Here is a 57,671-nt window from a genome sequence, read left to right on the forward strand (position 1 = left end):
TTTCACGGCGGTAACAGGGGTTCGAATCCCCTAGGGGACGCCATATCGAAAAAACCAGCCATTCGGCTGGTTTTTTTGTTTCTGTCCAAAGACAAAGTGGACAGACACTTTTCTGCAGCCGCATTTTGCCTTTCTCGACTCTGTGGTCGCAAGTGTAAAGTTCTAATGTCGCCAATACCTAGAAAGTTTTTACGGTTTTGACACGTCACACGATTGACCTGTTATGATCTTAGAAATACAAAAGAGGTATTATATGCAGCAAATTTATCCAATAGGCACTCCAGGCAAGCCATGGGGCAATGAAGAAAAAGCACAGTGGAAAGCACAGCAGTCGGTGAAGCGAAGTTATCAGGAAGAGGTGCTTGATAAACTTAGCAAAATTGTTCCTGAAGGTTTTCAGTTAAAGCAATATGGTGCATTACCTTATGACGAAGCGCGTTACCCATTGTATGCTGTTGTCCCAATAAATATTGACTCTAATAAGCCTTCTGCGCTTATCACAGGCGGTGTGCACGGCTATGAAACGAGCGGTGTACAAGGAGCCCTTCAGTTTATTGAAGCGAAGCTGGCTACTTTTAAAGACTTATTTAATATCGTGGTTGTTCCGTGCGTTAGCCCCTGGGGCTATGAAACAATAAACAGATGGAATCCGCTAGCGTTAGATCCTAACCGTTCCTTCTACCCGGGCTCTCCCGCTACAGAATCAGCTCAACTGATTAAACTAGTGAATGAATTGGCTCTACCTTTAGCGCTTCACATCGATTTGCACGAAACTACCGACACAGACAACAGTGAGTTTAGACCCGCACTAGCTGCTCGAGACGGAGTAACGCATGATAACTGGAACATCCCTGATGGTTTTTACACGGTAGCCAATACATCCAACCCTCAGCTAGAATTTCAAAAAGCGGTCATTGATGCGGTTAAGGACGTAACCCATATTGCGCCTGCCGATGAGAACGGCAAAATAATTGGTGCTGATGTAGTGAGTGAAGGTGTTATTTGCTATGACAAAAAGGCGCTATCGCTTTGTGGCGGGTTGACCGACGCAAAGTACGTCACTACTACTGAGGTGTATCCCGATAGCGATAATGCGACGCCTGAGAACTGCAATGAAGCACAAGTGTCAGCGATATGCGCCGCACTGAACTTTATTAAATAGCCGCTTGAACGTTTAGACGTCTAGATGTATATTTGAGCCTCTTATTAGGGAGGCTCATCGTGTATATATTTTCCGCAGTTATTTACGACGGTAAAAAGCAGCATTTAATAAAGCAAGAATGTAGGACAGACACTGAGTTTGCATCTTATTTAGAACGACAATTTGGTTGTCACGTATGTCTATGGTCTAGTAAAGAGCTGTCGGAAACGGCGCTATTGGCGATTGCCGCATCTCAGGAACGCAATCAGCAACAAGGTTTAAATAGAACAAAAGCAGTATGAATATCACCTCACCCTGTATCGCGCTGTGTAAACTGGATGATGATGACGTTTGCTCGGGTTGCAATCGCACTATCGATGAAATTACTCATTGGCGGACATACACAAACTCCCAAAAGAAAGCTGTAATTTCTCGCCTATTTGCGCTTAAAAACGCGCCACAAGGCAACGCTAGGACAGACACTTAACCCAAGTGTAATTCGTTAATTCTACTAACGAGCTTATCGCTTCATATATACGTGTGGACTTCGGACAGACACTTTTTTCCCGGCCTGAGAATGTTAATGTCGAACTCTGAGAGTGACATCCCTTTAATTGATATAGTGTGTGAATTGATAAAAAGCGCGGTATAAGCGCGGTATAAGCGGACAGACACTCAATCCCATATAACAACTATCAAATCCTGGCTGAGATCACGACTTTTTGCTAAACTCCCGCGCCAATTTTCATTTAAACAACCCGAGATATTTTTTAATGAAAGTAATGCTTGCCCCAATGGAGGGCGTTGTAGATCATTTGATGAGAGATATGCTTACTCGCGTGGGCGGCTTCGATCAATGTGTTACTGAATTTGTTAGGGTTGTGGACCAAAAACTCCCTAAAAAGACTTTCTATAGATTATGTCCGGAACTTCATAATGGTGGGAAAACGCCATCAGGGGTGCCTGTGCGTGTTCAATTACTAGGGCAGCACCCCAAGTGGCTTGCTGAAAATGCTCAAACTGCAGTGGAGTTAGGTTCTCCTGGCGTAGATCTCAATTTTGGTTGTCCTGCCAAGACGGTAAACAAGAGCAAAGGGGGAGCGGTTTTACTCAAAGAAACCCAGACTCTTTATGATATTGTAAAAGCTGTGAGAGATGCAGTTCCAGATGAGATACCGGTTTCAGCTAAAATAAGACTAGGTTTTGAAGATAAGTCGTTAGCGGTGGAAAATGCTGTGGCAATAACTGAAGCCGGCGCGTCAGAATTAGTTGTCCATGCAAGGACTAAAACTGAAGGGTATAAGCCTCCAGCATACTGGGATTGGATAGCAAAAATTAAACAACATACTAATATACCGCTCGTTGCTAACGGAGAAATATGGAGTGCTGAAGATGCACAACGCTGTCAGGAACAGTCTGAATGCACCAATTTGATGGTTGGCCGCGGCGCGTTGGCAATGCCTAATTTGGCGTTATGTATCAAAGGTCGTCAAGCGCCTATGCCTTGGCCTGAACTTGCTGCGCTGCTTATTCAATATTCAGGTTACGAAATTTTTGGTGATAAAGGCAGGTATTACCCAAACCGAATCAAGCAATGGTGCGGCTACCTAAAAAGGCAGTACCCAGAAACTGAACTTCTATTTAACGATATTAGACGGTTAACAAACTCGCAAGATATCGTGGAGGTACTGGCTCGCCAGGCTGATAGTTGAGGTCATTGCCACTTAGGTTAAGATAAATACTTTTGGGCATTTGCTAGGTTCGGGCGGCATGCCCTTTGGCAGCATTTAGCAAAATTATCCATCATTTCTGGGCAACCTACAGGCCCGGTAAAAAGTGTTTCAAAATTGTTGGTAACTAGGTGCCAGTTCTCCTTTGTCATACCTAGTTTGGTAAGTAATCGGCTAGGAAGCAAGGGCAGTTTTTGAACTGAGTCATTCTTTTCGGCGGTCAAAGTGTCATTAATTAGCTGATTATAATCAACGAAAGCGAAGGGCAAGGAGACTTTATCTTTTACGCGTCTATCGCTAAACGGCATCAGAAACTTGGGTGTCTTATTAACACGTTGGGCGTTCAAGCGATATTGAATACTGGTGAAATGCGAGCCTTTGAGAGTACGTGAAATCTTTGCTCGTATAGGGTTTAAATCCACGTAAGCCATTACACTTGCGAGTGCTTTTTCATCCAGGATGGCTTGAGATCTGAACCGCCTTTCCCAAAAATATCCCTTACATTCATCTTCCTTGTTAGCTCTTCTTGCAATGTATTCGTTAAGCAATCGCATAAACCAGCTGATGCTTTGAAGACGCTCTCTGTATATCACCGAAAGTGCTTTTAATTCGACAAGCTCTTTTGCAGTTACCGAATCAAAATCATCAAAATAGCGTTGGACAAGGGGTGGGCATTTGTAAAACATTCTCCACCTCAGCAACACTTCATCCATTGTCCACCCGTCAGCTCTTCCTTTTGCTACATGAAGCACTATATGAATGTGATTATGCATCACAGCATAAGCGCATAAATCAATGGCAAATGCCTGTGAAAGTTTATGTAGCCTATCCTGAATCCACTTTCTTCTATGTTCATAATTAATTCCAGTGCGAGCATCTCGACCACAGAGGTAAGATTGTCTTACGCAACGGGAAATACAGTGATAGTAGGGTGTCACATCGGTATTTATTTGTTTGTATCTAGGTAAAGGCATGTCCGTATCCCCAAGTTAATTACCTGCATTATGGGGCGTTCGGCGTAAAGTTTAAGTGGTCTTTAGGACAGTTTTAGTCGGAAAAGTATACTAAGAAATGGAGAGACACCCATTGTAATCAAAAAGTGGACAGACACATGTCGAATGAAAGTGTCTGTCCACTTTAAGCCCACTTTGAGCCACTTTAAGCACATTTTTAGTAACGTGTCGCTGCGTCAACGAGAGACTTAATACAAGTGTCTGTCCCTTCGGTTCAACTATAGCTATACAAATACATCTACACGCGACCCAACGCGACTGTCTGTAGAACTGGTCGTTTGCTGCGTATTTTGCGGCTGCGCTGTGCGGTTTTCTTGCTCACTACGAGGCTCAACTTGCTGCTGAGGGCGCTGGGGTGACTCTAAAACCGTCGAGACGGGCATCGAATTAACAGATGATACATCCATAGATAAACCTCATACCAAGATAGTAGATTAGTCAAGAATAGCACATTTATTGAACATCAAGTATTAAACTTCTTAAGTGTCTGTCCATAAACTTAGCAATCAAAGGCTGTGCCTCAGCGTTGGGATGAATGCCATCGTTTTGCATTAATTCTTGATTAAGCGCTATTTCTTCAAGAAAAAAGGGAATCGTTGCTATATCTTGCTCGTCAGCCACTTTGCTGAAGTTTTGAGTAAACATTTGCGTGTAACGCCTACCGTAATTCGAAGGGATCTGCATTTCTTGAAGAAATACAACGGCATTGTTTTCTTTCGCCACATTAACTAATGAATTCAAGTTATTTTTTATTTTGTTTATGTTATGCCCTTGAAGCCCATCGTTACCGCCTAATTCAATTAGTACATGGGATGGCGTATGTTGATCTAATAACCGCGGAAAGCGCGCTAATCCGCCATCTGTTGTTTCACCACTTACCGCAGCATTTACAATATCAATCGGAATGTTGTCGTCTTTCCACATCTTTTGTAACAAACTGACCCAGCCTTCATGTTGCTGCAACCCGTAGGCCGCAGATAGACTGTCACCTAAAATAAGCAAAACCGCCTTTTCGCTTGTATCACCTTGCTCACCTTGATCTGATAGCGCTTGAAAGGGTATTAAAATAATAAGTACAAAAGCGAATAAATAACGAAATTTAACAAACACGAATTGATGACCCCATATGATAAAAGCTAATTCTGTAACTAAAGTAGTGGATACGAGCGAAGGTTCTTTGCAGATCCTTAGTCCTATTTCTTTTGAAGTCAAGTCAGGTGAGTCAGTTGCCATTATCGGTGCGTCAGGCTCAGGCAAATCAACCCTCTTGGGCTTGTTGGCCGGGCTTGATCAAGTTACGGAAGGTGAAATCTTCCTAGACGGCGAAGGGCTTCACAGTATGGGAGAAGAAGAGCGAGCCGCGTTAAGGGGAAATAAAGTAGGTTTTATTTTTCAGAGCTTTATGCTTGTGCAGAGCTTAACTGCGCTTGAGAACGTGATGCTTCCCGCCGAAATTGCTGGTCTAGATAGCCCCAAAGCCCTCGCCATGAATATTCTAGAGCAGGTTGGGCTTAAGCACCGGGCTCACCATTTCCCTAACCAATTGTCTGGCGGCGAGCAGCAGAGAGTGGCCATAGCGCGTGCTTTTATAACTTCGCCTAAAATATTATTTGCCGATGAGCCCACGGGTAATCTTGATGCCAAAAACAGTGCAAAAATAGAATCGTTATTGTTTCAAATGAATAGAGAAAAAGGCACTACGCTTGTTTTAGTTACGCACGATAACGAATTGGCAGAGCACTGTGATAGACAGTTGACTATGAATGCTGGGGAGCTTGTTGAGACGACCGATATAAATGTTGTCAGTAAAAAAGAGGCAGTATAAATGTCGACATCTTTCAATTTGGCGTGGCGACTTTTTAAACATGAAGCCAGACGTGGTGAGCTTACTATCATTTTACTTGCAATCGTTTTATCGGTTGCCGCGGTTTTATCACTCTCGCTTTTTAGTGAGCGTTTACAAGGAGCGCTTAAGGCACGCTCTGCAGCGTTTATTGCGGCTGACGCTCAACTGCGTTCTGATGACCCTATCAATGAAGAGTGGTTGATTAAGGCTCAAGAAGAGGGCCTATCAACGGCTCTGCAGGTTTCTACTCGTTCAATGGTCTTTAAAGGCGATGAGATGTCGCTTGTAGACTTACGTGCGGTGAATACTTCTTATCCTTTGAAAGGTATAGTTAATATCGCCGAAAAGCCTTTTGGAGAAAAACAAGTTACTACAGAGTTGCCGCAAACCGGCGAAGTATGGGTACAGTCGCGACTTTTTCAAAGTTTGGGCCTATTAATAGGCGATGAAATCGAAATAGGGGATGGTACTTTTACCGTCACGCGCGTACTTGTCGATATACCAGATGCAGGTTTTAGCGTTTTTAACACCGACCCTATAGCGCTTATGAACCTTGATGATTTAGAAAAAACGGCGATAACGGGCCCAGGCAGTAGGGCGCGCTACGTAGGTTTTTTCGCTGGCGATACTGGTGATATTGAACGCTTTAACAGCTGGCTATTACCACAACTTAACGATGATCTTCATTCATGGAGGACGGTGGAAGATGATGAGTCGGCTATTGGACGCTCCGTAGCCAGGGCAGAGCGCTACTTTCTATTAGCGAGCCTACTCGCCATTGTATTGGCAGCGGTATCTATTGCCGTTGCTGCCCAGCGTTATGCTCAGCGGCATTTCGACCCAGTGGCAATTATGAAAACACTAGGCGCTACAAGCAAGGTCATCCGCAAAGTCTACTTGTTCCAAATACTGTTTATTACTGCCCTTGGGATTCTTATTGGTTTAATAATTGGGTTTATTGGGCAGCAGATTATTGTTTCGCTTGTTGCTGATAGAGTAGACGTGTCGCTGAACGTATGGCACTGGCGGCCACTTTTGATAGCGATAGCCACGGGGGCTACTTGCGCGTTACTGTTTTCTTTATATCCACTAATGCAGCTATTTTCTGTGCCACCGTTGAGGGTATTACGAAAAGACATCTCGGCAAATCTGCGTTCTCGTAGTATCCAATTCGTGGCCTCAGGGGGCGCAATATTTTTATTGATGTGGATGTATAGCCAAGACCTTAAAATTAGCGCCATTTTGTTTGTATCCGGCGCAGCCTTAGTGCTTGGGCTACTAGGCGCTACGTTCATATTGATTGCGCTTGGACGTAAACTTGGCAGCGGTAGAATGGGGCCTTGGCAGTTAGCATGGGCGCGTATCAAACGTCGCGCTATGGATAACAGTGTTCAGCTTATTAGCTTCTCGGTCACCATTATGCTGCTATTGGTAGTACTTGTAATGCGAAATGACATGGTCTCGCAGTGGCGTTCGCAGTTACCAGAAGGTACACCAAATTATTTCTTAATAAATATTACTCCAGACATCCAACCGCAGTTGGACAGACACTTCGCTGAAAATGGCGTGGATATACAGGAGTTTTACCCTGTCATTCGAGGCCGTTTCGTGTCGGTCAATGGCGAGGGGGTAAATACCGACGTTTCTAAAGAAGATGAGCCGAATCGTGAAGGCCGCCGAGGGTTAGGGCGAGAAGCTAATCTCACCTGGAGTAACACGTTACAAAAAGAAAATGAGGTTATTGAAGGAAATTGGCATGGTGGCGTAGATGCGAACTATGACGAAGGGTGGTTTCCCGTATCCGTTGAAGAAGGTGTGGCTGAAAGGTTAAACATTCGGATGGGCGATAGGCTTACCTTTAACGTAGGTAGCGAAATTGTAGAGACTAAAGTAACGAGTTTGCGTAAAGTGAACTGGCAAACCATGCAGCCAAACTTTTTCTTCGTCATCCATCCGGAAGCGATGGCCGCATTTAGTCCCACTTATATCACGAGCTTTTACCTACCATCTGAAAGAAAAGCTGAGTTGACTAATCTGTTGAAGCCCTTTGCGTCGATAACTATGTTCGATGTGGATGCGAGAATCAATCAACTGCGAGAGATAGTAGATCAAGTTTCCGTTGCCGTAGAGTTTATACTCGTACTCGTTTTACTTGCAGGAAGCTTGGTATTAATTGCACAAGTCCAAGCGAGTATGGATGAGCGAAGGCAGGAAATAGCCATCCTTCGCACATTAGGAGCTAAGGGCGCTCTTATTCGAAAAAGCGTTATTTTTGAGTTTGTTATCATTGGAGTTGTAGCCGGATTTATGGCGGCAATGGCGAATGAATTAAGCCTTTACCTGCTTCAAACCTCGGTTTTCCAGATGCAAGCAAGCCTTCATCCTGAATATTGGGCTATAGCCCCAAGTGTTGGGGCAGTGGTTGTAGGCCTTCTAGGCGCGTTCGGGTGCTGGCGACTATTGACGCTTAATACCAGTCAAATGCTGCGCAATATGGTGTAGCGGCGAGCTCAGAGCCATTTCGTTATCAAATGAGACCCGATTGTGGACAGACACTTTAATTGTATGAGTGTCTGTCCGCTTCACATCTACATTTCATGAATTACCAGCATAATAGCGGTTCAACTCGCACTTCTAATTCGCCACAGTTATGGCAATACAAGTATCTCTATACAATAGCTATCTGGAATCGAGTAGGGCAATTAAGTTGGAATGTATCAAAGTAGTGGAAATCAAAACTTCGATTTAATAAAAAGGACAGTCACTTTCTTTACTCCGAGTGTCTGTCCGCTAATGCTCCACTAATGCTCATTGACTGCGGCTGACGTACCGTTAAGCACTATAAATTTCAGAAAGCGCCTCATCGACGGTAGGGTAATCAAACTTGAACCCGGCGGTTGTTAGCTTCTTCGGAGTCACACACTGACCTTCTAAAATCATGGTTGACGACTCTCCCATTGCCATTTTCATAACAAAACTCGGTACGTTGAAAAGGCAGGGGCGACCTAATGCCGACGCTAGTGACTTAGAAAAAGCTTTATTGGTTACTGGCTCTGGTGCCGTTAGATTAAAAGGCCCTTTGCAAGCATCATGCTCCAATAGGAATGCAATGGCGCGGACCATATCTTGTAAATGGATCCACGCCAAATACTGAGCTCCGCTGCCTAATGTGCCTCCCACGCCAAGCTTAAACGGCAGAGCCATTTTATCTAGCGCTCCGCCCTTATCAGATAGCACAACTCCTGTTCGTAAAGTCGCAACGCGGATTCTATTCATGTTGACGCCATTTGCGATAGTCTCCCATTTAGCACATAGGTCATGCGTAAACTCGTCATGTGGATGAGTTTCTTCGGTAACGAGCCTGTCGCCCTGATTGCCGTAAAACCCAATAGCTGAGCCAGATATGAGTGTTTTTGGAGGCTTATCGCTGGCATTTATCTTAGCCACTAACTCAGCGGTCGTGTTCCAGCGGCTATCGCAAATTTTCTTTTTTTGAGTGTCTGTCCACCGCTTGTCAGCAATTGGTTCGCCCGCTAGATTTATTACAGAGTCAAACGCTTCAATGTTTGTGATGGACGCAATACTTTCTAGTGTTTGAATGCTATCGCCTAACACTTGTCGAGCTTTGTTTGCGTTACGAGAGACCACGGTAAACGAATGCTCGCTCGCGTATTTTCTAATAAATTCGCTACCAATTAGCCCGGTACCACCGGTCATGAGTATGTTCACCGAATTCTCCTTAAACCTTTAATTTATCCAGTCTTATTGCAAGAAAGCGTTAACGAAACCGAGTCGGAGAATCGCAAAGCGTGTGGTTTATCAACTTCTACTTCAGCATATCGAACAGATGAGTGCTCTGCCGCTATGCTTAAAACGTCTGCTGTGAGCTTTTCTAGCAAAGAAAATCGGTTATCTTCTACTAACTTAATTATTGCCTTAGTAATCGTTTTATAATTTAACGCGTCAGACATATCGTCTGTATTCGTTGCTTTCTCTGCGTCGTAATCAATTTTTACATTAACAACAACGTCTTGCTTGTTTTTGATTTCATCTTCGTTAATGCCAATGTAAGTGCGTAGTCTCAAGTTTTTAATTTTTATAGTTGCAAGATTAAAGTTCATTGTAGTCTCTTGTTTGTAGTTGTTTATAAGTCGTTGTAAAGTATTGTCGTTTCAATCAGGAATGTAGCACAAAATGTCAATGGAACTACGCTCGCCAACAGCAAAAATTCTTATCGTTTTAGCATGCTTAGTGGTAGTAATGGCCGGCGTAAAAGCAGCCAGTGCGATCATGGTGCCATTTTTTCTCTCTGTTTTTATCGCTATAGCGTGTAGCCCAATTATACGCTGGACCTCGAAATTCGGCGTGCCTAAGTGGCTTTCTATTACGTTTGTTATACTGCTTATTGTCGTATTTGGTTTTCTTTTAGCTGGCTTAGTAGGCCAGTCTATGACGGAGTTTCGAGAGAATCTTCCAGAGTACAGAAGCAAGTTGAATACTGAGTTTGCATGGGTGGTAGCAAAGCTTGCTGAATTTAACATCCACATCAACCGTGAACTCATTGCTTCGCACCTAGACCCTTCTACTGCGATGTCTGTTGCAACTAATTTCATAAGTGGGATGGGGGGCGTGCTATCTAACTTATTTTTAATCCTTTTAACAGTTATCTTCATGCTGTTTGAAGCTGACAGTATTCCACGTCGCTTACATATTGCACTTGCCGACCCTGATATGAAGCTTAAGCATATTGATAAGTTTATACGGTCAGTGAATAGCTACCTCGCTATAAAAACGGTGGTTAGTTTAGGCACAGGGGTAATTATTGGCGTTTGGCTTTATGTGATGGGTGTGGACCACTTTATGCTGTGGGCCGTTTTGGCATTTATGTTGAATTTTATTCCAAACATAGGCTCAATCATTGCGGCCTTACCTGCTGTATTAATTGCATTTGTGCAGCTAGGCCCTGCCGCAGCAGGCTTTGCAGCACTAGGCTTTCTGCTCGTCAATACGATTATGGGCAACATGGTAGAGCCTAGATTAATGGGAAAAGGAATGGGACTATCAACGCTTGTAGTATTCCTCTCATTAATTTTTTGGGGATGGCTATTGGGGACGGTAGGGATGCTTCTTTCTGTACCTCTTACTATGGTTGTAAAAATTGCGCTTGAGTCACGAGAAGAGAGCAAGTGGTTAGCCGTATTACTTTCAAGTGAGGGTGAAAAAGCTACTGCAAAGTAACCTTTGATGAATTCTCAGTGGACAGACACTTTTTATTCAGCTCAATAAGCTTTTTATTAGAAGTTAATGACTGAAGGAGTGACTGTCCACTTTCGCTTCACCTATGCATGCCATTGATAGGTACTTTGCGATTTCTCAGCAAGTTGGTGTGTCTGTCCCATTTTAGATTTGGCGATAAAGTGTCTGTCCACCGTCATTTCCACGATCATTTCGAATGTTATTTCTTTGGCAGCTTAAGCTGCACTTTAAGAAATATGGCGAATCAATCAGTAAAAAAAAGGAAGCCCCTTTTCTTATTACTAATTTTTTGTTTGTTAATTACACGTGATTCGGAAACTGAAGTACTATATTTGCTCCACCTAGATCACTATCCTCAATCTGCATTCTTCCTTCGTAAATTGACACTAAGTCAGCTACTAGCGCCATACCTATGCCATGGCCTTCTTCGTAGGTGTCTAAACGCGTTCCGCGTTCTAAAAGCAGTGTTTTTTTATCGTACGGTATGCCTGGGCCATCATCTTCGACATGTATAACAAGCCAACCGGACTTGATTTTTGCGGATACGAGAACCCTATTTTTCGCCGCTTTACACGCGTTGTCGAGAAGGTTTCCGCTAAGTTCCATGAAGTCAGTTTCATCACCTTTAAACTGAATGTTATCATCTACTTCGAACTCAATAGTTAGGGCTTTTTCTTGATAAACTTTGTCCATTGCATCAGCGAGTTTATTGAGAACAGGTTGCACGGCAATGCCTTGTTGCCACCCCGTTTTACCGGCACTAGCTCTTTTTAGCTGACGTTTTATGATGTTATCAATTTGTCTTAGCGCTTCGCCTACTTCACTTGGTAGTGTCTTATGCCCTGAGGCGACGGCAAGAGGTGTTTTCAAGCTATGCGCCAAATCACCTAAGCTGTTTTTGTACCTTGTTCTTTGAGCCGCCTCAGTATGAAGAAGCCCATTTATAGACTGCTTTAAAGAATCGAATTCAACGGGGTACCGCGACGATAGTTGACGCTTTTCACCGCGAGAAGCCTGTGATATCTCGTCAATTAATTTTCTCACAGGTAAAAGTACAAGGCTTATGCCAATTACGATAAATATAAGCAGCGCTAAACACAGCGTAAAAATCCATTGCCATGTAGTGCTTAAAAAGGTGCTTCGTTCATCTTCGAAAAGCGCTCTATTATTAAAAATATAAAACCGTACTGGCTCAAAGTCTCGGCTAGAAGCAAACTCAGCGGTGAAAGCATAAACGAAAAAGTTAGCATTTTTATCGAAGGCAGGTGTATACGACTCCAAAAAAAGCTCATTGCCAACAGCTACATCTATATTAGGCGGGGTAAAGGTATACTCTAGTGCAGACGCAGACTGCCAAATAACTTCGTCTCTAAACACGATCACGCCAAGGTAGCCTGAGCCTGGAAGGTTCAGCTGCTCCTCATATAAAATCTCTGGCATATAGGGCAGATCGCCATCTAGCTCAAACGCTGATAATAAGCCTAAGTTCATCAACCTAAGCTCGCTCATTTTAGCCTCGGTCAGGCTGTCGGTATAAGCTTCATCTAAAATGACAACGGTAAAAGGAGCGAAGAACGCTAAAAGGACTATTGCTAGAAAAATACTTCTTAGGCGAAGAGACAACTGTCTCATAGACTTCTATTTATCCTGTAGCCTCTACCTCTAAGTGTTTCTATGGGCTTGAGGTTCCCAGCAGGGTCGAGCTTTTTACGTAACCTTCCCACGAATACTTCAATAACATTACTGTCTAAGTCAAAGTCTTGGTCGTAAATGTGTTCAGTGAGTTCAGTTTTTGAAATAACCTTCTGGGGGTTGAGCATCAGGTATTCCATCACTTTATATTCATAGGCGGTTAAGTCTAACGCTTTGCCATTTATTGATAGCTCTTCGCTTACCGTATCTAAAGAGATTGGCCCAAATTGGATAGTTGGGTTGGCTTGTCCTGAGGCACGTCTAATTAGCGCTTTTGTTCGCGCAAGCAATTCCTCGTTGTGAAACGGCTTGGTAAGGTAGTCATCGGCGCCAGCATCTAACCCTTCCACTTTTTCTTGCCATCGATCTCTTGCGGTTAAAATAAGAATGGGGCATGAGATATCTGCTTGGCGAGCTTTCCGAATAACCTCGAAGCCATCTAGTTTGGGCATACCAATATCAACAATCGCGAGATCATAGTCATACTCTTTAATCAGAAAAAGCGCATGGTCTCCGTTGTCAGCCAAATCAACGCTATAACCGTTTTGCTGCAGCAATGCATCAAGTTGGGTTAATAATCGGCTATCGTCTTCTGCTACAAGGATACGCATGTTAATCCTTACCTTTACTTGTTTTCACCTTGCCTGAGCGCTTATCGACTTCAACCGATACTACACGTCCTGACTTTTTCAGTACTTTTACCCGGTAATTTTTTGAGGTTTGCTCAATCTTAAGAACACGACCATTGACGGCAACACGAGCGCGCTCGGCAGCTTCACCTTTTGAAATTCCGCCACCGTTACTTTGTAACGCAATAGCGGGCGTGGTGCTAGTGAACGCTAATACCACGCAAAGCACTGCAACTCGAAGCGATAATGCCATACAACCTCACAAAAAATTATCCCACCCGGGCCAAATTATAGATAAGTATATAGGTGCAAACTGAACCCATTCTGAATTTAGTTCAGTCTACCGTGCCAAGAGAAAGCTGTACATAAGCCTTAAGTAATCACAGCAATGTGACAAAAAATAATATGGGACAGACACTCGATGTAAATCGCGCTCCAAAAAAGCGCAAAAAAGCGGACAGACACTCACGTAGTATTTAGAGGAGCGCATAAAAGCGGACAGACACTCACGTGTTATTTAGAGGAGTGCAAAGGTAAAGTGGACAGTCACTTTGTAGTTTTAATAACACTTATAGAGAAATGAGAGATTATGAATAAAAGGCTTAGCTCAACCTTGGTAACTGCCTTGTCTAGAGTTTTGTAAATGTAGACTCTTCGCTGTTACAGCTTTTTTTCGGCGGTATCTCGTTAGGTAATTCTTACGCATACATTGAAAAAGTGTCTGTCCAAAATACAAAAGTAGGTAATTGAACAGCTGAGAAAGGCTTAAAACTCACAGGCGATTTCAAAAAATATGAAAAATTCAAATGTGTTTCTGATTGTTTTTTTGTTACTTGGCAGCGACCAAACGGGCCACAGAGCGTGTCTGTCCATTTAAAGCAATTCACTTAATGTAACTTAAGTAACCTTAGGCAGAGAAAGTCATTCTGCAGCTATTGGCATAGCTTGTGCGTACCTAGGTTGTCTTAAAATGAAAGAAGGGTAAGCGTGGTAAGTCCGAAAATGATGTATTCGGACAGTCACTCTTTCTACAAGGAGGAATTATGTCTAGTGATATCAAGAAAACGATGTGGAAAGCCATGTCAGATAGCCCCAAAGTGATGGTAAGCCTTGTTGGAGAGGATGTGCATGCAGAGCCAATGTATGCGCAGCTCGATAAAGAAGCAGATGGGGAATTCTGGTTCTACACAAGCCGGGACAATCGCATTGCCAAGGGGGGTAAAGCGATGGTGCATTTTGCATCTAAAGGTCACGATGTATTTGCATGTATTCGCGGAATGCTTACCGTTGAGTCAAGAAAGGAAATTATTGATAAGTATTGGTCTAACCCAGTGGAAGCTTGGTTCGAGAAAGGTAAAGAAGACCCGTCGCTTCTAATGCTACGATTTGAGCTTGAAGATGCAGAAGTATGGGACGCAGACCCGTCACTTAAAGGTATGTTCAAAATGCTTACAGGTAAAACCGTTAAGCCAAATGAAATGGGTGAACACGAAAAAGTAGACTTATAAAACGTCGGATAACGGATGTTTACCTGATACACAAAGTGTCTGTCCATTAAGTATAGGTAACGCTTTTAAGTGTGTGTCCACAGCTGCGTATCCGAATTTGAGTGTCTGTCCACAATCAATGTGCGAAGTTAGGGCGCGCAAGTGAATTCATTGCGGCTTTAACTTAGCAACAAAAAAGCCCTCGATAGTTAAATTCATCAACCATTGAGGGCTTTCTGTATAGCTAAATATTTTTAAACGGTCCCTTTCGGGCCGTTTTAGTTAAATAAGCCTAAGTTAAGGTAAAACCCTTTTGTACGGCTTAACGATCACGCTTTCGTAAACGCCGGCTTCGATATATGGGTCGGCATCGGCCCACGCTTGAGCATCTTCTAAAGAGTCAAACTCGGCAACAACCAGCGAGCCGGTGAACCCTGCTGGTCCCGGATCTGGGCTATCAACCGCAGGGAAGGGGCCAGCCATCACTAAACGTCCCGCGTCTTTTAGCACGTTTAGACGAGCTAAGTGGGCTGGGCGTGCATTCAAACGCTTTTCAAGGCTGTCAGCGACATCGGTAGCACAAATCATGTATAGCATGCTTATTACCCCTTAGTTGTCGCCGCTTTCATGTTTTCAACAAATGTACCTAGCTCGCTAAGCATTTTGTGACTGTCCGATAAGTTAGCGGCAATAATATTTACTGTCGCTGAACCTGAAATGGCACCTGCAGCGCCGGCATCAATAGCAGATTTGACTTGTTCCGGCGTTGAGATACCAAAACCTAGTAGCGCCGGCGCAGCCTTGTGTTTGTTCAAACGCTCGATAAGCTCAGAAGCTGGAACATTCGCAGCAGTTTCGGCCCCCGTAACCCCTGCGCGACCCAATAGGTAAGTGTAACCTTCTGAGTACTCGCCAATCTTTTCCATGGTTTCTTCAGTCGCATTCGGTGGTGCAATCAAAATTTGCGAAATACCGGTGTTTTCAGCCGCTTTTTGGAAAGGCACAGCTTCTCGAATCGGAACGTCTGCCACCAGTATTGAGTCTACGCCAGCGTCACGCGCTTTACTGTAGAAGTTTTCGATACCCTGCGCCATTACCAGGTTGCTATACAGCAATAAGCCAATTGGCACCTCAGGGTACTTTGCTCGAACGCGGGCGATTACACTCAAACAATCCGCTACAGTCACCTCGCTTTCTAGTGCGCGAATGGCAGAAGCCTGGATGGTTGGGCCGTCAGCAATCGGGTCTGAATAAGGAATGCCTAGCTCTAGCGCATCTGCTCCGCTTTCTATAAGCTGGCAGATAATAGCTTCTGACTGTGCTAAATCTGGGTCGCCCACCATGACGAAGGGCACGAATGCGCCTTGGTTTTTCTTATCAAGGCCCGTAAACATCTGTGCATATCTGTCCATTATAAATCGTCCCCTAGAATGTTGATAACGTGCGCTAAGTCTTTGTCGCCACGACCCGATAAGTTAACCACAATAATGGTTTCTTCTTCTGCCTCATCAGCCATGTTAAGCGCGTGAGCAAGAGCGTGCGATGATTCAAGCGCAGGAATAATCCCTTCTTTTCTTGCTAGCAACTGAAACGCGTTTAGCGCTTCTTCATCGGTTGCCGCTACGTATTCTGCGCGACCAATGTCGTGTAGATAAGCGTGCTGAGGGCCAACCGCAGGGTAATCAAGGCCAGCCGACACCGAGTAACTTTCTTCAATTTGACCTTCTATGTCTTGCATGATGAAGGTGTATGCGCCATGAAGAATACCTTTTGTTCCTGTAACTATGGTTGCGCCATGCTCTTTTGTGTGAACCCCTTTACCGGCGGGCTCAACGCCTACTAGGCGAACGGAAGGCTCATCAATGAAGTCGGCAAACATGCCAATAGCATTTGAGCCTCCACCTACACACGCCACTACCGCGTCTGGCAAACGGCCTTCTTTTTCCATTATTTGCGCACGCGTTTCTTCGCCAATCATTCGGTGATACTCACGAACAATAGTAGGGAAGGGGTGAGGGCCTGCAGCAGTACCTAAAAGATAATGCGCGGTATCGTAATTAGCTGACCAGTCGCGCATGGCTTCGTTTACCGCATCTTTTAACGTACCAGACCCTGCGTTTACAGGGATTACCTCGGCGCCCATTAGCTTCATACGGAACACGTTAGGTGCCTGACGTTCAACGTCTTTCGCACCCATGTAAATACGCGCTTTCAAGCCAAGTAGCGCACATGCCAACGCCGTTGCCACACCGTGTTGACCAGCACCGGTTTCTGCGATCACTTCTTTTTTGCCCATGCGCTTAGTTAACAAAGCCTGACCAAGCACTTGGTTGGTTTTGTGCGCGCCACCGTGAAGTAAGTCTTCACGTTTAAGGTAAAGTTTCACTTTTGGGTTGCTCACAAGATTTCGAGTTAACGTCATTGCCGTAGGTCGACCGGCATAATCTTTAAGCAGTGATAGAAATTCTTCGTTAAAGCTAGGATCCTCTTTGGCATCTAAGAAGGCTTTTTCCAACTGATCCAAGGCTGGAATAAGTAATTCGGGCACGTACATGCCACCAAATTCGCCAAATTTTGTATCTAACTGGTTCATTACGTTGTCCTGTTTTTTAATTTAGTAACGGCGGCAAGCAGCAAACAGCGACTTAAGCTTATCTGCACTTTTCGTGCCTGGGGCAGTCTCTACGCCTGAATTTACATCGATAACTCCGCACCCTGTAGCGATAGCGTCGGCTGCGTTGTCGGCATCAATACCGCCAGCAAGCACTAACTTATGCTTTGCCTCAATGCCACTAAGCAACTGCCAATCAAATGATTCACCGGTGCCACCTTTCGCATCACCCACTTGGCAATCGAAAAGTACGCGGTTAACTCGTTTATTGTTTAAGTGTCTGTCCACTGTTTCAGGTAGTGCGCCAGCAGAGGAGGCTTTAATCCCTTCAACTACCCAGATTTCGCACTCTTTAGGCAGCTTTTCAGCAAGCGCAGCGATATAAGCTTCATCTTCGCTACCATGAAGCTGCACTGCGAAAAGGTTTAATGACGTAGCTAGCGATGCTACCTCGTCAATATCGTGATTTACAAATACCCCTACAAACGCGCCGTTGACGCTTTGCGTTATAGAATGGGCTTGCGCTTTAGTAATACAGCGCGGTGACTTTTCCGCGAAGATTAGCCCGCCAAAACTCGTACCCTCGTCAAACGCCACTTGCGCCTGTTCGATGCTTGTTAATCCGCATACTTTAACGCCACCATTTACCAACGTTTTTACGGCGCGCGGTAAGTCGTCTTCCGCCATCAACGCACTGCCCACTAAGAAACCTTGGGATATGGGCGCTAAACGCAGCACGTCTTGGTGGGTGTAGATGCCAGACTCTGAAATCACCACGTAGTTGTGCGAGGCTTTCTCTAGCATCGGCACTAAGCGTTCTGTGGTGGCAAGATCCGTGGAAAGGTCACGCAAATTACGGTTGTTGATACCAATAATATTCGCCTTAAGCGCTATTGCACGTTCCATTTCTTCTTCGTTGCTCACCTCGGTAAGAATATCGAGTGAAAGGGAGTGGGCCACGTCAGCCAGTGCACGATATTCTTCATCGCTAAGCACGCTTAGCATAAGTAGTACTGCGTCGGCATTGTAATGACGCGCTAAATACACTTGGTAAGTATCAACAAAAAAGTCTTTGTTAAGCACGGGCTGTGCAACGCGCTCTGTTACATAAGCTAAGTATTCAAACTTCCCTTGGAAGTATTTCTCGTCTGTTAGCACCGAAATGCCGGCAGCGTAGGGTGTGTAAGCCGCTAAAATTTCATCTAAATCGAACTTTTCTCGAATAAGCCCTTTCGATGGTGATGCTTTCTTACACTCAAAGATAAAGCCGGCGTTGGGCTCGCTAAGCGCAGCAAATAGGCTTTTTTCTGAAGGAACTAAATCCGCTTTAAAACTTTCTAGCCTTAGCGCATCTTTGCGTGCGGCCACTTCCTCTCGTTTGTCTGCAACAATTTTCTCAAGCACATTAGCCATTCGTGCTTACCTCCTGAGTAATTTGGGCCACTTTTGATAGTAGCTGCATGGGGAGCCCTTCTGACATGGCATTCATTGCCATCTCTGCGCCTTCTTTAAACGTGGTGACTTTACCGGTTACTTTCAACAGCGCGCCACAGTTCATAGCAATAGCGGCGCGGTGCGCTTCTTTACCTTCACCGTTAAGGGCTGATTCAACAAATTGTCTGTTTTCTTCAGGCTCGCCACCTTCAATGGCCGACAGTGGATAATGGGGTAGACCGAAGTCCTGTGCCGTTACCGTAAGCTTTCGAATGTCGCCATGTTCAAGGTCATAAATCATTGATTCACCGTGAAGCGCCAGCTCGTCCAGACCGTCCCCGTGTACAATCATGGCGCGGTGTTGGCCAAGCAGCATAAGGGTTTTGGCGTAAGGTTCAAGCAGTTCGGGGGAGTATACGCCGAAAACACCGTGAGTTGGACCCGCCGGGTTGGCCAGTGGCCCTAAGATATTGAACAAGGTTCTTGTCTTCATAGCAGCGCGGACGGGGGCTGCGTGGCGCATGCCGGCATGATAAACCGGCGCAAAAAGAAATGTGAAATTTGCTTCATCTAAGCACTTTCGCGATATTTCGGGGGTTACGTCTAAATTTAAACCAAACTGACGAAACAAATCAGCCGAGCCAGACTTGCTCGACACGCTTCTGTTACCGTGTTTGGCCACTTTCACCCCACACGCTGCTGCAACAACACCAGCTGCACTGGAGATGTTAATAGTGTTGTGGCCGTCCCCCCCAGTGCCAACGATATCTGCAAATTCGTAAGAGGGTGTGGGAAAGGGAAGCGCGTTAGCCACCATGGCACTGGCTGCACCAGCAATTTCCCCTGGCGACTCTTTTTTCATTTTTAGTGCGGTAAGCACTGCTGCAATCATTACTTCACTTTGCTCGCCGTGCATAATGCTATTGAACAGGCTGTAAGCTTCAGTTTGTGATAGCGACTCGCGAAGCATAAGTTGTTCGAGTAGAGGGCCTGCGTTAAGCATGGTTCGCTCCCTGTAACGTTAAATAGTCAATACTTTGCTTTAACAGCATACTGCCGTGAGCTGTTAAAATGGATTCTGGATGAAACTGAAAGCCAAGCATACGATCTTCGCTATGATAAACGGCCATCACAGCTTCGCTACCGTCATCGTTAACGGTCGATGCGCAAACCGTGAGGTTTTCAGGCAGTTGGTGCGCCACAAGCGAATGATAGCGGGCCACATGTAACGGTTGCTGAAGGCCCTCAAACATTGCTTCTCGTGAATGGGTGATGGCAGACGACTTGCCGTGCATGACCTGATTCGCGCGACCTACGCTACCGCCATAGTGCTCTATTATAGCTTGGTGGCCAAGGCAGATACCAATGACGGGGAATACGCCGTGTACTTTCTTAAGGAGTGCTGGCATGCACCCCGCTTCACTTGGTGCACCCGGCCCAGGAGATAACATAAGTAAAACCGGGCCTTTCGTCGCCTGCTCCTGCATTCTTTCAAATAGCATATCAGCAGACACCGTGTTTCTGTAAACTTTGATGTCTAAATCAAGAGTGCGCAGTTCATCAACAAGGTTATAAGTAAACGAGTCTACATTGTCGAGCAAAAATAAAGTGGTGACTTGTTGGTTCATGCGTTATCTCCTTCATTTACCGCTGGCTCACCGCTTTTCATTTCTGCCTGAAGCGCGGCTTTAACCGCACCTATAACTGCTTGCGCCTTTGCGCGCGTTTCATCGGCTTCAGCTTGGGGTACGGAGTCATACACTACGCCCGCACCCGCCTGAATATAAGCGGTGCCGTTTTTCACAAAGGCTGAACGAATAACAATGCAGGTATCCATATCACCTTGGCCGTTCAGGTAGCCTACCGCGCCGCCGTAACTTCCACGGCGTTTTTGTTCTACTTCACGAATGAGGGTTGCGGCACTGACTTTGGGGGCGCCTACTAATGTACCCATGTTCATACACGCTTGATATGCGTGTAGGGCGTCTAAATCATCACGAAGCTGGCCTACCACTCGCGATACTAAATGCATGACATGAGAGTAACGGTCAACTTTAAGCAAATCCTTTACGTAGCGCGTGCCAGGACGACTGACTTTAGCAACGTCATTACGCGCTAAGTCGACTAGCATGATATGCTCAGATTTTTCTTTGGTGTCTTCACGAAGGTTAAGTTCAATGCGACTGTCTAAGTCTCTATCGATAGTTCCGTCGGGGCGCTTTCCGCGAGGACGCGTGCCTGCGATAGGGTAGATTTCTACCTGGTTGCTTTCGCTTTCGTATTTAAGAGCGGACTCTGGCGACGCGCCAAAAATACTGAAAGCAGCGTCTTGCATGTAAAACATGTAAGGGCTTGGATTTGACTCTTTAAGTTTAGCATAAGCGAGCAAAGGCGATGGGCAGGGGAGAGAGAATGTGCGTGATGGCACAACCTGAAATATATCGCCAGCAAGAATATGCTGCTTTAAATCGAGTACATGGGTGCAAAACTGCTCGTCACTTATATCTACACTTGCATCTAGTGACGAAAGTGTCTGTCCGTTTTGTACTGACGCCGTTGCACTGAGTGTCTGTCCACTTTGTGCACTTTGTGAAGCCGCATTTTTGTTTACTAATACAGGCTTGGCGGGCATATCGTGCAGCTGTTGATGAATAGCCTCTAGTCGTTGTGCGATCGCAAAATATTGTTGCGCTACTTCACCACCACTAAATACGCTACCAATCAAATGGGTTTCGCGGGTTTGGTGATCTACCGTTATCAAGGTTTCTGCAAGGTAAAACACAAAATCCGGACAGTCATTTTCACCTTCTGCTACATCGGGCAGTTTTTCAAAACCTGCTAACATATCGTACGCAAATACACCGCCTAAAAACACGGCATGCGGGTGCTGGCGAATAGGCGTTACTTTGTTAATAACAATCCTAAGTGCGTCCATCACGCTGGCCGCTTTTAAGCGACTGTCTTCATCAAGCTCACTATCAGCGTCGTCACACAATAACGTAACCGAAGTGTCTGTCCTTTCTGTGATGTGTAAGCCCTCTGGCGCGTGGCAGGCGAACAAAGGCAGTACTGATGCACCATTACCGGTTAATGCTTTTACTTCTACACGGTTACCTCTGCATTCCATGCGAAGCGCGGCATCTACCATTAATAAGCTTTGTAAGTCATCTTTCGAATCAATCTCTGCTGATTCTAGCAGCAGCGCGTTACTTTTGTTTCCACATAGATGGGCGAACGCGGCGAGTGGGTTATCGATGTAGTGCCCAACCTGCTCAATTGTCTCTACCTTGCCTGGGGAGGTTCCCAGTTCCGCTAAACTCATTTTTGCTACTCTCCAACTGCAAAAAGATAAAAAAAAGGCCCGTATAAACGGGCCTTTATGTGTTTTCATTCACGCACTACAGTGCACACCGCCCGTTAAGTTAGGGAGTGCCACCACCAAGCTGCAACTGTTAATACCGTTGAGATGTTGTAAGAATGCATGAATTACTCGTTGTTTTTTCCAAACTTCAATAGGATTTGAAGCTGTTAGTACGTATACTTTGTGTATATAGAAGAAAACAAATTGCCTTTTGTGTCAACCTAAAATTTGCATAATACATTGAAAATAGATCTACATAGCCACACAAAATACTCAGACGGCCACTTAACGCCTGAAGAATTAATTCTACGCGCCCATACTATGCAGGTGGATGCCTTAGCGGTTACCGACCACGATACCGTTGCTGGGCTAGAAGAAGCGCATGCCACACAGGCTAAGCAAAAACGGCCACTAACCATTATTGATGGCGTTGAAATATCAACCTCTTGGCATGGTTTTGACATTCATGTTGTAGGCTTAAATGTGGACAGACACTGCCCACTATTTCTAGCGCGATTAAAAGGGCAGTCTGAAACCCGTGAAACTCGGGCTCAAAAAATTGCAGAAAAGCTTGAAAAGTGTGGATTTGAAGGTGTATTGCCTCGCGCCAAAGCATTAGCGGGGGTAGGGCAAGTTACCCGTGCGCACTTCGCGCGAGTGCTGGTAAATAATTATGGTGTGCCCACTATGCAGGCCGCTTTTAAAAAATATTTGGGCAAAGGCAAACGAGCTGCAGTAAAAGCCGAATGGCCAAGTATTGAAACCGCAATAACTTGGATTCAGGAGGCCGGCGGTCAAGCTGTGCTTGCGCACCCCGCTCACTATGACATGACGGCAAAGTGGCTAAGACGCCTAGTGGCCTTATTTGATCAACTCGGTGGTGATGCTATTGAAACAGCCTTCCCGGGGATCAATAAAACGAAGCAAGAGCTCATTAATGAGCTTGCTGAAAATCACGATTTACTCGCATCCGCCGGCTCCGATTTTCACTTTCCGTCGCGATGGACTGAGCTAGGTAAAAACTTAGGTATCAGCAGTAAACTTACTCCTATCTGGCATAATTGGCAGCAGTTAGCAATGCCAAAAGTGGTAGGTGAAAGTGCAAGTGAAAACGCACGCTCACCTTCAAACTAGGCGTGAGGGCTGCTTGTTTTGACACCCGGCAGTTACATGTTGGCTGGGTTTACGCCATAGCGGTACACGGATAAGCACGACACAAGTAGACAAACAGAAAAAGCCTTGGCAGAGTAAATTCATCTGTACGGTTTTTGACAATGAGGTAACGATGAGCCAATTTTTCTATGTACACCCTGATAACCCGCAAAAACGCTTAATCAGCCAAGCATGTGAGTTAATTCGGGACGGCGCCGTTGTGGTTTACCCTACCGATTCGGGCTATGCCATAGGCTGCCAAATGGAAGATAAGAAAGCTTTAGAGCAGCTTTGCCGTATACGCCAAATTGATAAAGATCATAATTTCACTCTGATGTGCCGTGATATGTCGGAGTTATCGATTTACGCAAAAGTTGATAATACTGCGTTTAGGCAGATTAAAAACAACACGCCTGGGCACTACACGTTTGTGCTTAAAGCAACGCGTGAAGTGCCAAAGCGTTTGCAAAATCCAAAACGTAAAACCATTGGTATTCGCGTGCCGGACAACGCTATTGCGCTGGCACTGCTTGAAGAGTTGGGCGAGCCATTAATGTCGACATCGCTGATTTTGCCGGGCAATACAATGGCAGAGTCAGACCCAGACGTTATTCGCGATAATTTAGAGAAGCAGGTGGGGCTTATTATTCACGGTGGCTATATCGGCGAACACCCTACTACTGTTATCGACTTGTCGGATGACACGCCTGTGATTATGCGTCATGGAACGGGCGACCCATCGCCATTTGAATAGCACTTCAATAAGTCCGCTAAATTAACGGCTAATCGTAAAGAGAACCGAAAAGCCTCAAATAAAAACAGATAATAATAAAAGCGTTAGCGCATAAAATGGTTGTGAAAGAGTGGCAAACCTTGTTGAAAATACAGTGAATAGTACAGAGCCTGCCAATAACGACGGGCTCTCAACGCCTGTTCAGCAACCGTTACCCTTAGCTTTTATCAATGGCGAAGCGCTTATTGAAAAGCCTGAAGATCTGTTTATCCCACCCGATGCACTAGAAGTCATTCTAGAAACTTTCGAGGGGCCCCTTGATTTACTGTTATATCTCATCAGAAAACAGAAATTTGATATCACTACATTACCTATTGCAGATGTTACAAAGCAATACATGGAATATGTGGATGCCATGATGGCGCTTAAACTAGAGTTAGCGGCAGAATATTTATTAATGGCAGCAATTTTAGCCGAGATTAAATCGCGTCTATTACTGCCAAAGCGCAGTGATGATAATGACGAAGAGGAAGATCCTCGCGCTGAACTTATTCGCCGTTTAAAAGAGTACGAGCTAGTAAAACAGGCGGCTGAAGACCTAGACACGCAGCCTCGATTGGAGCGCGATGTATTTAAAGCGCAGGTGGACACCAGTGAAAATGTCGCGCCCATTCGCGTTGAGCCAGACATATCGCTGGCCGAAATTGTACTTGCGTTTAGCGCGGCGATGAAGCGGGCACAAGCGTTTGAACATCACACGATTGAGAAGGAAGCGCTAAGTACCCGAGAGCGAATGTCGCTGATACTGTCGGTACTGACTAACGTTGAATATACACCGCTTGAGCGATTGTTTACTCTAGAGGAAGGTAAGGCCGGTGTGGTGGTTTGTTTCTTAGCTATTTTAGAATTAGTAAAAGAACAGCTAATTTTATGCATTCAGGCAGGTCCTTATGCGAAAATTCATGTAAAATTAGGTGCACATGAAGAAAGTTAACACGGCGCAGCTGAAGCAATTGGTGGAAGCGGCAATATTTGTTGCTGATAAACCAATATCCAGACAGCAGCTCAAAGAAACGGTACTCAACGAGTTTTCCGTTGCTGATAGAACCTTAAGTAAGGTGCTCAACGAGCTTAAATTAGATTATCAGCCACGAGGTATTCAACTGGTGGAAGTAGCAAGTGGCTTTCGCTTCCAGTCGTTAGATGCTTTGAGCCCGTGGTTAAGTAAATTGTGGCAAGAAAACGCGCCAAAGTACTCTAGAGCAATGCTCGAGACGCTGGCGTTAATTGCTTACCGCCAACCAATTACTCGAGGTGAAATAGAGCAAGTGCGAGGTGTTGCGGTAAGCAGCAATATTATTAAAACACTCACAGAACGAGACTGGATAAAAGTGGTAGGCCACAAAGAAGTGCCCGGGCGACCGGCGCTTTATGCTACGACTAAAGGTTTTTTAGACTATTTTTCAATGTCTTCATTGAGCGATTTGCCCAATGCTGACGCGTTTGAAAACATGGCTGAGAGCATAGTATCTGACTCGCCGCTTAAGGTGTTAAATGAGGCACCGTCTGAATAGACCGTGCGACCGTAAACAAGCAATTAAAGAGTGAAAACCCATGACTGAAAAGTTGCAAAAAGTACTGGCTAACCAAGGGCTAGGCTCGCGACGAGAAATGGAACGTTGGATTGAGGAAGGCCGAGTATCGGTTAACGGTACCGTAGCGACATTAGGTGATAGAGTTGACCACACTGCGCAAATTCGCGTTGATGGCCATCTTTTATCGCGTCAAACCGAGCAGCCAATTTGTCGAGTGTTGATGTACAACAAGCCAGAAGGTGAACTGTGTAGCCGTCACGACCCAGAAGGTCGAGATACGGTGTTTGACCGTCTGCCGGCTATTCGTCTAGGGCGCTGGATTACCGTTGGCCGTTTAGACATGAATACCAGTGGTTTGCTTCTGTTTACCAACGATGGTGAGCTTGCAAACCGCTTAATGCATCCTAAGTGCGAAGTAGAACGTGAATACGCCGTACGTGTGTTTGGTGAAGTTTCGACCAAGACACTAAACACGCTTCAAAAAGGGGTAGAGCTAGACGACGGTGAAGCCAAATTTCTAACAATATCGGGTACGCCCACGCCACAGCATGCTGAAGAAGAAAGCATGAACCGTTGGTTCAACGTGACCTTGAAAGAAGGGCGTAACCGTGAAGTTCGCCGTCTTTGGGAATCACAAGGCGTACAAGTTAGCCGCCTTATCCGTGTTAAGTACGGCCCAATCGAGCTTCAAAAACGTCTGCCGCAAGGTGCGTGGGTTGAGCTAGGGCTAGAAGACGTAAACGCGCTTCGCAATCATGTACAGCTGCCTGATGAAACGCAGACTATGGTGAACGTTCGACAAGGTAAACTCGACCACGCTCGTTTAAGTCGTATGCGCCGCTCAGTGAAAAAGCATAAAGTTCGCAAGCAACAGGGCCTTAATAAAAGAGCGGGTCGCCCAGCAAAGCGCAAATAACCCAGTACTGAATTCGTCTTTCTAAAAAGCCGCTCGCTTTTAAAAGCCAGCGGCTTTTTAGTGCCTCTATTTAACATCGCGGTAATAAGTTAGGGCTCAACGACTTTACCTAAAAACCAATTTACGACCCCCAAAAGGGGAAATGCGATCTTCTTTTTTAACGTTGGCGTAGCAATGGGTGAACGCGCTACGTCCAGTAGCTATGTACCAACCCGGAAAAGGAGACGGTAATGAAAGATATGCCTCAAATGGGAATGGGAACCTTCCGCTTAGAAGGTGAGGAAGCCCGAGTGTCAGTGAGTAAAGCATTAGACGTGGGATTTAGACACATAGATACCGCCCAGTTTTATGATAACGAAGCGCAGGTTGGTGACGCGATTAAAACCAGCGGCCTTAATAGAAACGAGCTTTTTGTTACCACCAAAGTGTGGCATGAGTCGCTAGGTGAAGATCATTTTATTCCAAGTGTTCATGAAAGCTTGGAGAAGCTAAAGCTAGAGTATGTCGATTTGTTACTTATTCACTGGCCATACCCTGGCAACGACATCTCGCTAGAAAGCTATTTGGGCAGCTTAGCAAAAGCGAAAGAGCTTGGGCTCACCCGCCATATTGGTGTTTCCAACTTTACCATTGATTTATTAGACAAGGCGGAAGAAATTCTAGGTAAGGGGGAAATTTACACAAACCAAATCGAGATCCACCCGTTTATGCAAAATAGAAAGGTGGTGGATGCCTGCAAAGCGAAAAATATTCGAGCGACGGCTTACATGCCATTTGCAGTAGGCAAAGTCATGAAAGATGAAACGTTACAGCAAATAGCCCAGAATCATAATGCAAGCCCAGCGCAAGTAGTGCTGGCGTGGATGGAAAAACGACACATTTATGCTATTCCATCTTCAACCAGTAAAACGCACTTGCAGGAAAATTTAGCTTACGGTGGTGTGCAGCTTTCGGATGATGAACTTGCACTTGTAGACGGGCTAGACAATGGTGAGCGTATTGTAAACCCAGATTTTGCGCCCGAGTGGGACTAGTTTAACGCCAATTAACTGCTACGTTGCGTGTACATTACTTCAAACGTAGCTAAGACATGTTCTAATGTTTAAAGGCCGCCGTCTACACCGTTGTTAACAAATGTGGGTTAATGATAAGTAGTAGGCGGCTGAGTTTATTAAATTACGGTAGGCTATGTACAATAAGCTTATAGAAATGGTTATTGGCTAGTCTGGTTTTGGATTTAGGTCAACAGACTTAATGACTTTCGCTGGGTTGCCCCCTATAACCACATTAGAGCCGAAAGACTTAGTCACAACAGCGCCTGAGGCCACCACCACATTATCACCAAGCGTTACTCCTGGGTTTATCACTGCCATTCCGCCTATCCAACAGTTGTGGCCGATAGTGATGGGTTTAGCAAACTCGATACCGGTAGCGCGCTGCTTGGGGTCGATAGGGTGTGTTGCTGTATAAATGCCAACTTGAGGCGCTATCATACAGTTATCCCCAATTGTCACTTTAGCCGCGTCTAATATCACGCAATTGAAATTGGCGAAGAAGTTTTCGCCAACATGAATGTTTTCGCCGTAATCACATTTAAATGACGACTCGATATACAGCCTTCTGCCTGTACTGCCAAAAAGTTGTTTAAGCAGTCGAGTACGCTTATTGTGTTCGCTCTGGCAAATACTATTTAGTTCATCAAGCTGTATACGACACTGTTTACGCATTGCCGTTAACGTCTTGTCAGACGGAAAGTACAATGCGCCAGTCAGCATTTTTTCTTGTTCAGTCATTTATTAACAGAAAGCGTAAAAATAAAAGCCGATACGTTACTGCGCGTCGCGATAGCTTACAACGACTTTTTGCATCAAAGCGTCATTTTCAATATCTAAATGTACAGGGCGCTTTAATATAATATCCCCTTCGATGGTTACTGAAGCGCTAATAGTTAACGTGGGTTTGTCATCAGATTGTTTGCCCCACGAACTTTCACTCTCTTTGTAAATAAGATTTCCAGCAATATGGGTGGTACCAGATAAAGTAATGTCGCCATTTAGCGTTTTGATGTGCTTATCAATTGTTGTATCTATCGCATCGATGTCGCCGTTTACCGTTTCAACGCTGCCACCGATAGTGCTTTGTACCGGTAGCGTTACGTTCCCGTTCACGGTTTCTACATTTTTAAGCACGGTTAAATGAGATGTAGCGCTCACATCTCCATTCACAATATCAATATTTCGGACAGTCACATCACTGCCCATTTCAAGGTTGCCATTAACAATGCTGACTTCGTCAGCACCTGCATTGTTACTTATCTCAACATTGCCGTTTACTGAAGAAATATCGCCGGCGTGCTTTCCTTCTGCAATGTCAATATTACCTAGAATTGAGCTAAAGTCGCTGCCTTCTAGAGCATGAGCATTGCCAACGTGTATAACGCAACCACTAAGTAGTGAGGCAGAAACAAGCATAACGGTGCCAGCAATAATAGACTTTTTCATATTTTTATATCCTTGATTGAGATTTCATAGGCTGTGTACGCCTACTTTACCCCTTGCAGTATCACTAACCATGCCAAATTGTAAAATTCATTTAAATCAGTATTTTATGTTTATATCACGCAAGGCTTTAAACGAGTGTGTCGCATAATACACAAGTTTATAGCTTTATCTCCCAACGAGTAGCGAATTTGACCACTACTTCCGAGCCACACTAAAGTACTGAAAGGGACAGACACTTATATGCACACACCTCAAGCGAATATAGAAGTACAGGTGTGGACAGACACTTATATGCCCACACGTCAAGCGAATATAGAAGTACAGGTGTGGACAGACACTTATGCATACACGCGTCAAGCAAGTATAGAAGTACAGGTGTGGACAGACACTTATGTGTACACGTGACAAGCAAATATAGAAGTACAGTTGTGGACAGACACTTATGCGAATAAGTGATAACTGAGTATGAATGAAGTTTTTACTTTATTAAGTGTGTGTCCACTTTGTACACCATGTAAGTACTAGGAAAAGAAAGTGTGTGTCCGTTTTAAAATTTTCTTTTTTAAACTCCGTCCGCCAGTATGAAAAATGTTGGCACCCTCGCATTGGATTAATAGGCCCATTGTTTGCATTGCGAGAGAAGTGTACGGGGAAATAAGTTTCTGAAATTACGTGACGAAGTCACTAAGGCTACAGAGAAAGACGTGAAGTAAACCGATTGCTCGGTTTTTTCTCAGTGGGGCTATTCTAAGTATTTACCTTTGATACTAAAGGGCCAATTTGTAATAGAAAATGATACAAAGGTAACGGTAGGCGATAAAAACCGAGTAATGTAGATGGAGCAGTGAATGGCGGATAAATACCTACAATTGAATAGAGCGAAAAGGCTTGCATTGGCTTGCTTAGTGTTTGCAGCAAGTGTATTTATTCTCACAATACTAATGCCCAAATTCTACCCAGGGTTGATAGGTGCTTGGTGGCTCGGTTTGATAAAGATGGCGAGTGAAGCCGCCTTGGTTGGGGGGCTTGCTGACTGGTTCGCAGTTACGGCCTTATTTAAACCTATACCCGCAAAATATCCTATTCCTCATACAAATATTGTAGCCAGTAATAAGTCGGTCATTGCTAACAATTTATCCCTTTTCGTTAAAGAGAAGTTCTTTCACCCTGAAGCCATTGAAACCCTTATTCGCAATAGTGACCCTGCTAAAGGTGCCGGGAGGTGGCTATCGTTAGATAAGAATGCAACACGGCTAAGTCGGTTTTTATGCGATGCCTTTGCTGGTGTTTTACGAGTGTTAGATGATAAACCGGTTAAAACATTTATTGCTAAAACGGCAGAAAAGGGTATTAACCAACTCGATCTCAGACAATTAATGGCCACATCATTAGGGGCAGTAACAAAAGAGCGTCAGCACCAAGTGGTGTTAGACAAGGTGCTAGGGAAATTAGCAAATTTATTGGCTGAACCTGATACGCAAGTCTATATCGCAGATACGTTAGTTGTATGGTTAAAAACAGAATACAGCAGAATCGAAAAGCTATTGCCATCCGGTTGGTTAAGTGAACAAGGGGCCTTGATAGCGGTTAAGGCGGTTTCGAGTATTTTAGAAGATATTTACCAAGACGAACATCACCCCATTCGCCACGCTTTCGATGAACAGGTTCATGAATTTTTGTACGAATTGCAGCATAGCCCGTTGATGGAACAAAAAGTAAATGGCTATAAAGATAAGATTGTTAACGATCCGGCCTTAAAAGATTATGTTCACCAGTCGTGGGCAAAATTTCATAATTGGCTTGTAACTTCTTTAGAGGAGCAAAATGGTAAAGCTGAGACGAAAGTGTCTGCCTTATTGAAAGATTTAGGTACAACGTTAACGCAAGATAGTGATCTTGCCAAAGCGTTTAATAAGCACATTGGTGAGGCCGCGAAGTATATGGCACCCGAATTGGCGGAGTTTTTAACACGTCATATTCGCGACACTATTAACAGTTGGGATGAGCGTGAAATGGCGAAGCAGGTGGAACTCAATATCGGCAGAGACCTACAGAAAGTGCGCATTAATGGCACGATTGTCGGCGGGTTAATAGGCGCGATATTGTTTGGTGTCGAAATGCTAGTAGAGCTATAGGGCGCCCTAGCTTGCAGATTTATGCGAAACTAGCCCATTTGCACCTGCTATGGTTGAGTGCAGCACCAAAGCAATCTAGCTAAAAAACATAATCAATAAACATGGACTAAGAACGCCTTTGATAGCGCTATTTAGCGACGAGTTCGAAGACAAGGTTTTCTGCGTCTACCTTGCCTTTTAAACCACCCTCTAAAACTGAGCGCTCTAAGCGATTGATTACGTAACTATCAGCGTAAAGCGACGCTACTGTGTGTTCATTTACACTAAATGGCGGCCCAGCGAGCTCATCCTGATTGTACTCAAAAGAAATAATAAGTTGAGGCGCTTTGTGCGTAATTTCCATTAAATGCGAAGCGTATTGTGCACGCAACTGACTGGGCAGTGCGACTAATGCAGCTCGGTCGTAAACGCCTGAAATGTTGCCTATATCCTTTGCTGAAAGTTTGAAAATGTCACCAACAAACACAGTCAAGCCGTCTTTAGCGTAAACCTTTCCATGTTCGGTTTCAGCCACAGTAGGTGTAGCGCCTAGCTCTTCAAACAGCTGCGTGATAGCAACTTCGCTAAGTTCTGCACCGACGACTTCTACTCCTTGAGAGAGTAACCAAGCAATATCGCGGGTTTTACCGCATAAGGGAACAAATATGCGTATAGGGTGAGACGATTGCTCGCCGCCGCCAAGCAGCACGTGAGCATGTTTTACCAAAAGCGCATTGCCTTCTGGTTCATGAAATCCAATCTCATTTTTTTGCCATTTACTGTGCCAAAAACTATGTTCCATGCAAAACTCGCTTATGTTAAACCGCTAACTACCCTATAAAATAAATGTCACTTTTAGAGTAAGTAAAAACAGAAAAGGTAGCGGGAGAGCGCTACCTTCTTCACGTTACTTAGTTATCAAGTGGGGTATTGAAATCTTCGGAGAGCTCAAAGTCACCTTCAACTGTGGTGACTTTATTATCTACGAAATTTATCACCATTTGTTTTTGGAAATCTTCGCCGCGCTTTTTCATGCCCCGCTTCATATCGTAAACGTAGTACCAAGTATCATCGTCGAATGAGTCTTGAACGACAGGATTACCTAATACATAAATGACTTGCTCTTTTGTCATGCCAACCCGAAGCTTTTCAACGTCTCTTTGGTCGAGAAAGTTGCCTTGAGGAACGTCGATTCTATAAATCCAGTTCGAGCAAGCGGTTGATGTTAGTGTGATGCCGAGAATTACTAATAGGTGTTGCAACTTCATTCGTTAATTTGTCCAGTATTGCCTTTGTTAGTGCCAGCGAACGTCGCTGTAGCGAAATTCGAGACTGTTTTATTGCAAGCGCGAAGGCATGCTACATTGACAACTATGACCAATCAACTGCATTTTAGTTCGATATAGCGCTTTTAAGCAGCTCTTTTGCATTAGCTAAGGCTGATTTAGTGATTTTATCACCTGCTAATAACCGCGCGAGTTCATCGATTCTATCTTGCTTTGTTAACGCCAGCATCTGCGTTTCTGTACTTTCGCCATCGGTCAATTTCGTTACAAACAGCTGATTGTGAGCTTGAGCTGCCACCTGAGGCAAATGGGTTACGCACATAACTTGTGACTGCTTACCCAGCTTGCGTAAAAGCCCACCAACAATAGAGGCGGTAGGGCCGCTAATTCCCGTATCGACTTCGTCAAAAATCATTGTGGGAGTAGCATTATGGTCGCTCGCGATAACTTGAATCGCTAACCCTATGCGCGAAAGCTCACCGCCAGAGACGACTTTTTCAAGTTTGTCGGCGTCCTGACCAGGGTTGGTCGAGACTTTAAATTCAACGGTATCTAAACCTGTGCTAACAGGTTTTTTGAATTCGTCGTATTGAATTTGAATATCTACTTTTGCATGAGGCATATTCATTTGACGAATTTGCGCTTCTATATCTTGGCCTAATTTAATGGCTGCTTGTTGTCTGCTTTCAGAAAGGCCTTTAGTTGTCTGTAAGTAATCTTCGCGGGCCGTGGCAACTTCACCTTCGAGAGTGCCTAGCAATGTGTCTTGTTCTGAAAGTGATGTAAACTCTGTGGTTAGCTCTTGATGGTGCTTGTAAAGGGCTTCTGGCATAACACTATGTTTACGCGCTAAATCCATCGCTTTTGCGTAACGCGCCTCTACTTGCTGCAGTCGCAATGGGTCAATTTCTAGGTGGTCGCAGTAACTGCGTAGCTCACCTGCCGCTTCCTCTATTTGAATTGAGGCGTCATTTAAAAGTGCAATAATGGGCGTTAGGCTAGCGTCGTGCGTTTCTAACTCACCTAAACGTTCAATGCTGCTTTGAATAACCGAAAGGGCATTACCTTCATCGTTTTCATACAAGTTATAAACACTGGTTTGCGCTTGCTCTAATAAGCTTTGACCATTGCTCAATCGTTTGTGTTCTGTTTCTAGCTCTTCAAATTCGCCTTCTTCAATAGCAAACTCGTCTAGTTCACGTACTTGGTAGGTAAGAAGTTGAAGACGGTTTTCACGCTGTTGAGCTTGGTCTTGAAGTGTTTTTAGCGTACGTTGTTTATCTCGCCACTGTGAGTACGCGTCCTTCACATTATCTAAAATATCATCGTGTTGAGCGTAGCTGTCCACTAGCTCTCTTTGATGATCTTCTTTTAACAGCTGCAGGTGGGTATTTTGCCCATGAATGGCGAGCAAGAACTGCCCCAGCCCTTTCAATTGCTGCAACGATGCTGGAACACCATTAATGAATGCTTTCGAGCGACCTTCTTTAGAGATGACCCGCCGAATAAAACAGCTGTTTTCATCTTCGTCAGACGTTAATTCGTGCTCGTCAAGAAACGTTTTAGCTGCCACATTACCGTTAAGTGAAAAGTGAGCAATGATTTCAGCTTTGGTGCTGCCTTTACGCACCGCATTGGCGTCTGCTCGCTCGCCTAAGCATAAACTCAGGGCGTCAATAGCAATAGATTTACCTGCTCCGGTTTCACCGGTAATGGCGGTAAGGCCGTTTTCAAGATGAACCGATAACTGCTTAACAACTGCAAAATTTGAAATAGAAAGATGCGCTAACATAACCACACTCGAAAAAGTTGAACATGATGATATATACAGTAACTGATAATATATACAGTATTTGGTGCTGTAAAGGTAAGTCGCAGTAAATTTTATGAATTAGTAACTAAAAGTTTATTATTTTCAATAAAAACAATTGGATATAATTATTCGATAAAATTGGGGTTATGTGTAACGTGAAATGAGAAAAATAGAGGAAAGGTTTTTTATACAGTAAAAAGGAGAGCGTTAGCTCTCCTTTACTATGGCCACCATAAATGGTTGTCAGTCGTATAGCCCTTTAACAAAAGCTATTAACAAAGCGCGAATTACTGCTGTAATTCACCGCTACCTGATTCAATGTGAGCGCGAACAAACCATTGGAACTGCTCAAGTTCGGCAAGCTGACCAGTAATCATATCTTCAGACACTGGATCAATCTCACCTAGGAGTTCCAATGCCTTTCTGTGGTCGCCATTTACACCGTCGTATACAGCATCCAGCGCTTTCAGGTGATCTAGTACTAGGCCTTTACCTAGTTCATAATCTTGCCAACTGCGTCCTTCTACAATTGCTTTAGGCGTGCCTTTAGGCACTCCGCCTAATGTTGCGATACGCTCGGCTATGGTGTCTGTCATTTCACGCACCGCGTCAACTTGGGGGTCGAGCATTTCATGTACACCGATAAAGTTTGGCCCTACCACGTTCCAGTGAATATGTTTAAGTGTGAGCTGTAAATCTAATAACGCGACCAATCGTTGATCCAATACCTTAATTGTTTTGGCAGCGGCATCGTTATCCATTCCTGGGGCTGTAAATTTGATATTGGTATTACTCATGATATCTCCTATTACTAAATATAAATATCGGCGACGGTTTTAAAATGCGGCAAGGCATTTTTGCTTAACGCCGACAGCTTGTAATTGGAGTTGCAACAGGTGTGCCGAATATCTTTGATAAGCTAAGCGACGGATTTAAAAGAGGATTTTGCGGAAGATTAAAAAATCTTTATTTTTCAAGCCTGTAGCGCTTAAGAAAATGCTACAGGCTAGTGTAAGAAATGCAGGAAATCGCTTCGTCAACAGCGTGTTTGTTTAATAAAGCTTACTTCCCCAGCCTAATTTTTTGCGCAGCACGTTGAAATAGCTATAACCTTTTGGGTGAACAAGATGAAGCTTATCTGCGCTTTTATTAATGCGAATTTCATCACCCGGTAGTACGGGGAGTACTATATGGCTATCACAGCTCACTTGAAGAGAGTCGCTGTTCACTTTAGACACTTTCATTGATACTTGGCTGTCGGCATCAACAACGATAGGGCGGCTGCTCAATGTATGAGGGAACATGGGCACTAAAGTAAGTGCATCGAGCGTTGGCATTATTATCGGGCCGCCTGCCGAGAGTGAGTAAGCGGTAGAGCCCGTTGGCGTGGCGACGATTAGGCCGTCACTGCGCTGACTAAATACAAACTGCTCATCAATATAAATTTCAAACTCCATCATGTGAGCAACCTTCCCGTGGTGAAGCACCACTTCGTTCACTGCTGAGTTGTTACTTTTTAACTTTTCGTGACGGTACACTTCAACTTCAAGTAAGAAGCGTTCTTCAACAACGCACTCACCATGGAATATGAGGTCTAACTGCTGCGTAATTTCATCAGGATGTATGTCAGTTAAAAAACCTAAATTACCGCGATTCACGCCCACCACATGAATATCAAAGCGGGCGAGAACGCGAGCGGCGCCAAGCATACTGCCATCGCCACCAACAACAACCGCAAGATCGGCCTCTTTGCCAATGGTGACTAGGTTACAACTTTTTAGGTTTTCAGTTTCAAGCTCTTCAGCAATACTTTCTTCTACAAGCAGTTTGCACCCTTTGGCCAGCAAATAGTCGGCAAGACTATTCAAAGTGTCGTGGGTGGCAGCGTGTTGAGGTTTTCCAATTAAAGCAACGGTTTGATAGGGCATGGAATGCTAATGTCCTTTCATTTCCAATCGTTGGACATTAGCACAGGTGTTTTACAAAAGAAAAGTGTAAAGCGATAGCCAACGCGCTCGCGAACATTTTTATCGCATTTAGCCTGTGTAGTGTATTGCCGCTGTTAGTGTAGACGTTTGTTACCAGTTCAAGGTAGGTAACAATAATTTTACATTCCCATTGCTTTGAGCGCAGCGCTAGGTATGCTGGCTTAACGTTTTTGAAAGAAGGGCGTGGGCGCAGGCGCGAGAGCCTCCGTATCCATTTGCCTTATTTATTTTTAAATAAGGCACAGCTTAAATAAAGACTATCAATGCGAGGGAACAATGTCTCATCAAATTATTCTGCCAAGGGTGATGCACATAGGGAAAGGGGCAAGTGAGCGTGTTGCTGATACTGTGAAAGGGCTTAATTGCCGAAATCCGTTACTGGTTACCGACAAGGTAATGGTCGAGTTAGGTTATAGCGCGGCCATCGTGAATACCTTGGAAACCGCTGGGATAACGGTTGATGTGTTTTCAGATACTGTCCCTGAGCCGACGGTAGCGTCAATTTCCAGAGGCGTTGATGCTTTCAATACTCAACCTTACGATTGTATTATCGCATTGGGAGGAGGCAGCCCAATCGATAGCGCGAAGGCTATTGCCATACTCGGGAAGCATGGCGGTCAAATGAAAGACTACAAGTTTCCGCGTGTCGTCGATGAAGCAGGGATACCTATTATTGCAATACCTACTACCGCCGGAACGGGCTCGGAAGTGACTCGTTTCACTATTATTACTGACGAAGACACCACCGAAAAAATGTTGTGCGTAGGTTTGGGGTTTATGCCTACTGCAGCATTGGTAGATTATACACTAACGCAGAGTTTACCTGCCCGGGTTACCGCTGATACCGGTATTGATGCGCTCACACACGCAATAGAAGCTTTTGTCAGCCGCAAAGCAAACCTCTACAGTGACGCACAGGCACTCTCTGCAATGGCACTAATTGCACCTAACTTGCGCACTGTTTTTGCCGACCCTTCAAATGACGCCGCTAAAGAGTCGATGATGCTCGGAGCAACGCTTGCCGGTATTGCGTTTTCAAATGCATCGGTGGCCTTAGTGCACGGTATGAGTCGCCCTATTGGCGCGGCGTTTCATGTGCCTCATGGGTTGTCTAATGCTATGTTGTTACCCGCGGTTACCGCATTTTCTATTCCCAGTGCACCAGTACGTTATGCTCAATGCGCTCGCGCGATGGGGATAGCTACGCAAGGTGATTCAGATGATATGGCAAATCAAAAACTGATCAACGAGCTAAAGATGCTTAACGCAGACTTACAGGTGCCTACGCCCGCTGACTTTGGCATCGATAAAGAAGCCTTTTTTGCCTTAGCCTCAACCATGGCTGAACAGGCGTTGGCGTCCGGCTCACCTAACAATAACCCGAGAGTTCCTACGATTGAGGAAATGGTTGCCATTTACGTATCGCTTTGGGAGTAGTGGACTGTTCAATACGCTATGACAATAAAAGGCCTGAGCCCGTTACAGTATCGAAATCAGGCTTTGGTTGCCCCTTAGGGATTAGCTCAGCTTAATAGGGCAGCTCACTTTGCTGCCTTTTTATCTCGCGGTCCAACCTCCATCTAGCACCACAGTTTGCCCGGTGATATTACGCGCGCTAGGCGACATCAAAAAACTTGCGGTATCAGCAAGCTCTTCAACACTCACAAATTGCTTTTTAGGCATGGGCTCTAACATGATTTTTGTTATCACCTCTTCTTCGGTCAAATTATTCTCTTTCGCCTGTGCGGCAACTTGCTGCTCGACAAGCGGTGTTTTTACATACGCCGGGCAAAGGGTATTGATAGTGATATCACAGTCACCGGTTTCAAGGGCAATGGTTTTTGAAAAGCCCAACAGCCCGTGTTTGGCTGCCACGTAGGCAGACTTGTAAGGCGAGGCCACCAAAGAATGGATTGAGCCAACATTAATAATGCGGCCGTAGTTTTGCTCGCGCATTGCCGGTAAAAATGCTTGAGTCAGAAGGGCGGGGCCTACCAGCATGATATTAATCAGCTGCTGCCATTTATCCGCTGGAAAATCTTCAATGCGAGAAACGTGCTGAATTCCCGCGTTATTAATCAGTACATCTACAGTGTGTTTGCCCAGTACTTCTGGCAAAGCTGCGACTTGTTGTGCGTCACACACATCAACAGCCACCGCACTGGCCGAACCCTCTAAATGCGCAAGTTTAATGACTGCTTCTTTCGCGGCCTGTTCATTGATGTCAGCGATGATCACATGGTGACCCTGTTTCATCATCGCTTCCGCAATCCCCAAACCAATACCGCTTGCACCGCCTGTAATAAATACTGTGCGTCTATTCATTCGTACCTCCTGGAGTCTCAACAGTTGGCGTGTCGCTATTGAGTGAAAACAGCATTGCTTTTACTGCGCGAACTTGCGCGCCATCTCTATTCGCGTAATCGCTTGAAGCGTAGCCCCACCAGTCCCAACAGCCCTGTGGGTTTAGTGGCATAAACAAAGACTTTTTAGTTTGTGGGTAAAGCACCACAATGTTGTTATCGTCTGCCCACGCGTTAAGGCCAGTTTGCATGGTGTAAGCATCGCCCACGGCATCTGCATATTGATTACAGCCGTGAAAGCTAATGTGAGCTCTACAAGTTTCGCCTTTAGCACAGCTTTCAGGCACGTAAACAAAGCCTTCACTCGCCAACGTCTTAGCATCGCTTCTGGCTATTTCCTGCTGATTTATCGAATGTAGCGCCCCTGATAGTGTTTCATCTGGCGCAGAGACACCTTCAACGAGATGAGAAAGCATGGCACCCGCTGCATCATAGTCACAATTTCCAATAAACGGGCTCTCAGACTTCATACAGTTCACGCCTTTGTCTTTTGTTGGAAAAAGGTGCGCCATGGGCTTGTCATTGATGTAGGTAATATTTTGAGTGTCTGTCCACTGTTTGTATTGTTCAAACAGTAAGTCGCTGACTTGTGCAATGACTCTGGTGTCTTGCGTACCGTGAAAAAGCCAGACTTTTGCGCCTTTCATATTATTAAGCGAGGCGATTTTACCTTCTGCTTCGTATTGCTTTGCTTTTTTATTCAGCGCGTTAAGGCTGATTTCGCCCTCTACTTTATTTACGCACTGTGCAAGGGCTGTGGTAATGTCGCCTTGCGCACAGTAATAAGGGCCGCCAGCAATAACGCCCACACCTTTTACCCAGTCGCTGTGCGCCAACTGAAATTGGGTTGCCATATAGCCACCTGAAGAAAGCCCCGAGACGGTCACATGTTTTAGGTCGAGAGAGAGGTTGGGCAGGTTGTCTTGCGCCCCGGCAAGGGTACTTAACGTTAGTGAGCCTGCAGACAGCAAAGATACAGACAGAGCTCGACGTAAAGAATAATTGAGTTTTTTCATTGCATTGCTGCCTTATCATTTTCTAAAAATTGTTTAATTGCGTGGGCCTGGGCTGAAATATTGGCCACCCCTTCTAAGTGTCCTAATTTACCGTCTAAGGTTGTTAAGCTGCTGTTGTTACCCAAAGAGGTTAAGCCATGGTGTGCACTTTGCGATAAATAAGGCATAAGAAGCAAATCAGTTTGGGCGGGTATAAACAGGGTTTTAGCCTTTATAGCTGAAAGCCCTTGCTTCATGTTGTCTTGATGGCCTGCAACAAAAAGCTGGCAAGCGCGCACCAAATATAGAAGGTGGTTGGCGTCCATGGTTTTCGCTCTTGATTGTGCCCGCTCGCGCAGCCAATTCACAATACTATGAGATTGGTGGATATTGCTAAGCGGCCCAGACTCAACATTTTTAAATCCTAGCATGCTGCCGTGTTCGTTGAAAAAAGCAGGGGTAAGGGCATTTTGGGTAATTAACATTAGGGAACCCACCAAGCCGTCAAGCGGTGCATGCTCTTGTGTGTAATTGCCTTTACTCCAATTTCTGTCCAATTTAATAGGCGTAGCCCAGTGTTCAAGGGCTGCGGTAGTCCACGCATCACTTTGACCTGCGCCAATAACAGAAATCATGCGTTCCACCCAGTCAGGGTAGGCACTAGCCCACTCGATAGCCTGCATCGACCCCATCGAAGGCCCAACAACCGCGTAGAGTTTGCGAATGCCTAAGCTTTCAAGCAGGGCTTTTTGTACATTTACGAAGTCTCGTATTGTCACTACAGGGAAATCTAATCCATAGGGTTTTCCAGTGTCTGGGTTAATTGACGCCGGGCCGGTAGTGATTACATGAGGGTCGTAAGCATTTAAATTAGCCAGCGTATCTACACTAATAACGTAAAAGCGTTCGGTGTCAATTGCCTTTCCTGGCCCTATTACGCTATCCCAATAGCCGGGGGAAGCATCGTTGATGTGATATTTTCCTGCCGCATGAGAGGAGCCTGAAAAGTAATGGGTAATAAGAATAACGTTGGTCTTTGCAGCGTTTAACTTTCCGTATGCCTCCCAGCCTACTTTTACGCTTTTAATGTCTCTACCACCGAACGTCGTATATTGAGGTATCTCAAATACCTGCTTTTCCACAATCATGGGCGCGGCGTTTAACGTACCTGAAACAACAGAGTCTGATGACCCGGTGCTCGAAGTGTTTTCAGTAAGCGAAGCGGAACTTGTCTTTGTTTCAGCGAATACTTGGCTGTTAAATACGAGTAATAGGGAGGCAATTAGGCCTATCACTTTGCTAGAACGAATGTTAATACGCGCGTTACGCTTTTTAGTTGGTAACATGCGGTAATTCGCGTTAAACAAGGGGCGCAAGCGCCCACCGGCTACTCTTCTGCTTACGTCTATTAAGCGATGAAGTACAAATTTCTGCTTGGGTTTTCTGTTCATATTAAATATGCCTTTTTAACTGGCGTCGTGAACACGGTAAATTCTGCGTTATGTGAAAAACCACTTATATTAGGCTAAATAGGCCAATGGCCATGGCAAGACCAATGACCGGCACCACTACGGTTAGCGCACCCACTGCCCAGTACGCCGCCTGATGGGTTTCGTTACAAATAGCGCGAATGGTTGTTACCACATAACCATTGTGGGGTAGAGAGTCCAATGCACCTGATGATATTGATACGATTCTGTGCAGCTGTTCGGGCTCTACGCCTTGGTCTAAATAGTGGGGCGCCACTAAGGGAAGGGCGATGGCTTGTCCGCCGGAGGCGCTGCCGGTTAACCCCGCAATAACGCTTATGGCAATGGCTGCGCCTATCAGTTCGTTGCCCGGGATTTGGGTCATAAGCGCAACGGTTGTTTGAAACGCTTCGGTGTTTTTTGCAATCGAACCAAAACCCACAACGGCAGCGGTGTTACCTATGGCAATTAATGCCCCTGTCGTACCCTCATTAATAGCAACAGGCAAGCTATGAAAGTACTTGAAGTTTATTGCCAACAAACACAGCACGCCGCCGCCTAACGCAAGGATAAGTGCCAGTTGAGCGAGCTCTTCGTGGAATAAAAATGAAATGACTAGCACCACCACTAACGGCACAATACCGGTGAGCGGGTGGGGTAATTCCCGTTCACGTACTTGTGGGTCGCTGGCTCTTGATTCAAAAACCTCACCATTGTTCACGGCTTTTCTAATCATTTTAGCCAGCCACCAGTAGCCAAAACACGCCATAAATATCGCCACGATCAGGCTGACCTCCCAAGCCGCGAAAGGCGATGTACCTAAATACTTAATGGGGATCCAGTTTTGGATTTCAGGTGAACCTGCAGAGGTCATGGTAAAGGTTACCGAACCAAAGGCCATAGCGGCAGGGATAAACCTTCGCGGTAAATTAGCATCTTTAAACAAGCTTACCGCCATAGGGTAAACCGAAAACGCCACGACAAATACGCTAACACCGCCATAGGTTAAAATGGCGCAAGCCAGCACTACCGCTAGCACAGCACGTTTGTAGCCAATTTTTGTAATGATCCAACGAGAGACAGCGTCAGCAGCTCCGGTGTCTTCCATGAATTTACCGAATAACGCGCCAAGTAAAAACATAAAAAACCAAGAAGCGATAAAGCCTGAAAAGCCGCCCATATAGGTTTCAACAAAGTTCACATCGCCTGTGAACACGCCAATGTTATTGGTAAGAGCTACCAATAGCGCACACAGTGGTGCAGCAATAAAGAGGTTCATTCCGCGTATTGTTAACACAATAAGCAACAACAGACCGCCTACCAAGCCAATCATACTTAACATAGTTATTATTCCTTAAAAATCTGTGACCGCAGATGATCCGAAACAGTTAAGTCGATTAAAGATTTGCGCACACCCCAAACCACAAAGTGTATGCAAATCAAATAAAAAGCATGCATAACAGACATAAAGTTTGACGTTACTTTTCCCAAAATCCCATAGTACGATGGTACTACATACTATTAACAATTAATTAACTAAAGTGATTTTGACCGTAGGCAATACATCCGACAGTGACGTGAGCTTATTGATCTTTGAAGTTTCGAAGTACTGCAAAGACCAACAGGCCCTAAAACTTAGAACAACAAGGACTCACTATGTCTAAATCAGCACACACAAATAGCTTGGTATCACCCTACCAACCATATTCAGCCACTGTTACAACAGAAGAACAAAAAAGAGCTTCAGTAAAACGCCCTATGCATAGCTTATGCGCCCTTGCGGTGGCAAGTGTACTAAGCTCAGCGCCGGTATTTTCTCAGGATAGCCAAACTAATACCGACGCCGAAGCGCAAAAAGGAAAATTAGAACGCATTGAGGTGACAGCGCGAAAAACTGTAGAGTCGTTACAGGAAACGCCGGTAGCTATCACGTCTATTGGTGCGGTTGAACTTGGCGAAAAAGGGATTAGCGTGCTGACTGAAGTGCAGCAGTTTTCGCCCAACACTACGCTACAAACCAGTCGCGGTACCAATTCCACCTTGACGGCATTTATTCGCGGATTGGGTCAGCAAGACCCGCTGTGGGGCTACGAGCCAGGCGTAGGTATTTATGTTGATGATGTCTACATTGCGCGCCCCCAAGGTGCGGTACTAGACCTTTTGGATGTGCAACGCATTGAGGTTTTGCGCGGCCCACAGGGCACGCTGTACGGCAAAAATACCATCGGTGGAGCGGTAAAATATGTAACTAAAGAAATGACCGGCGATACGCAAATGAACGTTGAAGCTACGGTAGGTAGCTACAGTCAGCGGGATATTAAAGTGACCGGACAAATACCATTGATTGAAGACACGGTGTATCTAGGCGTGGGTTATGCCAACCTAAACCGCGACGGCTTTGGCGAATATCTGGTAAGCGCGTTGCCCAATCAAGACAAAGAAAACTATAACAAAGACCTTTGGGCAGCCCGTGTAACGCTTGAGGTGCACCCAAGTGAAGATTTATTCTTCCGCATTGGCTGGGATAAAACCGAAGATACGTCAAATGCGAAAGGGGGCTATCGCTTAATTCCAAGTATTTTAACGGATGCGCCTGTGCCTGATTCAGTCTTCGATTCTTACACCAGCTTACCTACGTGGAATAAAGTCGAGCTAGAAGGCTATAACTGGCTGGCGCGATACCAAGTGAATGATAATTTAGAGCTTAAATATATTGGTTCGCACAGAGAGAGTTATTCACCAACCAATATTGACTTTGACAATACGCCGTTGCCCATATTTGACGTTCCTGCAGAATACGACGACAGTAATGATACCCATGAGCTTCAAGCAAACTATATGGGTGATACTTTTAGCGTTGTTTCGGGATTGTACTTTTACGACGGTGAAAGCTGCGGAAACTTCGATGCGATTTTAGGTGTGCTAGGGCAAGTGTTAGGAGCCACCGGCTTGACCCGTGAAGTTACCGGCTGCAATAACTCAGAAAGCTGGGCTGCGTATGCGCAAATGAACTATGACATTAGCGATAAAGTATCTTTGTCGTTAGGTGCACGCTATACCGATGAAGAAAAGTCGGCGTTTGTGAACAACGATTTGGTGTATGCGAATGTTTACCCGTCAACTGACTGGATTGATGGCTATGTAAGGCCCGATGGGCAACTTGTTCCCCAAGTGCTCGGGACAGACACCGATGGTGACGATATTCTAGATGCGCCAGCAGTAGAGAGTTGGTCTCGCTTTACCCCGCGAGTGGGTGTGGAATATCAAATGAACCGCGATACCATGTTCTTCGCTAGCTATTCACAAGGCTTCAAATCAGGCACCTTTAACCCTCGAGCTCAAACCAATGAGCCTGGTGTAGAACCTGAAGTTGTAGATAGCTTCGAAGTGGGTGTAAAAAGCGATTTAAGCGACGCGCTTCGCATGAATCTAACGCTATTTTCTTACGACCATAAAGACCGTCAATATATCGGTATAGAAGGTGATTTATCTGACCCAACGGCCCTTGACCAGCGCTTGCGCAACGCAGCAGAAACCGCAGCGAAAGGCGCTGAGCTTGAGATGACGTGGGTAGCAACCGATAACCTGCAGTTTGATGTGGCCTACGGCTATATCGACTTCGAGATTAAGAAAAATAATGCTATCCCACCACTCATTGGCTTAGCAAGTACGCCAGAAAACACGTTCAACTTAAACGCCAATTACCTGCTGGAAACCACTTTTGGCGACATTACGTTTAACGCCAACTATTACTATCGCGATGATTACCTTATCTTTGAAACCAGCGATCTTATTCAACAAGATGCTTACGGTATGGTGAATTTAAGCGCGCGCTGGGAAAGCGTTGAAGGCGACTGGTATGCTGGACTACACGTCAAAAACCTGACCGATGAAGAGTATCTGGTTGGTGGTTATGACTTTGTCACGCAAGACGATGATGGTAACTTTGGTCCGGGCCTTGGTGGCGATACTACACTTATCGGTTATTACGGTGACCCACGTACAGTTCACCTTACGGTAGGTTATCGATTCTAAACTATATAGCTTAAATAAACTTAGCGACGTTCATGACGCCTAAGCTTTTCTGCTTAGGCGTGTTCACTTTTACGCGATTGGTACCTGCGAGAATGTTGGGCGTTGAAGGTGTTGTGTAACTAGTTACGCTAAAGCATTAACCTTTTGAGACCGGCGTGATAGTATGTTGATTAACAAGGTAGTTACAAGTTGATAGCATTATGTCCGTAAAAATTTTGATTGCTGACGATCATCCTTTGTTCAGGGCTGCTATGTGTCATGCACTAACCAGCGTGGAGCACCTCGAGCTTGTAGAAACATCCACATTCCCCGATACCCTTTCTTATCTTGAAGACTTTCAAGACATAGACCTGCTTTTCTTAGATCTTACCATGCCAGGCAATGAAGGGTTAAATGGCCTTGCACAAGTACATGCGCTATACCCTGATGTGCTTGTAATCGTCATTACCGCACAAGAAGAGGCAGACGTCATGGCAAAGTCTTTTGCATTAGGTGCAAGTGGTTTTATACCTAAATCGGCCTCGGTTGAGTGTATTATTGATGCAGTAAATACCGTATTGGATGGGGAAACTTGGATACCCCCAACAGTTCAGGTGCCTTCGGATTCGCAACAAAACTCTGCTGCCTCTAATGCGAGTAGTGTATCCGACCAAGGTGATTTCACCGCTAGGTTGAAACAACTCACACCTCATCAACTTAAAGTGTTAAGAATGGTGTCAGATGGCTTGCTCAACAAGCAGATTGCTTACGAACTGGCTATTTCCGAATCTACCGTTAAACAACATGTGTCAGCCGTATTAAGAAAACTTGGTGTTATCAACAGAACCAAGGCGGGTATTGCGTTCAAAAATGCAATGCACTTAAATTAGGTTTGGCTTATTTATCCTGCGAATTCGGACTGCCGAAGTGTCAATGGTGATGAGGTAATGTTTGTTTAAGCAGGCGCTTTAGCGCCGCTGGCTTTAAAGGCTTAGGTAGGTAGCTAAATTGCGATGCTGCTGCTTTCTCTCTTATTTCGTTGCTTCTATTAGCGGTGACCAATATCTTCAATGCGAAACTCACGTTTTCTTCAGATAATATCGCCGCTACATCAAAGCCGTTTTCTCCATAGTTTAAGTGGTAGTCAGCAATAAGTACGTCAAAGTGCTGGTGGGAAACATTATGGGCCTCGGTGCCACTGGTGATTAGGGTTGTATTTGCTCCCCAATCGGCAAGGAGAGCACACATTGCATTCGCGACTTGCTCATCGTTTTCTACCAATAGGAAACGTTTGTTTTCCAAAAACAGTTCTTTGTTATAGCTTTCCGTTTTCAGCACTTGTTTTGAATTACCACTCGTATGCATTATGCGTGTTGCTGTAACACTAAAACAGCTACCTTTTCCCGGTAATGAGGTTAGCCCTACTTGATGGCCGAGTAATCGACAAATTTTCTCTACAATAGTTAAGCCTAATCCAATCCCTTCACCTTTGTTGTTATCCAGCTGGTGGAACTCACTAAAAATTTCATGCTGTTGGTGTGCAGCAATACCTAAACCGGTATCGTAAACACAAAGCTTTATTTTTTTCTCGGTATTTGCAGTTTGTATGCGCCTAACGCCCACTAAAATGCTGCCTTTAGGGGTATAGCGAACCGCGTTGGACAATAAGTTTTGCAGCACACGTCGCAGCAAGTTTTTGTCTGAATACACCATGACATTCGTTTGTACATACCTCAGCGTAACCCCTTTTTGCTTTGCAATAACACTGAACTCTTGTACCAACGAAGATAGCATCTCATCGATGGCAAATTCAGTCTTTTGCGGTATGAGAACGCCAGCATCTAATTTTGTCATATCCAGCAACATAGAAAGTAAGCTCTGAGCGTTATCTAGCGAATTCACCACGCCTTCAGACAGCGTAGCCAGTTCGCTACCTTGCGTTTTTTTGCTCAGCATGCTGGCAAATAATGTGGCGGCGTTAAAAGGCTGCATGAGATCGTGGCCAGCTGCCGCCAAAAACTTGGTTTTGCTTTCGTTGGCTTTATCAGCCTGAAGCTTAGCTTCCTCTAGTTCTGCAGTGCGTTGAGCAACTCTTTCCTCCAGATCTTCTTTTGCACTTTCTAATTCTTTTTGAATTGCCATGTATTCAGTGATATCGCTATAGGTAGTCACGTAGCCGCCACCAGGAAGGGGCGCACCGTTTAGCTCTATCACTTTTCCATCAGGCTGCTTGCGGATATGCTTGTGGCGGGTACCCTCACGCATATAGCTCACCCGTTTATCAATGGAGGAGGGGTTGAACAAGCCGCGCTTAGCGTTGTAACTCAGTATATCGGTAATCGGCATACCTGCTTTTAAAAAGCCTTTAGGGTAAGCAAAAAGCTCTACGTATCTATCATTCCATGCCAGTAATTGGAGCTTGTCATCAACTACACTGATTCCCTGTTCAATATTTTGTACCGATGATTGAAGTACCTCGTGATTGAATTGAAAAGACTGTGTTGCTTCTTCTACCCAGTCAACTAACTCCGGCAAGGCAGCTCTACCAGTATCCGCGATAGCGCCTAGTAATATTCGAGCACTGGGCGCTCCCACTTGGGCGGCAAGCAATTTATTCACCCTATCGATAAGGGCCTGACTGGCATAGCCGCTGCTTGATGCACGCTCAACATCAATCGTAAGTTGCTTTACAAGCTGGGAATGGGTGGCGCTTTCGAGTACCCGTTCCGTTAACGCCATTAAGTCACGCACTTTAACGAGTAAATTGGGGGGCGAATTGCTTTGCAGTGTCGTGTCGGTTTCGTTTGTCCCGTGTCGCGAAGAAATGAACGCCACAACAACAAATGTAATGCAATTAGCCAGTAACGAGAAGGCAAATCCTAGCCCAAGCGCTTGGTCGGTTGGAGCAGGGTTAAAATAGTAGCTAGAAAGCAGGTTGGGGTAGAGTAGAAATATCGCCCAGCACGTAGAACCCACTAATAAAGCGGATACAGCAGCGGCTTTGCTGCTACGCCGCCAATAGATTCCGAACATTAACACGGGCATGCACTGTGCTAACAGCGCAATGGCAATTACACCACTTTTAACTAAGGGCGCGGCCTGACTTATATTAAGGTGATACCAGAGCGCAATGCTAAGAACGACTACTACGGTAATACGACGTATAGAAAGGATCTTACTTGGTTGCATTGACTGGTTTGGAGACGTTTTTAACCGGGCTTTCAGCCACAGCGGCGTAACAACATTGTTTGATATCATTATGCCCATGGCTAGAGTTGCAACAATCACCATGCTGGTGGTGGCAGAAAGACCGCCTATGAAAGCAAAGGACGACAGCGCGATATTTTCAGTATGTAAAGGCAGGGCAAGCACGTACGCATCAGAGCTTGTACCCACCGGCAGCAGCATTTTTCCTGCAAGTGCAATAGGAATAATAAAAAGGGTCATTCCAAATAAATAGAGGGGAAATAGCCACCTTGCGGTTTTAAGTTCACCCTCGCCGTTTTGTTCAACAAAGTTCATGTGAAATTGGCGTGGCAGTACAAACATCGAGCAAACGCCAAGGGCTACGTGTGATAAATATACCCAAGGCGCGCTATCGGCATAAATGACGCCTCTGGCACTGTCATTGGATGCTGCGTTAGATACTAAATCTAATGCGCCATCGAATAAAAAAAAGCAAACAAAAATTCCCACAGCCCACAGCGCGACAAGCTTAATGATTGACTCGAATGCTATGGTAAGCAGCAAGCCAGGGTGCTTATCAGTTAAATTCAGCGTGCGCGTGCCGAAGGTTATAGCAAATATGGCAAGCAAACCGGCCACGTAAATACTTAACCAAGGCGTTGTAGCTTGCGGCTCGCCAGTAAGTAGATTAATTGACTTTGTAATAGCGTCTAATTGAAGGGCTATATAGGGCACAACCCCAAAAAAACACAGTAAAGTGATAAATGCGGCAATCAAATGAGAGTGCTGGTACTTCAATGATATGAGGTCAGCCAGCGAGCTAATGTTGTGTTGCTGACATAGCCTACTTATGTGAAGTATTACGGGAAAGGCAAATGCCATGGTCAACGTAATACCCAAATACGTAGGGATAACTGCCCAGCCGTATTGTGCCGCTTGCGATGTGGTGCCGAAAAATGCCCAAGATGTACAGTGCACACCTAAACCAAGGCTATAGAGAACAGGGTGTTGCCGGTTATCGCGTAAATGCCTGTCGCCCCAAAATGCCAAAGCAAAAAGCGCGAGAAGGTAAAAACCAACAATAGTGCCAACCGTCCATATACTTAGCATTGGTAGCCCGTGTGATAGCTCGTCCGTGTAGTTGCACGCATTTTCAAAACTCGCGACTGTACAGTTTATAAGAACTTACAATAACATGTTCTTTACATATGGCGCATCTCCCACGATTTTTTAAAAATCACCCACAAAAATATTGTGGATACCCTTGATCACCTTAAAACTAGCCCCATAACTAAGCGCAACGAAGTTATTCCCAGTAATTTGAGTGTTATTGGGCATCGCCTAATTAAGAAAAACGTGTGGAGGTAGGCATGAGCGATAATCGCGACGTGCAGGCAGAACAAGAAAATGCAGTTGATGAAACTGTACTAGGCGCAGAAGAGGCGCAGGTTGAAACGTCAGAAGCAGAAGGCGTAGAACTAGATGAAAATGCACAGCGCATTTATGAACTAGAAACCGCACTTTCTGAGGCGCAAGCAACCATCAAAGAACAGCAAGATGGCGTGCTTCGTGCGCGTGCAGACGCTGACAACGCACGTCGTCGTGCTGAAGGTGAAGTAGAAAAGGCACGCAAATTTGCTCTTGAACGTTTTGCGGGCGAATTGCTTCCGGTTATCGATAACCTAGAGCGCGCTATCGAAATGACTGATGGCGACAATGAGGCCGTTAAACCGCTTTTAGAAGGTGTGGAAATGACCCACAAAACTTTCTTAGGCACTATTGAGAAATTCGGATTAAGCCTTATTGATCCGCAGGGCGAAACCTTTAACCCTGATTTGCATCAGGCAATGTCGATGCAAGAAAGTGCAGACCACGAGCCAAATACAGTGATGGCGGTTATGCAGAAAGGTTATCAAATTAACGGCCGCTTGTTACGCCCTGCCATGGTTATGGTATCGCGTGCGCCAAGCGACGGTGTGGATACGCAAGCTTAATACGCTTTTTTGCGACAAACACACGAAAATGTCAGTTTTTTTACTGGCATCTATTGAAAAGCCGGGGAATAACCCCACTAAAAGTACAGTATTAAGAAACTTATTCGGAGACACGAAATGGGTAGAATCATAGGTATCGACTTAGGTACAACGAATTCATGTGTCGCAGTTCTAGACGGCGACAAACCTCGCGTAATTGAGAACGCGGAAGGCGATCGTACAACCCCTTCAATCATCGCTTATACAAACGATGGTGAAACACTTGTAGGTCAATCTGCAAAGCGTCAGGCGGTAACAAACCCTGAAAACACATTATTCGCAATTAAGCGTCTAATTGGTCGTCGCTTCCAAGATAAAGAAGTACAGCGCGATATCGACATCATGCCTTTCAAAATTGTAGGTGCTGATAACGGTGACGCATGGGTAGAAGCTAAAGGCGAAAAAATGGCGCCTCCTCAGGTTTCTGCTGAAGTACTTAAGAAAATGAAGAAGACCGCTGAAGACTATCTTGGCGAAGAAGTAACGGGTGCAGTAATTACTGTTCCTGCTTACTTTAACGATTCTCAGCGTCAAGCAACCAAAGATGCAGGTCGTATCGCAGGTCTTGAAGTTAAGCGTATCATCAACGAACCAACTGCTGCTGCTCTTGCCTACGGTATGGACAAGAAGCAAGGCGATAACGTTGTTGCAGTATACGACTTAGGTGGTGGTACTTTTGATATCTCTATCATCGAAATCGATGAAGTAGACGGCGAGCACACGTTTGAAGTACTAGCGACTAACGGTGACACACACCTTGGTGGTGAAGATTTCGATAACCGTGTTATCAACTACCTAGTTGAAGAATTCAAGAAAGATCAAGGTATCGACCTTCGTAAAGATCCGCTAGCTATGCAGCGTCTTAAAGAAGCGGGTGAAAAAGCGAAAATCGAACTTTCTTCATCACAACAGACAGAAGTTAACCTGCCTTACATCACAGCTGATGCAACAGGTCCTAAGCACTTAGCCATAAAGCTAACTCGTGCAAAACTTGAGTCTTTGGTTGAAGACCTTGTGAAAAACTCGCTTAACCCACTTAAGCAAGCACTAGCTGATTCAGACCTATCTGTAGGCGATATCAATGACATCATCCTTGTTGGTGGTCAAACACGTATGCCGCTGGTACAGAAGTATGTAACTGAATTCTTCGGCAAAGAGCCACGTAAAGACGTTAACCCTGATGAAGCAGTAGCGGTAGGTGCGGCAATTCAAGGTGGTGTACTTTCTGGTGACGTTAAAGACGTACTACTGCTAGACGTTACGCCTCTGTCTCTAGGTATCGAGACTATGGGCGGCGTAATGACTGCGCTTATCGAGAAGAACACGACTATTCCAACGAAGAAGTCACAAACCTTCTCAACAGCGGAAGACAACCAGTCTGCGGTTACCGTACACGTACTACAGGGTGAGCGTAAGCAGTCAAGCGGCAACAAGTCTCTTGGTCAGTTTAACCTTGAAGGTATTCGTCCAGCAGCGCGCGGTGTACCGCAAATCGAAGTAACCTTCGACCTAGATGCTGACGGTATCCTACACGTGTCTGCGAAAGATAAAGACACAGGTAAAGAGCAGAAGATCACTATCAAAGCTTCTTCAGGCCTAAGCGATGAAGAAGTAGAAAAAATGGTAGCTGACGCGGAAGCGAACAAAGAAGCTGATAAGAAGTTTGAAGAACTGATTCAAGCGCGTAACCAAGCTGATGGTATGGTTCACGCCACACGTAAACAGCTTGAAGAAGTTGGCGATGCACTAAGTGCAGAGGACAAAGCGCCAATCGAAGAAGCACTTTCAGCACTTGAAACTGCAGTTAAAGGCGAAGACAAAGCAGAAATTGAAGCGAAAACGCAAGAACTTATTCAAGCGTCTAGCAAGTTGATGGAAGCGGCGCAAGCTCAACAAGCAGCAGCTGGTGGCGCAGAAGGCGCTGAGCAGCAAGCTTCTTCTGGTCAAGCAAACGATGACGTTGTTGACGCAGAATTTGAAGAAGTTAAAGACGACGACAAGAAGTAAACTGTTGTGTCAGGCCCGTTAATTCAAAGTAGCGGGCCGTTTAAGCAGTTCAGGCGCAGCAGGAATTTCTTGTTGCGCCTTTGTTGTGTAAATAACTTGGTTTAAATAGCTTGTTTGTAAACCACCTTGGGCGTTATTGAAAACCTAATCAGGTTATTTTCACAACAGTCAGATGTAGATTCGATAAGCATTACATGCTTGTCGACAAAAAAGTAGGATATGTAAACGATATGTCGAAACGAGACTACTACGAAGTACTCGGGGTAGATAAAAGCGCGGGCGAACGTGAAATTAAAAAAGCGTATAAAAAGCTTGCGATGAAGTATCACCCTGACCGTACGCAAGGCGATAAAGGCCTGGAAGATAAGTTTAAAGAAATCCAGGAAGCCTACGAAATTCTGTCAGATTCGCAGAAGCGTGCAGCATACGACCAATACGGCCACGCAGGTGTAGATCCAAACCGCGGTGGCGGCGGCTTCGGTGGTGGTGCCGACTTCGGCGATATCTTTGGCGATGTTTTTGGTGATATCTTTGGCGGCGGTGGTCGCGGTGGACGCCAATCGCGTGCTCGTCAAGGTTCAGACCTACGTTACAACCTAGAGCTTAGTCTAGAAGAAGCGGTTCGCGGTAAGAGCGTTGATATTCGCGTACCTACGCTGGTTGAATGTGATGTGTGCGATGGATCAGGTGCGAAAAAAGGTTCTTCACCTAAAACCTGTCCAACCTGCCACGGCAACGGCCAGGTTCAAATGCGCCAAGGCTTCTTTGCGGTACAGCAAACCTGTCCAACCTGTTCGGGTAAGGGCAAGATCATTGAAGACCCATGTAACAGCTGTCATGGGCATGGCCGTAAAGAAAAAACTAAAACGCTTAACGTTAAGATCCCAGCTGGCGTGGACACAGGCGATCGCATCCGTTTATCTGGTGAAGGTGAAGCGGGCGAGAACGGTGCGCCAGCAGGTGACTTATACGTGCAAGTACACGTTCGCGAACACGACATCTTCCAACGCGACGGTAACAACCTGTATTGCGAAGTACCGCTAAGCTTTACTACAGCAGCCCTTGGTGGCGAACTTGAAGTTCCTACTTTGGACGGTAAAGTTAAGCTGAAAATTAGCGCTGAAACGCAAACTGGCCGCATGTTCCGTCTACGCGGTAAAGGCGTTAAGTCGGTTCGAAGCGGCGCTATGGGCGACTTGATGTGTAAAGTTGTGGTGGAAACACCAGTTAACCTATCATCACGTCAAAAAGAGCTACTGCAAGAGCTAGAAGAGTCTATGGGCAAGGCTTCAAGCAAGCACAGCCCGAAAGCGCAAGGTTTCTTCGATGGCGTGAAAAAGTTCTTTGACGATTTAACTAACTAATTAGTTAAAATAGAGACCAATGCGAAAGCCCTCTTATTGAGGGCTTTTTCGTATCTAGGGGTTTATCAATGGTAAATGCCAGTGTTAAATCACATCGCGATGTCGAGATAAAGCAAGTGACTGTCCGAACCTGTACCTTAGGTAATATAAGTGACTGTCCAAAGCTATACTTTGTGTAAGGTAAGGGACTGTCCGAAGCTGCACTTTGAGAAGGTAAGTGACTGTCCGAAGCTGTACTTTGAGTAAGATGAGTGACTGTCCAAAATGTTCCTTTGCAGTAAAATAGCGGAGGGTTTTCGTGTGCGATAATTGGGCACTAATCCCTTGAAAGGGCGGTTTCACCGTTATTTTTATTGCGCTGACACTAACTATTCGTCACGATAGACTTATAAGCAAAATATTAGACATCTGCTTTACCGCAATTGCAGATGTCCTCAACGCAAATAAAGGGAACAGGCATGAAAATTTTAAATAAAGCAATGATCGTCGCGGCAACCGCAGGTGCCGTAATGTCAACTTCAGTTGCAGCTGATGTAACAGAAGCATCTTCAGAAAAACACGCAAAAGCAGCAACACAGTATCGCCAAGCGGTATTTCAGCTAGTGCGCAGTAATATGGGCCCGCTCGGTGGCATGGCAAAAGGCGCATTACCTTATGATGAAAGCGTTATGCAAACGAATGCCGTGCGCCTTGAGCAACTCGCCGAGATGATGGGCGACTATTTATCTGTAGATACGCGTAAGTTTGATGTTGAAACAGGGGCAAAGGATGAACTTTGGGAAAATTTCTCAGAGGTAGAGAAAAAGGTAATGGCGCTTAAAACCGCTGCTCAAGGCCTACAAGCCGCGGTTAAAGCGGGTGATGAAAGTGCGTATCGTGGCGCTATTGGCAAAATAGGCGCTAGCTGTAAATCTTGTCACGATGATTTTAAGAAAGACTAATACTCTTTGTATAAGTCCCTAAATGAGCTCGTTTTCTCTTTAACTGCTTTGCCATTGTGTTTCAATTTATCCGGTGATAGTGGCTTATGAGAAAACGCGCTCTGTTTCAATACCCGCTAACTCAATAGCTACCTTTATTTCAAATTCCAGATTGAAGGACAAAGTGAATAAAAAGCTGCTGGAAATTTGTACGGTAGTTGTCTATATTGTTTGAATTGAAGCGGCAATCTCTCCCCCGGTTTGAACGGTCAATTTAACTATTAAGCCTGTGATGATCGTAGCTCACACGTCGACAGTTAAATGAAACGCGTCTTAAAATAACATGCCGTAAAATAAAGTAGCAAGGTTCAAAGTACTCTAAGGAATATGGCACATTCTTTGTTTGATTAAATGTGTTGTGACTTTTGCTTTTGCTGTAATTGATGGATTATCAAAAGGTTCGCTTAGATGGATTTACGCAGTGAACGCATGCTTTCAACCGTGCGTGCAACTCAGAGAAGTATTGCTGATTTACTTAATGAAAATAGGGCAAAAACCGAAGCTCTGAGTATAGCGCTTGCCTCAATAAACCCAAATAGCGGCCGAGCTACGGTGGTTGCAACTGATAAAAACCATACTCTTGTAGATGCCGAAAGTATTGTTTTTCCCTCTCACGTTTTACTCATGCTTCCTCTCACACCTTTAAGCGCACCTATTCCCGCTAGTGAATTTGTACTGCCTCAATCATTTACGCAGTTTGCTGATAATCATATTGTTGTTGCAATGATCAGAGACATGCAAAATGAAGTGATGGGCGTTGTACTTATATTTGTTTCAAATAGCGTATTAACCGCTCAGCAGCATGACTATATCGATATCATGAGGCAGAAAATTGAAGTCTGCTATCAGTATGACCTCATTCGGCATCCGTATTCAGACAAACTTTCAGAACAGTTATCACTGTTAGAAGAAGTCAGCGCTATTTCTAAAGTAGGCGCGTGGGAATTAGACCGAGCCACGGGAGTTTTTGCCGCAACGGAAGTAACGCGAAACCTACTGGGAATAAGGCGCGTGAAAAGTGTGAATCTTAACGAGATTCTCGACACTATGGTGCCGAGCGAAAGAGCCGCGTTAAAGTATAAAGTATTTAAAGCGATGAAAGGCGAGCGGCAGTTCGTAAGGCATATCGATATTAAGGACAAGCAAGGGCGCACTAAAAATGTCAAATTGACGGTTTTTCTGCAAATTCAGCGAATGGAGTCTGGAGCATTAAGGCTGACACGGCTTTTTGGCGTAATACAGGATGAAACGGACGTTCAGCGTTTATCAGATTCTCAACACGATTATACCGACTATGTCGTTAGTTTGCTCAATAGCGTCGATAGTATTGTTTTAAGCATCGACGAGAATGGCACCATATTGTCAGCTAACGAATGTGTAACTAAAGTTTTGGGTTTCGAGCCAGACGATTTGATAGGGCAAGACGTTAAGCTAATTGCCACTAAGGTACAAAATAGCGATATACCTTCTTACTTTTTGAATTTAGATGCGGGATTGAAAATATGCGCGGACGGCGGCGCTGTAAGAGAGTGCTTGCGGCACAAAAATGGCAAGCGTATTTCCTGCGAGGTTAGTTTTACGACGTGTATTGTTCACGAGCAGAAGTTAGTGGTTGCTACAATTCGGGATGTTACCACGCAACGTTATGAAATTGAGCATTTTAAACAGCTAGCGTTAACCGACGCAGTAACAGGCCTTCCTAATTTAAACAAGTTCGAACACTATCTTGCCGAAAAAGCGCATGAAGATAAATCGGCTAAACCATTCTCGGTCTTTATGCGGGTAAGCGTACGTAATATTAAAGAATATGAGGATGCGTATGGCGAACCTACCATCGACTACCTTTTACGCATTTTAGCTAGCCGCTTTGTCCGCACATTTGAGACAAATAACTCAGGTAATGCCAGTGTGTTTAAATGCGATAGCGCTAACTTCTTTCTTCACTTGCATCAAGACTTTAATGAAGAAGGCCAATCTATCAATGCTGCCAAAGCCTATGCTCAGCTTATACAAGAACAGGTGTTGGCACCTATAACGCTTCATAATAGCCTTTTAACGATAGAAACACAGACGATTAGCTGTACCGTGCCTATTAAGTATTTTTCTTTTAAAAAAATACGCGAGCTGTTGTCACGCAAGCCCCTACGCGAAATAAACGATTCAAACAGCGCTTCGCTAACGCACGACTATTTTCATATCAATGCAAGCGATATTGAGCGTTACAACTATATTAAACACTCGCTAAGCAGAGCGATTTCAAATAACGAGTTATTTGTGCAACTACAACCTCAATACGATGGGCAAGGTAGTGTTATAAGCTCCGAAGTATTATTAAGGTGGCAACATCCACACTTAGGAATGGTAAAGCCCTCCGAATTTATTCCCATTGCCGAAGAAAACGAATTTATCGCAGAGTTTGGGTTATGGGTTTGCAATGAAGCGTGCAGATTACTTAGCGATTGCCAGTCTCAGCATATCGATACAAAACTTTCTGTAAATATTAGTGCCAAGCATTTAGCGAGAGCTGACTTTGTGAGCAAGTTTGTTGGCATAGTAAACAGGTGGCAGATCTCTCACTCAAAATTAACGTTAGAGTTGACAGAGGGCGCGCTGATACGAGGTGTGAGCATTATTCAATATCGCGTGAGGGAGCTTGCTGAGCAAGGGTTCAGTTTGTCTATTGATGACTTCGGCATAGGGGATTCAAACCTAAATTACTTGCAAGACTTGCCTATAAAAGAGTTGAAGGTCGACAGAGTATTTATAGAAGCAATGGAAGCATCGCAACAAAAAACGTTATTAGTTACCAGTATATGTAATATGGCCAAAGCGCTTCATTTAGGTACGGTTGCGGAAGGAATAGAAACCACCCAGCAACTCGATCAAGCAAAAGCCTGCGGTTGTAGCGCATTTCAAGGCTATTACCTCGATAAGCCGATGAATGTGGAAGACTGGTTTAAAA

Annotated in this window: 51 protein-coding genes (1 of these 51 running past the window's edge); 24 read left to right on the plus strand and 27 right to left on the minus strand. The window is 44.9% G+C overall.

Going from position 1 to position 57,671, the window contains the following annotated elements; all coding sequences use genetic code 11:
- Positions 1-253: 253 nt before the first annotated feature.
- From ACTRWF_RS16250 to dusC, 4 genes are all read left to right on the plus strand, one after another.
- Complete coding sequence (locus tag ACTRWF_RS16250; RefSeq protein WP_015066751.1) at positions 254-1,162, plus strand: M14 family metallopeptidase; 909 nt, start codon at positions 254-256, stop codon at positions 1,160-1,162.
- 59 nt (positions 1,163-1,221) lie between these two features.
- The gene (locus ACTRWF_RS16255) at positions 1,222-1,443 is read left to right on the plus strand and encodes a hypothetical protein (protein ID WP_015066752.1); all 222 of its coding nucleotides are present in this window, start codon (positions 1,222-1,224) and stop codon (positions 1,441-1,443) included.
- Positions 1,440-1,628: a DUF1289 domain-containing protein gene (locus ACTRWF_RS16260; protein WP_015066753.1), complete on the plus strand. Its 189-nt coding sequence runs from the start codon at positions 1,440-1,442 to the stop codon at positions 1,626-1,628. Before ACTRWF_RS16255 ends, ACTRWF_RS16260 begins: the two co-directional genes overlap by 4 nt.
- A 286-nt stretch (positions 1,629-1,914) precedes the next feature.
- Positions 1,915-2,853, plus strand: a complete 939-nt coding sequence (gene dusC, locus ACTRWF_RS16265) for a tRNA dihydrouridine(16) synthase DusC (RefSeq protein ID WP_462835882.1) — start codon at positions 1,915-1,917, stop codon at positions 2,851-2,853.
- A 17-nt stretch (positions 2,854-2,870) separates the two neighbouring features.
- Here dusC and ACTRWF_RS16270 read toward each other — a convergent pair whose 3' ends face one another.
- The 3 genes from ACTRWF_RS16270 to ACTRWF_RS16280 all read right to left on the minus strand — a co-directional run bounded on the left by ACTRWF_RS16270 (position 2,871) and on the right by ACTRWF_RS16280 (position 4,994).
- Positions 2,871-3,845, minus strand: coding sequence for a transposase (locus ACTRWF_RS16270; RefSeq protein WP_462835883.1), 975 nt, complete (start codon positions 3,843-3,845; stop codon positions 2,871-2,873).
- A 263-nt stretch (positions 3,846-4,108) separates the two neighbouring features.
- Entirely contained in the window at positions 4,109-4,291 is a 183-nt protein-coding gene (locus ACTRWF_RS16275) for a hypothetical protein (RefSeq protein WP_020743229.1), read from the minus strand.
- 46 nt (positions 4,292-4,337) lie between these two features.
- The gene (locus ACTRWF_RS16280) at positions 4,338-4,994 is read right to left on the minus strand and encodes an arylesterase (RefSeq protein ID WP_020743230.1); all 657 of its coding nucleotides are present in this window, start codon (positions 4,992-4,994) and stop codon (positions 4,338-4,340) included.
- Positions 4,995-5,010: 16 nt separating this feature from the next.
- Between ACTRWF_RS16280 and ACTRWF_RS16285 the strand changes: the two genes are divergently transcribed.
- Both ACTRWF_RS16285 and ACTRWF_RS16290 read left to right on the plus strand, forming a co-directional pair.
- On the plus strand, positions 5,011-5,709 hold the full coding sequence (locus ACTRWF_RS16285; protein ID WP_020743231.1) for an ABC transporter ATP-binding protein: 699 nt from the start codon (positions 5,011-5,013) through the stop codon (positions 5,707-5,709).
- Positions 5,710-8,232 (plus strand): ABC transporter permease, encoded by a 2,523-nt coding sequence (locus tag ACTRWF_RS16290; RefSeq protein ID WP_020743232.1) that lies wholly within the window; start codon positions 5,710-5,712, stop codon positions 8,230-8,232. It begins immediately after the preceding gene.
- 330 nt (positions 8,233-8,562) lie between these two features.
- On the opposite strand, the gene ACTRWF_RS16295 is transcribed toward ACTRWF_RS16290, so the two are convergent.
- Positions 8,563-9,459, minus strand: a complete 897-nt coding sequence (locus tag ACTRWF_RS16295; RefSeq protein ID WP_462835884.1) for a TIGR01777 family oxidoreductase — start codon at positions 9,457-9,459, stop codon at positions 8,563-8,565.
- A 23-nt stretch (positions 9,460-9,482) separates the two neighbouring features.
- A complete protein-coding gene (folX, locus tag ACTRWF_RS16300) occupies positions 9,483-9,851 on the minus strand; it encodes a dihydroneopterin triphosphate 2'-epimerase (RefSeq protein WP_012517852.1) in 369 nt (122 codons plus the stop codon).
- A gap of 73 nt (positions 9,852-9,924) precedes the next feature.
- Here folX and ACTRWF_RS16305 point away from each other — a divergent pair, with 73 nt between their 5' ends.
- A complete protein-coding gene (locus ACTRWF_RS16305) occupies positions 9,925-10,968 on the plus strand; it encodes an AI-2E family transporter (RefSeq protein ID WP_020743233.1) in 1,044 nt (347 codons plus the stop codon).
- A gap of 318 nt (positions 10,969-11,286) precedes the next feature.
- On the opposite strand, the gene ACTRWF_RS16310 is transcribed toward ACTRWF_RS16305, so the two are convergent.
- Genes ACTRWF_RS16310 through ACTRWF_RS16320 form a run of 3 tightly spaced genes read right to left on the minus strand, consistent with a single transcriptional unit; the run spans position 11,287 to position 13,560 of the window.
- Complete coding sequence (locus tag ACTRWF_RS16310; RefSeq protein ID WP_015066762.1) at positions 11,287-12,618, minus strand: ATP-binding protein; 1,332 nt, start codon at positions 12,616-12,618, stop codon at positions 11,287-11,289.
- On the minus strand, positions 12,615-13,289 hold the full coding sequence (locus ACTRWF_RS16315; RefSeq protein ID WP_015066763.1) for a response regulator transcription factor: 675 nt from the start codon (positions 13,287-13,289) through the stop codon (positions 12,615-12,617). The genes ACTRWF_RS16310 and ACTRWF_RS16315 overlap by 4 nt, the downstream gene beginning before the upstream one ends.
- 1 nt (position 13,290) lies before the next feature.
- Positions 13,291-13,560: a PepSY domain-containing protein gene (locus ACTRWF_RS16320; RefSeq protein WP_015066764.1), complete on the minus strand. Its 270-nt coding sequence runs from the start codon at positions 13,558-13,560 to the stop codon at positions 13,291-13,293.
- Between the two features lie 790 nt (positions 13,561-14,350).
- Here ACTRWF_RS16320 and ACTRWF_RS16325 point away from each other — a divergent pair.
- The gene (locus tag ACTRWF_RS16325; RefSeq protein WP_015066765.1) at positions 14,351-14,815 is read left to right on the plus strand and encodes a pyridoxamine 5'-phosphate oxidase family protein; all 465 of its coding nucleotides are present in this window, start codon (positions 14,351-14,353) and stop codon (positions 14,813-14,815) included.
- A 276-nt stretch (positions 14,816-15,091) separates the two neighbouring features.
- On the opposite strand, the gene ACTRWF_RS16330 is transcribed toward ACTRWF_RS16325, so the two are convergent.
- The 7 genes from ACTRWF_RS16330 to ACTRWF_RS16360 are packed head-to-tail and all read right to left on the minus strand — an operon-like array spanning position 15,092 to position 22,161.
- On the minus strand, positions 15,092-15,391 hold the full coding sequence (locus tag ACTRWF_RS16330; protein ID WP_012517858.1) for a YciI family protein: 300 nt from the start codon (positions 15,389-15,391) through the stop codon (positions 15,092-15,094).
- Between the two features lie 5 nt (positions 15,392-15,396).
- The gene (gene trpA / locus ACTRWF_RS16335; protein ID WP_012517859.1) at positions 15,397-16,206 is read right to left on the minus strand and encodes a tryptophan synthase subunit alpha; all 810 of its coding nucleotides are present in this window, start codon (positions 16,204-16,206) and stop codon (positions 15,397-15,399) included.
- On the minus strand, positions 16,206-17,387 hold the full coding sequence (gene trpB / locus ACTRWF_RS16340) for a tryptophan synthase subunit beta (RefSeq protein WP_462835885.1): 1,182 nt from the start codon (positions 17,385-17,387) through the stop codon (positions 16,206-16,208). The genes trpA and trpB overlap by 1 nt, the downstream gene beginning before the upstream one ends.
- Positions 17,388-17,408: 21 nt before the next feature.
- A complete protein-coding gene (gene trpCF / locus ACTRWF_RS16345) occupies positions 17,409-18,818 on the minus strand; it encodes a bifunctional indole-3-glycerol-phosphate synthase TrpC/phosphoribosylanthranilate isomerase TrpF (RefSeq protein WP_462835886.1) in 1,410 nt (469 codons plus the stop codon).
- Complete coding sequence (trpD, locus tag ACTRWF_RS16350) at positions 18,811-19,842, minus strand: anthranilate phosphoribosyltransferase (RefSeq protein WP_141151817.1); 1,032 nt, start codon at positions 19,840-19,842, stop codon at positions 18,811-18,813. Before trpD ends, trpCF begins: the two co-directional genes overlap by 8 nt.
- Positions 19,835-20,467: a glutamine amidotransferase-related protein gene (locus ACTRWF_RS16355; RefSeq protein ID WP_462835887.1), complete on the minus strand. Its 633-nt coding sequence runs from the start codon at positions 20,465-20,467 to the stop codon at positions 19,835-19,837. The genes trpD and ACTRWF_RS16355 overlap by 8 nt, the downstream gene beginning before the upstream one ends.
- Complete coding sequence (locus ACTRWF_RS16360; RefSeq protein ID WP_462835888.1) at positions 20,464-22,161, minus strand: anthranilate synthase component 1; 1,698 nt, start codon at positions 22,159-22,161, stop codon at positions 20,464-20,466. The genes ACTRWF_RS16355 and ACTRWF_RS16360 overlap by 4 nt, the downstream gene beginning before the upstream one ends.
- Before the next feature lie 279 nt (positions 22,162-22,440).
- On the opposite strand from ACTRWF_RS16360, the gene ACTRWF_RS16365 reads away from it, so the two are divergent.
- The 6 genes from ACTRWF_RS16365 to dkgB all read left to right on the plus strand — a co-directional run bounded on the left by ACTRWF_RS16365 (position 22,441) and on the right by dkgB (position 27,630).
- Positions 22,441-23,334, plus strand: coding sequence for a PHP domain-containing protein (locus ACTRWF_RS16365; protein ID WP_462835889.1), 894 nt, complete (start codon positions 22,441-22,443; stop codon positions 23,332-23,334).
- 151 nt (positions 23,335-23,485) lie between these two features.
- Entirely contained in the window at positions 23,486-24,106 is a 621-nt protein-coding gene (locus ACTRWF_RS16370; RefSeq protein WP_012517866.1) for an L-threonylcarbamoyladenylate synthase, read from the plus strand.
- 109 nt (positions 24,107-24,215) lie between these two features.
- A complete protein-coding gene (locus ACTRWF_RS16375; protein ID WP_012517867.1) occupies positions 24,216-25,079 on the plus strand; it encodes a segregation and condensation protein A in 864 nt (287 codons plus the stop codon).
- Positions 25,066-25,659 carry an SMC-Scp complex subunit ScpB gene (scpB, locus tag ACTRWF_RS16380; RefSeq protein ID WP_071951171.1) on the plus strand — a complete coding sequence of 198 codons (594 nt, stop codon included), beginning with the start codon at positions 25,066-25,068 and terminating at the stop codon, positions 25,657-25,659. Before ACTRWF_RS16375 ends, scpB begins: the two co-directional genes overlap by 14 nt.
- A 40-nt stretch (positions 25,660-25,699) precedes the next feature.
- Complete coding sequence (rluB, locus tag ACTRWF_RS16385; RefSeq protein WP_015066773.1) at positions 25,700-26,596, plus strand: 23S rRNA pseudouridine(2605) synthase RluB; 897 nt, start codon at positions 25,700-25,702, stop codon at positions 26,594-26,596.
- A 230-nt stretch (positions 26,597-26,826) separates the two neighbouring features.
- Positions 26,827-27,630 (plus strand): 2,5-didehydrogluconate reductase DkgB, encoded by an 804-nt coding sequence (gene dkgB / locus ACTRWF_RS16390; protein ID WP_020743242.1) that lies wholly within the window; start codon positions 26,827-26,829, stop codon positions 27,628-27,630.
- Positions 27,631-27,816: 186 nt separating this feature from the next.
- Here the strand turns inward: dkgB and ACTRWF_RS16395 are convergent, their stop codons facing one another.
- Together ACTRWF_RS16395 and ACTRWF_RS16400 are read right to left on the minus strand one after the other, a co-directional pair.
- Positions 27,817-28,389, minus strand: a complete 573-nt coding sequence (locus ACTRWF_RS16395) for a maltose acetyltransferase domain-containing protein (RefSeq protein WP_462835890.1) — start codon at positions 28,387-28,389, stop codon at positions 27,817-27,819.
- Between the two features lie 36 nt (positions 28,390-28,425).
- Positions 28,426-29,097, minus strand: coding sequence for a hypothetical protein (locus ACTRWF_RS16400; RefSeq protein WP_015066776.1), 672 nt, complete (start codon positions 29,095-29,097; stop codon positions 28,426-28,428).
- Between the two features lie 240 nt (positions 29,098-29,337).
- Between ACTRWF_RS16400 and ACTRWF_RS16405 the strand changes: the two genes are divergently transcribed.
- Positions 29,338-29,502, plus strand: coding sequence for a hypothetical protein (locus ACTRWF_RS16405; RefSeq protein WP_157669814.1), 165 nt, complete (start codon positions 29,338-29,340; stop codon positions 29,500-29,502).
- A gap of 443 nt (positions 29,503-29,945) precedes the next feature.
- Positions 29,946-31,232 (plus strand): DUF445 family protein, encoded by a 1,287-nt coding sequence (locus ACTRWF_RS16410; protein WP_462835891.1) that lies wholly within the window; start codon positions 29,946-29,948, stop codon positions 31,230-31,232.
- A 127-nt stretch (positions 31,233-31,359) separates the two neighbouring features.
- Here ACTRWF_RS16410 and tmpT read toward each other — a convergent pair whose 3' ends face one another.
- The 5 genes from tmpT to nadK all read right to left on the minus strand — a co-directional run bounded on the left by tmpT (position 31,360) and on the right by nadK (position 36,238).
- Positions 31,360-32,013 carry a thiopurine S-methyltransferase gene (gene tmpT, locus ACTRWF_RS16415; RefSeq protein WP_462835892.1) on the minus strand — a complete coding sequence of 218 codons (654 nt, stop codon included), beginning with the start codon at positions 32,011-32,013 and terminating at the stop codon, positions 31,360-31,362.
- A gap of 109 nt (positions 32,014-32,122) precedes the next feature.
- Complete coding sequence (locus ACTRWF_RS16420; RefSeq protein ID WP_012517879.1) at positions 32,123-32,479, minus strand: outer membrane protein assembly factor BamE; 357 nt, start codon at positions 32,477-32,479, stop codon at positions 32,123-32,125.
- Positions 32,480-32,603: 124 nt separating this feature from the next.
- The gene (gene recN, locus ACTRWF_RS16425; RefSeq protein WP_015066781.1) at positions 32,604-34,289 is read right to left on the minus strand and encodes a DNA repair protein RecN; all 1,686 of its coding nucleotides are present in this window, start codon (positions 34,287-34,289) and stop codon (positions 32,604-32,606) included.
- 308 nt (positions 34,290-34,597) lie between these two features.
- Positions 34,598-35,107 (minus strand): DNA starvation/stationary phase protection protein Dps, encoded by a 510-nt coding sequence (gene dps / locus ACTRWF_RS16430; protein WP_015066782.1) that lies wholly within the window; start codon positions 35,105-35,107, stop codon positions 34,598-34,600.
- Positions 35,108-35,362: 255 nt separating this feature from the next.
- Complete coding sequence (gene nadK / locus ACTRWF_RS16435) at positions 35,363-36,238, minus strand: NAD(+) kinase (protein WP_012517882.1); 876 nt, start codon at positions 36,236-36,238, stop codon at positions 35,363-35,365.
- 336 nt (positions 36,239-36,574) lie between these two features.
- Between nadK and ACTRWF_RS16440 the strand changes: the two genes are divergently transcribed.
- Positions 36,575-37,735 carry an iron-containing alcohol dehydrogenase gene (locus ACTRWF_RS16440; protein ID WP_015066783.1) on the plus strand — a complete coding sequence of 387 codons (1,161 nt, stop codon included), beginning with the start codon at positions 36,575-36,577 and terminating at the stop codon, positions 37,733-37,735.
- 120 nt (positions 37,736-37,855) lie between these two features.
- On the opposite strand, the gene ACTRWF_RS16445 is transcribed toward ACTRWF_RS16440, so the two are convergent.
- The 4 genes from ACTRWF_RS16445 to ACTRWF_RS16460 form a co-directional block, all read right to left on the minus strand.
- Positions 37,856-38,623, minus strand: coding sequence for a 3-hydroxybutyrate dehydrogenase (locus ACTRWF_RS16445; protein ID WP_015066784.1), 768 nt, complete (start codon positions 38,621-38,623; stop codon positions 37,856-37,858).
- Positions 38,616-39,677, minus strand: a complete 1,062-nt coding sequence (locus tag ACTRWF_RS16450; RefSeq protein WP_462835893.1) for an extracellular catalytic domain type 2 short-chain-length polyhydroxyalkanoate depolymerase — start codon at positions 39,675-39,677, stop codon at positions 38,616-38,618. Before ACTRWF_RS16450 ends, ACTRWF_RS16445 begins: the two co-directional genes overlap by 8 nt.
- A complete protein-coding gene (locus tag ACTRWF_RS16455; protein WP_462835894.1) occupies positions 39,674-41,107 on the minus strand; it encodes an E22 family MetX-like putative esterase in 1,434 nt (477 codons plus the stop codon). Before ACTRWF_RS16455 ends, ACTRWF_RS16450 begins: the two co-directional genes overlap by 4 nt.
- Before the next feature lie 64 nt (positions 41,108-41,171).
- On the minus strand, positions 41,172-42,467 hold the full coding sequence (locus ACTRWF_RS16460; RefSeq protein ID WP_462835895.1) for an SLC13 family permease: 1,296 nt from the start codon (positions 42,465-42,467) through the stop codon (positions 41,172-41,174).
- Positions 42,468-42,781: 314 nt separating this feature from the next.
- Here ACTRWF_RS16460 and ACTRWF_RS16465 point away from each other — a divergent pair, with 314 nt between their 5' ends.
- Together ACTRWF_RS16465 and ACTRWF_RS16470 are read left to right on the plus strand one after the other, a co-directional pair.
- On the plus strand, positions 42,782-45,160 hold the full coding sequence (locus ACTRWF_RS16465) for a TonB-dependent receptor domain-containing protein (RefSeq protein WP_462835896.1): 2,379 nt from the start codon (positions 42,782-42,784) through the stop codon (positions 45,158-45,160).
- Between the two features lie 200 nt (positions 45,161-45,360).
- Positions 45,361-46,029 (plus strand): response regulator transcription factor, encoded by a 669-nt coding sequence (locus tag ACTRWF_RS16470; RefSeq protein WP_012517889.1) that lies wholly within the window; start codon positions 45,361-45,363, stop codon positions 46,027-46,029.
- 40 nt (positions 46,030-46,069) lie between these two features.
- Here the strand turns inward: ACTRWF_RS16470 and ACTRWF_RS16475 are convergent, their stop codons facing one another.
- The gene (locus tag ACTRWF_RS16475) at positions 46,070-49,435 is read right to left on the minus strand and encodes a sodium:solute symporter family transporter (protein WP_462835897.1); all 3,366 of its coding nucleotides are present in this window, start codon (positions 49,433-49,435) and stop codon (positions 46,070-46,072) included.
- Positions 49,436-49,695: 260 nt separating this feature from the next.
- Here ACTRWF_RS16475 and grpE point away from each other — a divergent pair, with 260 nt between their 5' ends.
- The 5 genes from grpE to ACTRWF_RS16500 all read left to right on the plus strand — a co-directional run.
- Positions 49,696-50,319 carry a nucleotide exchange factor GrpE gene (gene grpE / locus ACTRWF_RS16480; RefSeq protein WP_012517894.1) on the plus strand — a complete coding sequence of 208 codons (624 nt, stop codon included), beginning with the start codon at positions 49,696-49,698 and terminating at the stop codon, positions 50,317-50,319.
- 117 nt (positions 50,320-50,436) lie between these two features.
- Positions 50,437-52,365: a molecular chaperone DnaK gene (dnaK, locus tag ACTRWF_RS16485; protein ID WP_012517895.1), complete on the plus strand. Its 1,929-nt coding sequence runs from the start codon at positions 50,437-50,439 to the stop codon at positions 52,363-52,365.
- 230 nt (positions 52,366-52,595) lie between these two features.
- A complete protein-coding gene (gene dnaJ / locus ACTRWF_RS16490; protein ID WP_015066791.1) occupies positions 52,596-53,729 on the plus strand; it encodes a molecular chaperone DnaJ in 1,134 nt (377 codons plus the stop codon).
- Positions 53,730-54,187: 458 nt separating this feature from the next.
- Entirely contained in the window at positions 54,188-54,670 is a 483-nt protein-coding gene (locus tag ACTRWF_RS16495; RefSeq protein WP_012517897.1) for a c-type cytochrome, read from the plus strand.
- A 447-nt stretch (positions 54,671-55,117) separates the two neighbouring features.
- Positions 55,118-57,671, plus strand: partial view of a bifunctional diguanylate cyclase/phosphodiesterase gene (locus tag ACTRWF_RS16500; protein ID WP_012517898.1) — the 5' portion only. 23 nt of this gene lie beyond the right edge of the window; the window shows 2,554 of its 2,577 coding nt (coding positions 1-2,554); it begins with the start codon at positions 55,118-55,120; its stop codon lies beyond the right edge, outside the window.

This window comes from Alteromonas sp. G5_S2_22_S1 (assembly GCF_054968525.1).

Bases quoted from the DNA above. Each gene is read 5' to 3' on its own strand.
- ACTRWF_RS16250 (WP_015066751.1), top strand. From the start codon at position 254: ATGCAGCAAATTTATCCAATAGGCACTCCAGGCAAGCCATGGGGCAAT.
- ACTRWF_RS16260 (WP_015066753.1), top strand. From the start codon at position 1,440: ATGAATATCACCTCACCCTGTATCGCGCTGTGTAAACTGGATGATGAT.
- dusC (WP_462835882.1), top strand. From the start codon at position 1,915: ATGAAAGTAATGCTTGCCCCAATGGAGGGCGTTGTAGATCATTTGATG.
- ACTRWF_RS16270 (WP_462835883.1), bottom strand. From the start codon at position 3,845: ATGCCTTTACCTAGATACAAACAAATAAATACCGATGTGACACCCTAC.
- ACTRWF_RS16275 (WP_020743229.1), bottom strand. From the start codon at position 4,291: ATGGATGTATCATCTGTTAATTCGATGCCCGTCTCGACGGTTTTAGAG.
- ACTRWF_RS16285 (WP_020743231.1), top strand. From the start codon at position 5,011: ATGATAAAAGCTAATTCTGTAACTAAAGTAGTGGATACGAGCGAAGGT.
- ACTRWF_RS16290 (WP_020743232.1), top strand. From the start codon at position 5,710: ATGTCGACATCTTTCAATTTGGCGTGGCGACTTTTTAAACATGAAGCC.
- folX (WP_012517852.1), bottom strand. From the start codon at position 9,851: ATGAACTTTAATCTTGCAACTATAAAAATTAAAAACTTGAGACTACGC.
- ACTRWF_RS16305 (WP_020743233.1), top strand. From the start codon at position 9,925: ATGTCAATGGAACTACGCTCGCCAACAGCAAAAATTCTTATCGTTTTA.
- ACTRWF_RS16310 (WP_015066762.1), bottom strand. From the start codon at position 12,618: ATGAGACAGTTGTCTCTTCGCCTAAGAAGTATTTTTCTAGCAATAGTC.
- ACTRWF_RS16315 (WP_015066763.1), bottom strand. From the start codon at position 13,289: ATGCGTATCCTTGTAGCAGAAGACGATAGCCGATTATTAACCCAACTT.
- ACTRWF_RS16320 (WP_015066764.1), bottom strand. From the start codon at position 13,560: ATGGCATTATCGCTTCGAGTTGCAGTGCTTTGCGTGGTATTAGCGTTC.
- ACTRWF_RS16325 (WP_015066765.1), top strand. From the start codon at position 14,351: ATGTCTAGTGATATCAAGAAAACGATGTGGAAAGCCATGTCAGATAGC.
- ACTRWF_RS16330 (WP_012517858.1), bottom strand. From the start codon at position 15,391: ATGCTATACATGATTTGTGCTACCGATGTCGCTGACAGCCTTGAAAAG.
- trpA (WP_012517859.1), bottom strand. From the start codon at position 16,206: ATGGACAGATATGCACAGATGTTTACGGGCCTTGATAAGAAAAACCAA.
- trpB (WP_462835885.1), bottom strand. From the start codon at position 17,387: ATGAACCAGTTAGATACAAAATTTGGCGAATTTGGTGGCATGTACGTG.
- trpCF (WP_462835886.1), bottom strand. From the start codon at position 18,818: ATGGCTAATGTGCTTGAGAAAATTGTTGCAGACAAACGAGAGGAAGTG.
- trpD (WP_141151817.1), bottom strand. From the start codon at position 19,842: ATGCTTAACGCAGGCCCTCTACTCGAACAACTTATGCTTCGCGAGTCG.
- ACTRWF_RS16355 (WP_462835887.1), bottom strand. From the start codon at position 20,467: ATGAACCAACAAGTCACCACTTTATTTTTGCTCGACAATGTAGACTCG.
- ACTRWF_RS16360 (WP_462835888.1), bottom strand. From the start codon at position 22,161: ATGAGTTTAGCGGAACTGGGAACCTCCCCAGGCAAGGTAGAGACAATT.
- ACTRWF_RS16370 (WP_012517866.1), top strand. From the start codon at position 23,486: ATGAGCCAATTTTTCTATGTACACCCTGATAACCCGCAAAAACGCTTA.
- scpB (WP_071951171.1), top strand. From the start codon at position 25,066: ATGAAGAAAGTTAACACGGCGCAGCTGAAGCAATTGGTGGAAGCGGCA.
- rluB (WP_015066773.1), top strand. From the start codon at position 25,700: ATGACTGAAAAGTTGCAAAAAGTACTGGCTAACCAAGGGCTAGGCTCG.
- dkgB (WP_020743242.1), top strand. From the start codon at position 26,827: ATGAAAGATATGCCTCAAATGGGAATGGGAACCTTCCGCTTAGAAGGT.
- ACTRWF_RS16395 (WP_462835890.1), bottom strand. From the start codon at position 28,389: ATGACTGAACAAGAAAAAATGCTGACTGGCGCATTGTACTTTCCGTCT.
- ACTRWF_RS16400 (WP_015066776.1), bottom strand. From the start codon at position 29,097: ATGAAAAAGTCTATTATTGCTGGCACCGTTATGCTTGTTTCTGCCTCA.
- ACTRWF_RS16405 (WP_157669814.1), top strand. From the start codon at position 29,338: ATGCACACACCTCAAGCGAATATAGAAGTACAGGTGTGGACAGACACT.
- ACTRWF_RS16410 (WP_462835891.1), top strand. From the start codon at position 29,946: ATGGCGGATAAATACCTACAATTGAATAGAGCGAAAAGGCTTGCATTG.
- tmpT (WP_462835892.1), bottom strand. From the start codon at position 32,013: ATGGAACATAGTTTTTGGCACAGTAAATGGCAAAAAAATGAGATTGGA.
- ACTRWF_RS16420 (WP_012517879.1), bottom strand. From the start codon at position 32,479: ATGAAGTTGCAACACCTATTAGTAATTCTCGGCATCACACTAACATCA.
- recN (WP_015066781.1), bottom strand. From the start codon at position 34,289: ATGTTAGCGCATCTTTCTATTTCAAATTTTGCAGTTGTTAAGCAGTTA.
- dps (WP_015066782.1), bottom strand. From the start codon at position 35,107: ATGAGTAATACCAATATCAAATTTACAGCCCCAGGAATGGATAACGAT.
- nadK (WP_012517882.1), bottom strand. From the start codon at position 36,238: ATGCCCTATCAAACCGTTGCTTTAATTGGAAAACCTCAACACGCTGCC.
- ACTRWF_RS16440 (WP_015066783.1), top strand. From the start codon at position 36,575: ATGTCTCATCAAATTATTCTGCCAAGGGTGATGCACATAGGGAAAGGG.
- ACTRWF_RS16445 (WP_015066784.1), bottom strand. From the start codon at position 38,623: ATGAATAGACGCACAGTATTTATTACAGGCGGTGCAAGCGGTATTGGT.
- ACTRWF_RS16450 (WP_462835893.1), bottom strand. From the start codon at position 39,677: ATGAAAAAACTCAATTATTCTTTACGTCGAGCTCTGTCTGTATCTTTG.
- ACTRWF_RS16455 (WP_462835894.1), bottom strand. From the start codon at position 41,107: ATGAACAGAAAACCCAAGCAGAAATTTGTACTTCATCGCTTAATAGAC.
- ACTRWF_RS16460 (WP_462835895.1), bottom strand. From the start codon at position 42,467: ATGTTAAGTATGATTGGCTTGGTAGGCGGTCTGTTGTTGCTTATTGTG.
- ACTRWF_RS16465 (WP_462835896.1), top strand. From the start codon at position 42,782: ATGTCTAAATCAGCACACACAAATAGCTTGGTATCACCCTACCAACCA.
- ACTRWF_RS16470 (WP_012517889.1), top strand. From the start codon at position 45,361: ATGTCCGTAAAAATTTTGATTGCTGACGATCATCCTTTGTTCAGGGCT.
- ACTRWF_RS16475 (WP_462835897.1), bottom strand. From the start codon at position 49,435: ATGCTAAGTATATGGACGGTTGGCACTATTGTTGGTTTTTACCTTCTC.
- grpE (WP_012517894.1), top strand. From the start codon at position 49,696: ATGAGCGATAATCGCGACGTGCAGGCAGAACAAGAAAATGCAGTTGAT.
- dnaK (WP_012517895.1), top strand. From the start codon at position 50,437: ATGGGTAGAATCATAGGTATCGACTTAGGTACAACGAATTCATGTGTC.
- dnaJ (WP_015066791.1), top strand. From the start codon at position 52,596: ATGTCGAAACGAGACTACTACGAAGTACTCGGGGTAGATAAAAGCGCG.
- ACTRWF_RS16495 (WP_012517897.1), top strand. From the start codon at position 54,188: ATGAAAATTTTAAATAAAGCAATGATCGTCGCGGCAACCGCAGGTGCC.